This window comes from Verrucomicrobiales bacterium, assembly GCA_016793885.1.
Lineage (GTDB): Bacteria > Verrucomicrobiota > Verrucomicrobiia > Limisphaerales > UBA11320 > UBA11320.
Map to the genome: position 1 here is coordinate 1 of JAEUHE010000097.1, position 57,671 is coordinate 57,671.

At 59.2% G+C, this 57,671-nt stretch carries 51 protein-coding genes and 1 tRNA gene (1 of these 52 running past the window's edge); 19 read left to right on the plus strand and 33 right to left on the minus strand.

Annotated elements, in window-relative coordinates; genetic code table 11:
- Positions 1-284: 284 nt before the first annotated feature.
- The 5 genes from JNN07_11200 to JNN07_11220 all read right to left on the minus strand — a co-directional run bounded on the left by JNN07_11200 (position 285) and on the right by JNN07_11220 (position 5,947).
- Complete coding sequence (locus JNN07_11200) at positions 285-1,286, minus strand: c-type cytochrome (protein MBL9168298.1); 1,002 nt, start codon at positions 1,284-1,286, stop codon at positions 285-287.
- Positions 1,287-1,437: 151 nt separating this feature from the next.
- On the minus strand, positions 1,438-2,673 hold the full coding sequence (locus tag JNN07_11205; protein MBL9168299.1) for an outer membrane beta-barrel protein: 1,236 nt from the start codon (positions 2,671-2,673) through the stop codon (positions 1,438-1,440).
- Positions 2,674-2,936: 263 nt separating this feature from the next.
- Positions 2,937-4,031 carry a zinc ribbon domain-containing protein gene (locus JNN07_11210; protein MBL9168300.1) on the minus strand — a complete coding sequence of 365 codons (1,095 nt, stop codon included), beginning with the start codon at positions 4,029-4,031 and terminating at the stop codon, positions 2,937-2,939.
- Between the two features lie 6 nt (positions 4,032-4,037).
- On the minus strand, positions 4,038-5,105 hold the full coding sequence (locus JNN07_11215) for an SPFH domain-containing protein (protein ID MBL9168301.1): 1,068 nt from the start codon (positions 5,103-5,105) through the stop codon (positions 4,038-4,040).
- 89 nt (positions 5,106-5,194) lie between these two features.
- A complete protein-coding gene (locus JNN07_11220) occupies positions 5,195-5,947 on the minus strand; it encodes a hypothetical protein (GenBank protein MBL9168302.1) in 753 nt (250 codons plus the stop codon).
- Between the two features lie 104 nt (positions 5,948-6,051).
- On the opposite strand from JNN07_11220, the gene JNN07_11225 reads away from it, so the two are divergent.
- On the plus strand, positions 6,052-6,555 hold the full coding sequence (locus JNN07_11225) for a hypothetical protein (protein MBL9168303.1): 504 nt from the start codon (positions 6,052-6,054) through the stop codon (positions 6,553-6,555).
- Between the two features lie 50 nt (positions 6,556-6,605).
- Complete coding sequence (locus JNN07_11230) at positions 6,606-8,483, plus strand: ABC-F family ATP-binding cassette domain-containing protein (GenBank protein MBL9168304.1); 1,878 nt, start codon at positions 6,606-6,608, stop codon at positions 8,481-8,483.
- Here the strand turns inward: JNN07_11230 and JNN07_11235 are convergent.
- A complete protein-coding gene (locus tag JNN07_11235) occupies positions 8,462-9,403 on the minus strand; it encodes a flippase-like domain-containing protein (GenBank protein MBL9168305.1) in 942 nt (313 codons plus the stop codon). The two genes, JNN07_11230 and JNN07_11235, sit on opposite strands and share 22 nt — an antisense overlap.
- Positions 9,404-9,517: 114 nt before the next feature.
- Entirely contained in the window at positions 9,518-10,489 is a 972-nt protein-coding gene (locus tag JNN07_11240) for a sugar phosphate isomerase/epimerase (protein MBL9168306.1), read from the minus strand.
- A gap of 163 nt (positions 10,490-10,652) precedes the next feature.
- Here JNN07_11240 and JNN07_11245 point away from each other — a divergent pair, with 163 nt between their 5' ends.
- Positions 10,653-11,216 (plus strand): HAD-IA family hydrolase, encoded by a 564-nt coding sequence (locus JNN07_11245; GenBank protein MBL9168307.1) that lies wholly within the window; start codon positions 10,653-10,655, stop codon positions 11,214-11,216.
- A 100-nt stretch (positions 11,217-11,316) separates the two neighbouring features.
- Here JNN07_11245 and JNN07_11250 read toward each other — a convergent pair whose 3' ends face one another.
- Genes JNN07_11250 through JNN07_11265 form a run of 4 tightly spaced genes read right to left on the minus strand, consistent with a single transcriptional unit; the run spans position 11,317 to position 15,779 of the window.
- Entirely contained in the window at positions 11,317-13,476 is a 2,160-nt protein-coding gene (locus JNN07_11250; GenBank protein ID MBL9168308.1) for a CPBP family intramembrane metalloprotease, read from the minus strand.
- Positions 13,473-14,249: an ABC transporter ATP-binding protein gene (locus JNN07_11255; GenBank protein ID MBL9168309.1), complete on the minus strand. Its 777-nt coding sequence runs from the start codon at positions 14,247-14,249 to the stop codon at positions 13,473-13,475. Before JNN07_11255 ends, JNN07_11250 begins: the two co-directional genes overlap by 4 nt.
- A gap of 23 nt (positions 14,250-14,272) precedes the next feature.
- Positions 14,273-14,962 carry a GNAT family N-acetyltransferase gene (locus tag JNN07_11260; GenBank protein MBL9168310.1) on the minus strand — a complete coding sequence of 230 codons (690 nt, stop codon included), beginning with the start codon at positions 14,960-14,962 and terminating at the stop codon, positions 14,273-14,275.
- Positions 14,952-15,779 (minus strand): 1-acyl-sn-glycerol-3-phosphate acyltransferase, encoded by an 828-nt coding sequence (locus JNN07_11265; GenBank protein ID MBL9168311.1) that lies wholly within the window; start codon positions 15,777-15,779, stop codon positions 14,952-14,954. The genes JNN07_11260 and JNN07_11265 overlap by 11 nt, the downstream gene beginning before the upstream one ends.
- A gap of 224 nt (positions 15,780-16,003) precedes the next feature.
- Between JNN07_11265 and JNN07_11270 the strand changes: the two genes are divergently transcribed.
- Positions 16,004-16,735 (plus strand): type II secretion system protein, encoded by a 732-nt coding sequence (locus tag JNN07_11270; GenBank protein MBL9168312.1) that lies wholly within the window; start codon positions 16,004-16,006, stop codon positions 16,733-16,735.
- 1 nt (position 16,736) lies between these two features.
- Here JNN07_11270 and JNN07_11275 read toward each other — a convergent pair whose 3' ends face one another.
- The 4 genes from JNN07_11275 to JNN07_11290 all read right to left on the minus strand — a co-directional run bounded on the left by JNN07_11275 (position 16,737) and on the right by JNN07_11290 (position 24,709).
- Positions 16,737-19,631, minus strand: a complete 2,895-nt coding sequence (locus JNN07_11275) for a metallophosphoesterase (GenBank protein MBL9168313.1) — start codon at positions 19,629-19,631, stop codon at positions 16,737-16,739.
- Positions 19,632-19,774: 143 nt separating this feature from the next.
- Positions 19,775-21,685, minus strand: a complete 1,911-nt coding sequence (locus JNN07_11280; protein ID MBL9168314.1) for a hypothetical protein — start codon at positions 21,683-21,685, stop codon at positions 19,775-19,777.
- Positions 21,686-21,759: 74 nt separating this feature from the next.
- A complete protein-coding gene (locus tag JNN07_11285) occupies positions 21,760-24,117 on the minus strand; it encodes a HAMP domain-containing histidine kinase (GenBank protein MBL9168315.1) in 2,358 nt (785 codons plus the stop codon).
- On the minus strand, positions 24,062-24,709 hold the full coding sequence (locus JNN07_11290; GenBank protein ID MBL9168316.1) for a response regulator transcription factor: 648 nt from the start codon (positions 24,707-24,709) through the stop codon (positions 24,062-24,064). Before JNN07_11290 ends, JNN07_11285 begins: the two co-directional genes overlap by 56 nt.
- Before the next feature lie 138 nt (positions 24,710-24,847).
- Between JNN07_11290 and JNN07_11295 the strand changes: the two genes are divergently transcribed.
- The 8 genes from JNN07_11295 (at position 24,848) to JNN07_11330 (ending at position 33,945) form a co-directional block, all read left to right on the plus strand.
- Entirely contained in the window at positions 24,848-27,274 is a 2,427-nt protein-coding gene (locus tag JNN07_11295; protein ID MBL9168317.1) for a sodium-translocating pyrophosphatase, read from the plus strand.
- Between the two features lie 665 nt (positions 27,275-27,939).
- Entirely contained in the window at positions 27,940-28,743 is an 804-nt protein-coding gene (locus tag JNN07_11300; protein ID MBL9168318.1) for a flagellin, read from the plus strand.
- A 136-nt stretch (positions 28,744-28,879) separates the two neighbouring features.
- Positions 28,880-30,595 (plus strand): flagellar filament capping protein FliD, encoded by a 1,716-nt coding sequence (gene fliD, locus JNN07_11305; protein ID MBL9168319.1) that lies wholly within the window; start codon positions 28,880-28,882, stop codon positions 30,593-30,595.
- Between the two features lie 7 nt (positions 30,596-30,602).
- A complete protein-coding gene (locus tag JNN07_11310; GenBank protein ID MBL9168320.1) occupies positions 30,603-31,301 on the plus strand; it encodes a hypothetical protein in 699 nt (232 codons plus the stop codon).
- Positions 31,302-31,505: 204 nt separating this feature from the next.
- Positions 31,506-31,727 (plus strand): hypothetical protein, encoded by a 222-nt coding sequence (locus JNN07_11315; GenBank protein MBL9168321.1) that lies wholly within the window; start codon positions 31,506-31,508, stop codon positions 31,725-31,727.
- A gap of 30 nt (positions 31,728-31,757) precedes the next feature.
- The gene (gene fliS / locus JNN07_11320; GenBank protein ID MBL9168322.1) at positions 31,758-32,192 is read left to right on the plus strand and encodes a flagellar export chaperone FliS; all 435 of its coding nucleotides are present in this window, start codon (positions 31,758-31,760) and stop codon (positions 32,190-32,192) included.
- A gap of 5 nt (positions 32,193-32,197) precedes the next feature.
- The gene (locus tag JNN07_11325; protein ID MBL9168323.1) at positions 32,198-32,608 is read left to right on the plus strand and encodes a hypothetical protein; all 411 of its coding nucleotides are present in this window, start codon (positions 32,198-32,200) and stop codon (positions 32,606-32,608) included.
- A 20-nt stretch (positions 32,609-32,628) separates the two neighbouring features.
- Positions 32,629-33,945 (plus strand): response regulator, encoded by a 1,317-nt coding sequence (locus JNN07_11330; GenBank protein MBL9168324.1) that lies wholly within the window; start codon positions 32,629-32,631, stop codon positions 33,943-33,945.
- 5 nt (positions 33,946-33,950) lie between these two features.
- Here JNN07_11330 and JNN07_11335 read toward each other — a convergent pair whose 3' ends face one another.
- Positions 33,951-35,096, minus strand: coding sequence for a quinone-dependent dihydroorotate dehydrogenase (locus tag JNN07_11335; GenBank protein MBL9168325.1), 1,146 nt, complete (start codon positions 35,094-35,096; stop codon positions 33,951-33,953).
- Between the two features lie 95 nt (positions 35,097-35,191).
- On the opposite strand from JNN07_11335, the gene JNN07_11340 reads away from it, so the two are divergent.
- Positions 35,192-36,631, plus strand: coding sequence for a DUF2851 family protein (locus tag JNN07_11340; GenBank protein MBL9168326.1), 1,440 nt, complete (start codon positions 35,192-35,194; stop codon positions 36,629-36,631).
- Positions 36,632-36,641: 10 nt separating this feature from the next.
- On the opposite strand, the gene JNN07_11345 is transcribed toward JNN07_11340, so the two are convergent.
- The gene (locus JNN07_11345) at positions 36,642-37,892 is read right to left on the minus strand and encodes an exo-alpha-sialidase (GenBank protein ID MBL9168327.1); all 1,251 of its coding nucleotides are present in this window, start codon (positions 37,890-37,892) and stop codon (positions 36,642-36,644) included.
- A gap of 148 nt (positions 37,893-38,040) precedes the next feature.
- Between JNN07_11345 and JNN07_11350 the strand changes: the two genes are divergently transcribed.
- Positions 38,041-38,568 (plus strand): tetratricopeptide repeat protein, encoded by a 528-nt coding sequence (locus JNN07_11350; GenBank protein ID MBL9168328.1) that lies wholly within the window; start codon positions 38,041-38,043, stop codon positions 38,566-38,568.
- Between the two features lie 16 nt (positions 38,569-38,584).
- Positions 38,585-39,100 (plus strand): NUDIX domain-containing protein, encoded by a 516-nt coding sequence (locus JNN07_11355; GenBank protein ID MBL9168329.1) that lies wholly within the window; start codon positions 38,585-38,587, stop codon positions 39,098-39,100.
- Between the two features lie 252 nt (positions 39,101-39,352).
- Here JNN07_11355 and JNN07_11360 read toward each other — a convergent pair whose 3' ends face one another.
- From JNN07_11360 to JNN07_11370, 3 genes are all read right to left on the minus strand, one after another.
- Positions 39,353-40,507: an ATP-binding protein gene (locus JNN07_11360; GenBank protein ID MBL9168330.1), complete on the minus strand. Its 1,155-nt coding sequence runs from the start codon at positions 40,505-40,507 to the stop codon at positions 39,353-39,355.
- A gap of 644 nt (positions 40,508-41,151) precedes the next feature.
- Positions 41,152-41,955, minus strand: coding sequence for a tRNA threonylcarbamoyladenosine dehydratase (locus JNN07_11365; GenBank protein MBL9168331.1), 804 nt, complete (start codon positions 41,953-41,955; stop codon positions 41,152-41,154).
- A 44-nt stretch (positions 41,956-41,999) separates the two neighbouring features.
- Positions 42,000-42,076: transfer RNA gene (locus JNN07_11370), tRNA-Arg, on the minus strand.
- A 104-nt stretch (positions 42,077-42,180) separates the two neighbouring features.
- On the opposite strand from JNN07_11370, the gene JNN07_11375 reads away from it, so the two are divergent.
- Positions 42,181-43,254 carry a zinc-binding dehydrogenase gene (locus JNN07_11375; GenBank protein ID MBL9168332.1) on the plus strand — a complete coding sequence of 358 codons (1,074 nt, stop codon included), beginning with the start codon at positions 42,181-42,183 and terminating at the stop codon, positions 43,252-43,254.
- Positions 43,255-43,535: 281 nt separating this feature from the next.
- Here JNN07_11375 and JNN07_11380 read toward each other — a convergent pair whose 3' ends face one another.
- The 7 genes from JNN07_11380 to JNN07_11410 all read right to left on the minus strand — a co-directional run bounded on the left by JNN07_11380 (position 43,536) and on the right by JNN07_11410 (position 49,139).
- Positions 43,536-44,564 (minus strand): ketoacyl-ACP synthase III, encoded by a 1,029-nt coding sequence (locus JNN07_11380; protein ID MBL9168333.1) that lies wholly within the window; start codon positions 44,562-44,564, stop codon positions 43,536-43,538.
- 38 nt (positions 44,565-44,602) lie between these two features.
- The gene (plsX, locus tag JNN07_11385) at positions 44,603-45,625 is read right to left on the minus strand and encodes a phosphate acyltransferase PlsX (protein MBL9168334.1); all 1,023 of its coding nucleotides are present in this window, start codon (positions 45,623-45,625) and stop codon (positions 44,603-44,605) included.
- Positions 45,626-45,676: 51 nt separating this feature from the next.
- Complete coding sequence (gene rpmF, locus JNN07_11390) at positions 45,677-45,865, minus strand: 50S ribosomal protein L32 (GenBank protein ID MBL9168335.1); 189 nt, start codon at positions 45,863-45,865, stop codon at positions 45,677-45,679.
- A gap of 4 nt (positions 45,866-45,869) precedes the next feature.
- Positions 45,870-46,385, minus strand: a complete 516-nt coding sequence (locus JNN07_11395) for a DUF177 domain-containing protein (GenBank protein MBL9168336.1) — start codon at positions 46,383-46,385, stop codon at positions 45,870-45,872.
- Between the two features lie 18 nt (positions 46,386-46,403).
- Complete coding sequence (coaD, locus tag JNN07_11400; protein MBL9168337.1) at positions 46,404-46,895, minus strand: pantetheine-phosphate adenylyltransferase; 492 nt, start codon at positions 46,893-46,895, stop codon at positions 46,404-46,406.
- Positions 46,896-47,041: 146 nt separating this feature from the next.
- Positions 47,042-47,743, minus strand: coding sequence for a FecR domain-containing protein (locus JNN07_11405; GenBank protein MBL9168338.1), 702 nt, complete (start codon positions 47,741-47,743; stop codon positions 47,042-47,044).
- Positions 47,744-47,996: 253 nt separating this feature from the next.
- Entirely contained in the window at positions 47,997-49,139 is a 1,143-nt protein-coding gene (locus tag JNN07_11410; GenBank protein MBL9168339.1) for a Gfo/Idh/MocA family oxidoreductase, read from the minus strand.
- 103 nt (positions 49,140-49,242) lie between these two features.
- On the opposite strand from JNN07_11410, the gene JNN07_11415 reads away from it, so the two are divergent.
- Positions 49,243-50,136, plus strand: coding sequence for a phosphoribosylaminoimidazolesuccinocarboxamide synthase (locus JNN07_11415; GenBank protein MBL9168340.1), 894 nt, complete (start codon positions 49,243-49,245; stop codon positions 50,134-50,136).
- 88 nt (positions 50,137-50,224) lie between these two features.
- Entirely contained in the window at positions 50,225-50,656 is a 432-nt protein-coding gene (locus tag JNN07_11420; GenBank protein MBL9168341.1) for a hypothetical protein, read from the plus strand.
- Between the two features lie 147 nt (positions 50,657-50,803).
- Here the strand turns inward: JNN07_11420 and JNN07_11425 are convergent, their stop codons facing one another.
- The 5 genes from JNN07_11425 to gatC all read right to left on the minus strand — a co-directional run bounded on the left by JNN07_11425 (position 50,804) and on the right by gatC (position 54,560).
- Positions 50,804-51,466 (minus strand): class I SAM-dependent methyltransferase, encoded by a 663-nt coding sequence (locus JNN07_11425; GenBank protein ID MBL9168342.1) that lies wholly within the window; start codon positions 51,464-51,466, stop codon positions 50,804-50,806.
- A 66-nt stretch (positions 51,467-51,532) separates the two neighbouring features.
- Positions 51,533-52,108, minus strand: coding sequence for a peroxiredoxin (locus JNN07_11430; protein MBL9168343.1), 576 nt, complete (start codon positions 52,106-52,108; stop codon positions 51,533-51,535).
- Positions 52,109-52,468: 360 nt separating this feature from the next.
- Positions 52,469-52,753, minus strand: coding sequence for an antibiotic biosynthesis monooxygenase (locus tag JNN07_11435; protein ID MBL9168344.1), 285 nt, complete (start codon positions 52,751-52,753; stop codon positions 52,469-52,471).
- A gap of 15 nt (positions 52,754-52,768) precedes the next feature.
- On the minus strand, positions 52,769-54,232 hold the full coding sequence (gene gatA / locus JNN07_11440; GenBank protein ID MBL9168345.1) for an Asp-tRNA(Asn)/Glu-tRNA(Gln) amidotransferase subunit GatA: 1,464 nt from the start codon (positions 54,230-54,232) through the stop codon (positions 52,769-52,771).
- Between the two features lie 40 nt (positions 54,233-54,272).
- On the minus strand, positions 54,273-54,560 hold the full coding sequence (gatC, locus tag JNN07_11445; protein MBL9168346.1) for an Asp-tRNA(Asn)/Glu-tRNA(Gln) amidotransferase subunit GatC: 288 nt from the start codon (positions 54,558-54,560) through the stop codon (positions 54,273-54,275).
- 114 nt (positions 54,561-54,674) lie between these two features.
- Here gatC and JNN07_11450 point away from each other — a divergent pair, with 114 nt between their 5' ends.
- Entirely contained in the window at positions 54,675-56,162 is a 1,488-nt protein-coding gene (locus JNN07_11450; protein ID MBL9168347.1) for an aldehyde dehydrogenase, read from the plus strand.
- Positions 56,163-56,705: 543 nt separating this feature from the next.
- On the opposite strand, the gene JNN07_11455 is transcribed toward JNN07_11450, so the two are convergent.
- Positions 56,706-57,671, minus strand: partial view of an SAM-dependent methyltransferase gene (locus JNN07_11455; protein ID MBL9168348.1) — the 3' portion only. 258 nt of this gene lie beyond the right edge of the window; only the last 966 of its 1,224 coding nucleotides appear in the window; the start codon falls outside the window, past its right edge; its stop codon occupies positions 56,706-56,708.

Here is a 57,671-nt window from a genome sequence, read left to right on the forward strand (position 1 = left end):
GATGGGGTTGTGGATTCTATGGCGTTTTCCCCAGGGTAGCTCGTTCCTCCCAACCCTGGGCTTTGAGGCGCAATCCCGTTGGGATAGGGAGGAAGCCCTCCGAACTTGTGGGTAATGCTCAGAGAGGTCTACCGCACTCCATACCGTCAAGCGCCGCGCGAAGCGTGTTGGAGTCGATCGGGAACCGATCCGACAAGGTTTATAGTTCCATAGTCCTGTAGCCCCCTACAGCTTTTCGCCCCCCCCCGGAGGGACCCCCTCAGCTGTGCGTTCCAACTCGTCGCTTACCTGGAAGCGACCTTATTCTTAGCCCGAGCTTTGTCGCTGAGGCTGTGCAGGAAAGCTACGACAGCTTGAGTCTCCTCGGCGGTCAACTGTTTGCCTAATTGCAGCAATCCCATGTCTTCGACCGCCCGCCCCAGACTGGACGCCGCCCCATCATGGAAATACGGGGCAGTGAGCCCAATGTTTCGCAGGCTGGGAACCTTGAATTTAAAACGATCATTCTCATCCTTCGTAATCTCCTCGCGACCCTTGTCTTTGAGATTCGGATAGGGATTCACCAGGCCCAGCTTGTGATAGGCGTTGCCCCCCAGAAGAGGGCCGTTATGGCAGGTCGTGCAACCCGTCGCCATAAACAGCTCCAAGCCTTTCCGTTCCACTCCCGATAGTGCTTGGTCATCGCCCTTCAGAAAATCGTCGAAACGATCGCGAGTCACCAGGGTCCGCTCAAAGGCAGCAATAGCCTTGGCCATATTGTCGTAGGTGATCGGGGATTTCTCGCCCGGGAATGCGGCCGCAAAAAGCGCCGGGTATTGTTTATCCCTCGAGAGTCGCTGAACGACTTCCGTTTCGTTGGGCATCGCCATTTCGACCGGGTTAAGCACGGGGCCTTTGGCCTGATCCTCCAACGTTGCCGCGCGGCCATCCCAGAACTGGGCGACATGGAATCCGGCGTTAAGCACCGTCGGCGCGTTGCGTCCGCCCCGCTTCCCAAAAGCGCCCGGTGAAAAAGCCTCGTTGTCGACCCCTCCGAGCCCAGCATCCACGCGATGACAGGAGTTACACGACTGACTCTCATTCACCGACAACCGCTTCTCATGGAAGAGCGTTCGTCCAAGGGCGATCCGCTCCCGAGAGTCCTTCTCTGCCCCCGGAACTTTGGCGGGCAGCGGGGCGATCACCGCCAGGGCGGCTTTCCGAAGTTCTGCCGGAGCTTTTGGGGCTTCTGCATATCCGTTCACCACAAGAAGCATCAACGAGCAAGAAAGAGTCAATCGTTTCATAGGTGTCATGAGGTTTAGCTTTCAACCAGTCGACGACATAACCTCCAGCAAACTTCGAGAGAAACCTCAGCATATCTTGCCATACAAAAAGCAAAACCCTCCTCCGGTTTCCCGGAGGAGGGTTTGTTGATAACTCGATCTTAAATCGAGATTAGAACTTGTAGATCACGTTCGCAGCGACCATGAGGGCGTTGCGGCGATCAGCTGCACCAGAAGCGTCTTCGCCGAAAGCGAGCGCGCCACCGTCAGCATCGTGGTCCCAGCGGACTTCGAGGCGGCTGATGACATTGGCCCAGAGGTCATACTGGACCGTGCCGGTCAGAGCCAGAACGCGGGAGGAGTTGGCGGAGAACACGCCAGCGGATTGCTCGAAATGCTCACCACGGACCAAGAAGGTCAACTTCTCAGTGGCCTTGATGGAAGCATACAGGGAGACCGCATCAGCGTGAGCCGAGGTGGTCGCGGTGCCGCTGCCGTTTTCGGTCCCGACGTAGTCATACGCCACACCGAACTTCACGCCCGTCCAGGGAGTGTTGATGGTCGCGCCGACATAGTAGTTCTGGATCGCAGGCTGGCCAGCGGTGCTCGCAGAATTGTCAGCACCGTTGATCACGCCCGCATACAGCATGGAACCAGCGAGGAAGCCGAAGCTATCCGGAGCCTTGATGGACAGAGAGCCCATATAGGTCTTGTAGCTCTCAGCGCGGTTCGGGTTCGAACGGCTGTTGATGCCAGGGCTGCGGGTATTCGCAACACCAGCGCTCACGCCGATCAGTTCGCTGACCTGGTAAGAGGCGAGCAGACCGGTATGGCTGGTCGGTTCGACACCGTAGCCATAGCTGTGGGTGTAGTGGGGGTTGTTGACGCGCTCAAAGGTTTCATAACCGATGATGGTGTCAAAGGCACCCATCTTGAAGTCGATGCCATTGCCAACCGGGGCGCGCAGGCTGACGTACGCCTGCTTGATGCCGACCGTACCAGCGCTCTGCGAGGACACGTTGCCACCCGCACCGCCGTTGGCGGTAGGATCCCACGAGGTTCCGTTGCTGAACGCGCTGCCGAATCCGGCCAGATCGTCACCGAAACCAAGGTCGACCCGATAACCAGCCGCCCAGTTGTCCTGAGCGTCCAGCGGCTTCTGAATCGTCAACTGAACATAGTTCAGGTTGAAGCCATCAGCCTTGCCAGCTCCGTTGAACGGAATCGCGGGGTTGTTGGCATTGCCAGTCCCGAGGTTCCACTGAGCCGATGTGTCGACGAACCCACTGATCGTAGTGGAAGACAGGGAAGTCAGGATGTGCTGACTCGCCTCTTCCGCCTGCATAACTCCAGGGAGGCTGACCAAACCGACGGCCGCCAAACCCAAAGTCCATTGATTCACTTTCATTCTCTGTTCCTCCGCGAATGTTTGTTTGCTTATCTTATCGCTGCTTGATTTCGACGGACAAAAACAGTTTGTCCATCCCACCAAAACGGTGCATTTGCGCGGTTACATAGGGTAAAAGTTCGGCACAACGCAATAAGTTTTTTCATCGCACGTGGAATAGAGGGGAAAATTTTGCCGCATGATTTTATCTATTAGCAGGGTTAAAGGCCTGCGCTCGGCTCCCTTTTTGGTCGGCCTTCGTGGGTAGGGAAATGTTCAGCGACTCAACGCTGCGAGAAGAAAACAACCGCCAGGATGAGACCGAGGATTCCTAGAACGAGGAAGAAAACTTTCACCCAACTCTTCGGGTATTCACCCGCAGTTTCACCTGTATAACCGTTCACGATCACCTGGAAGGATCGACTGCCATAAGTGTACGTGAGGAGCCAGATCGGCAGGAGCACATGCTTGAATGTTTGCGCGCTATAGTTTGCCTGCACCTGCAAGTTGCGGTGCGTGTCTCCGGGCACTTGAGCCGAGCAAAGATTCCTGACCTCAGAGTCCATCTGCTCCCGGGACCGCTCGGCCGCCGCACGGAGATCCACTTGATATTGCTCGACCACCCAGCCAGCCAGAAACCCCGCTTCATAGGGTACTAGCTCTTGAGTTGGAAATTGATCCACTTCGTCCAGCAGCTTGGGATGAACACCCCGACTGCCGGGAACCAGGGAGTCATCGAAGAAATGTTCCAAATGCCCAGCGCTGGACTGCCATCGCACCCGCTGGACCCGCCGCGTCAAGGTCTTCCCGCTGGCATCCCGATACTGTTCGGTCTCGTAGTAGTAGTAACCTGATTCAGCGGTCCAGGCGGCAGAGACGCGGGCATCAAACGTCCAGTAGGGGATATACACGCCGTGAAGGGTGTCGGTGAGCGCCCGGGATTTAAGCTTGTTCGGAGCGAGCCATCGATGGCCATACCAAACGCGAATGTTCTCCCGCACAGCGGATTCGGCGATCTTGAATGGAAGCAGGCTCTCCGGGCTGATGGGCGCCCGGGTTTGCTCGTAGGCCAAGAGCTGAGCCGAACCACAGAAGTCACACCGCTGAGCGACTCGCTTCGGATCGAAGACCGAAATGGCCTGGCAACTCTGACACTTAACGGACGTGCGTTCCGCCTTCCAGCCCCGGGCATCATCCGGAACCTGTCGCAAGGCAGCAACCAAGTCGTGCTCGTGAATCTCACCAGTGGTGGGATCGGGCTGCCCCGGAACGACTGTCCCGCAATAGCCACATACCAAAGCCTGCTTGCCTGGATTCCAATGGGCATCCGCACCGCAGCTGGGGCAGTGGAATTTATTGCGGGCGACGGCTTCCTGCATGGCCGCTTATTTGAGGAACTCCTCGATCGCCGCCCGGGTGATGCGATAAGCGCTACCTATCTTCTTGGCCTTAAGGTCGCCGGCCGTGATGCTGGAAAGCACATCGGCCTCCGTCACGCCCAACAAACGCGCCGCGTCCGCCGGGCTGAGTAAATCCACTGACAGGCCAGTCGCGGGCGCCGAAGCCGCCGCTGCCGTCGGCAGAGGGGGCGGCTGAGGAGCGCTGCTGAGGGCTCCCTGCTGAACCAGCTGATTGGCCATGGCAAATCCCATCGCCATCTCCGCCGGGCCACTGGCAGCACCACCACCCTTGCCAAGGCTCTCTGCCATCTGAAACTTCACATAGTCGTTGAGATTGCCGATCGCGGACATGCTGGAACGCTTATCCATAGCCTGCTCCACCTCAGGCGGAACCGACACGTTCTCGATCACGAACGAGGTGATCTGGATCCCATACTTGGACTGGGTGATCGGGTTGATCGCCGGCAGCAAGGCATCACCCAACTCAGAGTAACGCGTCGCGACATCCAAAACCGGCACCCTGGCTTCGGCGAGTGCCTCGCTGAAAATGCTCACGATGCGAGACCGCATCACGTCGGCAAACTCGTCGAGCCGGAAATGATTGTCGGTCCCAGCCACCTCCTTCAAAAAGAGCTTCGGATCCACGATCTTGAAATCGTAAGTTCCGAAGGCGCGGGCCCGGACGATGCCCAGGTCATTGTCGCGCATCATCACCGGATTCGAAGTCCCCCACTTGTTGCCAGTGAAGGTGCGGGTGACGACATAATAGACGTCTGCCTTGAAGGGAGACTCAAACCCGTACTTCCATCCCTTGAGCTTGGTCAGAATCGGGATGTTGTCGGTATTGAGGGTGTGCTTGCCCGGGCCGAATGTATCGCCGAACTCACCTACGTAGACAAACTGCACCACCTGAGACTCCCGCACGATGAGCTGCGCGCCTCGCTTGATAGCTTTGTCATCGTCCGGAAAACGGTAGGAAAGCGTGTCCCGGGAATCGTCCGTCCACTCGATAATCTCGAGTAACTCCCCTTTGATAAAGTTAAGGATACCCATGGGCTGAACTATGCACCAACGTGCCGATTCGTCCATTCCAGAGTTGAGGGAAATGGGGGTCCTCGAGTTGCGGCCAATGTAAAGAGGCCCTACCGCTTTTTCGGACTGAAACCCGGCGGAAGCCCTCCGGTGGAGGGAGGCTCGGGAGGCGGCGACGGGGGAACATCTGCCTCAGGCGCCGATTGCCCCAAACGTTCCCGCGCCTTCTTGGCCGGGGCGCTTTCCGGATGTTGAGTGCTAATGCGTTTCAGCCACTCCACCGCCTTATCCGTCTGGTTCAGCTTTCCCGAGTAGAGATTGGCGAGGCGGATCGCGGTCCAGCCCCACCGGTCGGGGTTGAACTTGTGTTTGAGGACCTCCTCCAGCTCCAAGGCGGCGGCCAGGTGATTTTCGAGATCTTGCTCGTAAATCTCGGCAATACGGATCGCAGCATAGATCTCACCCGGATGCTTCTTGAGGAACTCGCGCATGAGACCGATCGCCTCCAGGTGCTTCCCATCCAGAGCCACCTGCTCGGCATGATCGTAGTCGGGATTGTGAACCCCCTCCAGGTTGTCATTGTAGAGAAAGTCGGTGGTGCGATTAGCGAACCACCGCGAAACCTCCATGGAGATCAGGAACGCCAAACCGATGGCGGCACCCATGAAGCCAAAGGCATAACCCATCATCCGCCCCTGCGCGCCACTGTTGAATCGCTGAGGCGAGGTGTCGCCGTCTCCCTCGACACGGGGAGTGGCAGCCGCCTCGTTGGATGCCTTATAGTTCTTATAAAACCCACCGGCCGTCCATAGCGTGCAGGCGGTGAGCACAAGATATAAGACTGCTTTCAACCATGGCTTCATAGCTTCGCGGGGAATAGTGCATTTGAAAGGGGTCCAGCGGGAAGCGATTTCTTCTATTTCCCTGCATTGCCTCCGCCTGAAGCACCCGCTAGAGTTGGCAGCTGATGCAACCAACCGGTTTTCATCGATGGCTATCCTCGGGCCGCCACTTGGCGTGTTGCCTGCTCCTGATCCTCGGGAGCGGGTGTTCCTCTTTCAATCGTCATTGGAAGGAGGCCGCCCAGAATCCCAGCTCCTCGCCTGGCTTGGTCGGAGCGTGGGACGGGACCTGGGTTAGCGAAGCCTCGGGGCATCAAGGGCGGCTACGCTGTCTGATTCAGCAGCAAAGCGCCACCCACTATCAGGCCTGGTTCCGGGCAAACTATGCACGGATCTTCAACGTCGGCTACAAGGTGTCGCTCCAGGTCCGCTCAACCGAGGATCGTCAGGTCTTTCAGGGCGAGGCCAACCTCGGGTCGTTAGTCGGGGGAGTCTACACTTATGAGGGTTACGCCACCGCAACAAACCTCTTCTCCACTTACCGCTGTCGCATCGATCATGGCCGGTTCGAGCTGAACCGCCCCCCTGCCGGCCCTGCAGCGGCGTCGGAGCCCAAAGGCCGCCCGTGAAACCTGCCCTCCTGATCTTGCTTTTCCCGTCCTAAACTTCGTTCCCCCGCATGCTCACCATCTCTGGACTCTGCAAACACTACGGTAGTCGCACCCTTTTTGAGGATGCCTCCCTCCAAATCACCCGCGGCGAGCGCATCGGACTGGTGGGACCCAACGGAGCGGGCAAGTCGACCCTGTTCCAGCTGGTGCTCGGCTTTGAAGGACCGGACGACGGCCAGATTGTCTTCGAACGCGGCACCCGGGTTGGCCACCTTCCCCAGGAGAGCCTGCCGGTCGAACATGAAACCGTGCTGGAATTGGCCACGACGCAGCGTCTCCATTTCCATTCGGACAGTGCCCAGACGCACGACGAATTCGAACATCCCGAGGATTATCAATCGGTCGTGAAGGCCAAGCGAATCCTCCGCGGACTCAGCTTTCGAGAAAAGGACTTCGACCGTCCGGCGCGCGAACTGAGCGGGGGCTGGATCATGCGAGCCCACCTGGCCCGCCTGCTCGTTCAAGAGCCCGACCTGCTCATGCTGGACGAGCCAACCAACCATCTCGATCTGGAGTCCCTCATCTGGCTTCAAGATTACCTGGTGAACTATCCCGGCGCGCTTCTGACCATCTCTCATGATAGGGAATTCCTGAATCGCTTGGTGGGAGGGATCGCCGAGATTCGCAACAGCCAACTGCTCCGCTATCGCGGCAACTACGACGAATACCTGGTTCAGCGTGAAGCCTTTGAGGAGCAGCAGCTGGCCGCGTATAAGAGCCAGCAGCGGGAGATCGAGAGGCTGATGCTGTTTGTCAACCGCTTCCGGGCCAAGAACACCAAGGCCGCCCAGGCGCAGAGCAAGCTGAAGCAGGTCGAGCGCATGGAGAAAATCGCCGCGCCGGAGGATGAATCCAAAGGGATTAAGTTCCGTTTTCCGCAGCCGGAGCGGAGCGGACAAAAGGTGATTACCCTGGCCAACATCCATCACTCCTACGGGCCCAACCCGGTTTACCAAGGGATGGAGTTCCAAGCGGAACGGGGGCAACGGATCGTGCTGGTAGGTCCCAACGGAGCCGGCAAATCGACGCTGCTTAAAATCCTCGCCGGCGTAGTCACGCCCCAGTCAGGCACGCGCGAGCTGGGCTACAAAGTTAAATTCGGCTATTTCGCCCAGCATCGGGTGGAGATGCTCCAGGCGGACCGCTCCGTGATGGAGGAGGCGCTCGACACCCCTCAGCGCGTGACCGAGGAGTTTATCCGCACTGTGCTCGGTTGTTTTCTGTTCCGCGGCGACGACGTTTTCAAGCCGGTGAAGGTCCTCAGCGGCGGAGAGAAGAGTCGCCTGGCGCTGGTCAAGTTGCTATTGGATCCGCCCAACCTGCTCCTGATGGACGAGCCGACCACGCACTTGGACATGGCGAGCATCGAGGCGTTGATCTACGCGCTTGATCAATTCGAAGGCACGCTGATCTTCATCAGCCATGATGTGTTCTTCATTCGGGCTCTGGCCAACCACGTCATCCATGTTCAAGACGGGGTGCTGACCCCATACTCTGGGGACTACGATTACTACCTCGAGAAGAAGGCCGAGAAGCAGGCTCGGGAGCAGACTCGCCAAGCGGCGGTGAATCCGACCGGGGCAGGCGGAGGCACGAAGTCCGCCCCGAAATCGAAGGAGGACCGACGCCGTCAAGCGGAGGAACGGCAAGCGCGCTCCCAGGAACGGCGTGAACTCCAGGCCCAGGTGAAGAACCTGGAAACGATGATTCACGAACTGGAAAGCAAGCAGGCTTTGTTGACGCAGGAGCTGGAGCAGCCGGAGACTCACCAAAAGAGCGGGCGCGGATTCGAGATCAGCCAGGAGTTGAGCACGATCAGCGACCGCCTCGGGGCGCTTAACGTTCAATGGGAGAGGGCCGCGACTCAGCTTTCCGGACTGGATTGATCCGCGCCACCGCGCCAGAGCAAGACCGCCCCTGCCGCCGCCCAGAGCAGGTTGACCGACAGGGTCAGCAGGCTGGCGCTGAAGGCCGTTGCACTGGTGATGCCAAAAGTGGTCCAGAGCAAGATGGCGGCACCCTCGCGGGCGCCGGCCCCTGAAATGGTGATCGGAACCGACGCCATCAGCCCAATCACCGGGAACGTCCACAGCAGTTCCACCCAAGGAATAGGAGCGATCGCAACCGCTCGAAGGCAGCAACCGAGGATCACCGAGACCATAACTTGGATGAGAAATCCAACCAGCACCGCCGCGAGAGCCACACCGGAGCGGGAGCGCAAGGCGCGAGCCGCCTTCGACATCTCCAACCAGAACCGCCGCAACGCAGGCAGCCAGTGGGCGCGAAACACCACTGCCAGGACAGCCATAATCACCAGTACGATCCCCAGTCCCAAGGCGATTTTCCCAACCGGAACCCATTCCACTCCCTGCCAGTGAATCCGGGGAGCCGCCCACAGACCATAGCCCAAGGTGGCCAATGCGTAGAGGATGGTGCTGAGCGCTCCGGTGGAGCGATCCAGCACCGAAGCGGCCAGCAGCCGTGGCACCGGAAAGCCGAACCATCGAGAATAAAGGGTTGCCTTGGCGAGGTCACTGACAGCAGCACCAAAGAATAAAGCGGAGAAGCAATGCCCGATCAGAGTCAGCCGCCAAGAAGTCCGAAAATTAATCGCAGTGCCGGTGACCTTCAGCATCTGATGCCAGCGCCAGCTGCTGAGGCTTACGGAGATGAGAAAGGCACCCAGCGCCCCTAAAAACCACAGCGGCCGCATCTGCTTGAGCTGCTGAAGCAAGTCGATCCGATCGAGGCGGCGGGCGATCAAAACCAGGGCGACCCCGGAAACGACCAGGGCAAGAGCGCGCATCGGAGAAAGAAATCTCCGGAGAACGCTGGGTTCCGAAACAGCTTCACTCATGCGGGCGCACCGTAGGCGAGCCCACTTCTGGGTTCAACCGCCGTTTGCTCAGAGCCCCAAGGCTCACAGTCCAAAAGCCTTCTGCATCTGCTCGCGAACTTCTTTCAGTCGCTTGACCCCGCCCCCGCCCACTTCCGCCGTGGCCCAGCCCGCAAAGCCGATGTCTGTGAGCGCCTTTCGGACCTGATCCCAGGGAAGGTCATCCTCAGGACTGGTGATATCCACGAACTTGTTTTTCGCCCGGCTGAAACCCTTGACGTCCAGTTTGACACAACGCGTCCCGAACGCCCGGATCCAGTCGCCCGGCTGACCATACTTCCAATGATTTCCGATATCGTAATACATGCCCACCCAAGGGCTTTGGAAACTGTCAACGAACCGGATAAAACGGTCGGGGGACTGTTCCGGACCCTTATCATGGTCATACATCATCCCGTTCCAAACGTTTTCAAAAAGAATGCGCTGCCCCAACGAGGCGGCCAAAGGAATCAAGGAGCGAATTTCTTGACGGCAGCGCTCCTCGATCTCGGCCGCCGGACCGTCCTCGGCCTTGCCGATGACAATAAGAATGCCGCTGCCTCCCGCCGCTTGAGAGACTCGGAGGCAATGCTCGACATTCTTGCGGCTCTCGGCGCGCTCCTCATCTTTGGGGCTGGTGAGCCGCTTGCTCCAATGCGTGTGGTTGATCGCGTTGTGCACGAACACACCTGACTTCTCCACCGCCTCGCGGGCCTGCTCACGCGTGTAGGCACCGGCCTCGTCAAAGTCCACGCCGTCGAATCCAGCTTCACCCGCGAGAGAGAGCCGCTCCGGAAGCGACAACTTCTTGCCACCCACCTCTCGAGCGATCATTCCCAGTTTACACGAGAGCAGCAGCCGCTTGCCCTCGGGAGGAAGGACGCTGCGAGTCAAGGCAGCATCCGCGGCCAAGACCGGAGCAGCAGAGGAGATAGCGGCCACGGCTCCCACTCCGCCGGTGAGGCCGGCACGCCCAAGAAAGGAGCGGCGGTCGATGCGATTGATGTGATGACTCATAGGTTTTAAGCGTTCAAGAACACGTCCAATAAAGCGGGCCAGTGGCCCATTATCAAGCACTCCCGCTTCGAACGCCGCTCGATTTCCTTCTATCCCCCAAGAACTCCAACGGCTAGGCTTTTCCCAATCGAAGGGCGGACGCTCCGCCAAACCATTGTTATCCATGATTCAAGGCATTGTTTTTGATTGTGACGGCACGCTGGCGGACACCATGCCCCTGCACTGGGAGGCCTGGCAAACCGTCACGCGGCGCCACGGCATTCTGTTCACGGAGGAGCGCTTCTACGCACTGGGAGGAGTTCCATCCCACCATATCCTGCAAACACTCGCTCAGGAGCAGAAACTGGCCATCAATCCCCAGGCGGTAGCCAAGGAAAAGGAAGACACTTACCTTCAGACGCTCGGGCATGTCCGCCCCATCGAGGCGGTCGTCGAGGTGGCCCGAACCCATCACGGCAAGCTGCCGATGGCCGTGGCTTCTGGCGGGACCCGGGAGATCATCAATTTGGTGCTACGCCATCTCAAGATCCATCACCTCTTCCAAGCGGTGGTCACCAGCGAAGACGTCCTACGTCAGAAGCCCGCGCCTGACATTTTTCTGGAGGCGGCCCGACGCATCGGCATCGCGCCCGACCGCTGCCGGGGCTATGAAGACACCGACTTGGGGATGAGCGCCATTCGCGCCGCCGGCATGGAAGCAATCGATGTTCGTGATCTGATCCGCTAGCAGTAAACACCAACATTAACCACGGATCGCCCAGATGGCGCGGATGGGAAGAGAAGTTTGAGAGTTCTGATCCGATCCGTGGAATCAGCGAAATCCGTGGTTAGTCCATCCCCGGTTTTCGATGAGCTGCAAGAGATCCGGGGTTCGTCGGCTCCGGATTCCCCCGTCGGATGAGGAACAAACCCAGGGCCGTGACCGCAGCCGCGCCCAAGCAAAGACTCCAGGGCATGTAAGTCATCTCGTGGAAACCCCAACGTCGCGCCAGCTCCGGCTGATGAAGCAAGGTCACCAAGAGACTGTTATTGATGGCGTGGATGAGAATTCCGGTCCACATCGACCGGGATCGGCAGGTCGAGTAACCGATGATGAGCCCCAGAACAAACGTGGGCAGCAATCGATAGATGGAGGAGTGAGCAACGGCGAACAGGAGCGATGAGATCACCAAGGCAGGCCACAGCCCGGCACGACGGAAACCCGCGAGAATCAGTCCGCGAAAAAACAGCTCCTCGCAGACGGCGGGAGTGACGCCAAGCAATAGCCACACGGTCCACAGCGGCAGGTTCTGTCCCTCAAAGAGAAGAACATTCTCGAGCGCCTTGGTGAAGCTCTCCGGCGGCGGGAAGACCCGAGTCACAATCCCAGCGGTGACACCCCAGGCAGAGAATCCGATCAACACCGCACCCACCCAAGATAAAGCGGAAGGCGCACGGAGCTGGTAGGTCTCGCGCAGGGAAAAACCCCAGCGCCAGCCAATGAGGACGTTCGGCAGGAGAAAGAATCCCAGCTGCGTTACCAAAATCATGGTCACGGTCCCAGCCCCCTGCAGCAGCTGACTGGCATAGAACACCACCACAAAGACAACCGCAAAGCTGGTCACGGCGAACGTGGGAGTGGGCACCAGCCGACGCACAGGATCCCATTTCAACAAACTCCGCCAGGAATCCCGCCCCCCTAGCAGGATTTGCTCCTGTTGAAAAACCCTGGCCGCGAAGGAGAGCGCCAGCCAGGCGTAGAGAATCGATGAGAGGAGCGTGAAGAACACCAACTGAGGTTTCGCCTCCGACAGGAACACACTCTTGATCAGGAGGGCAATGTTGACCAGTGGCACAAAGGAGGTCCAGGCGTCCAACTCCACACTGGGTAAGGTCGTGGCCCCCACCGGCAAGGTGAGCAGGAGCATCATTGGTGTCAGCAAATTCTGGCCATCCTTGAAATCACGAGCAAACACCGCGATCGCAAGAAACACGGCGGTAAGCATGAAAGTCGCCGGGAGCAACACAAGAAACGCCAGCAGGTAGCTGTTGAGCGGAGTGGGCAGACTGCCCAAGGAATTCAGGAGCCGTGCGAAGGTCGCAGCCATGCTCGTCAGGTTCGCCAATGTCGTCAGCAGGACGATCACCCAGGCGGCCAGGAACTTTCCGGCGATGATCTCGATGCTGGAGAGTGGAGCGCACAGGAGGGTTTGCAGCGTGTTTCGTTCCTTCTCCCCCGCGGTCAGGTCAATGGCGGCGTACAAGCCCCCCGACGCCGAGAGCAGAATCAGGAGAAAGGGCAGCATGGACCCGAGAAATTGGCCGACCTGCCTTTCCTTCGAAGCCACATTCACCGCCCTCACCGACAAGGCGTGCGAAAACCCGTCTGGCAACTGTCGGCTCCGTTCCCGCTGATAGACCTGGTTGGTTCGAAAGGTTTCCAAGGTCTCGATCAAGCGGTCGTGCGCCTTGAGCGACCCGTCCCGTGCCGAATCAAACATCACGAAGGAACGTGCCAAGCCCGCCCCGCCCAAGCTGGCTTCGAAGCCGGGCCACAGCACCAACACCGCATCCACCTTCCGCGCCAGGAGCAAAGCCCTCGCCTCCGCGACCAGCGGGTGCGCTGGAACAGCGGCACTAGCCCCGTTGGTCGATGGACCGGCACCCTTGGCGGCCTCGGGGGCTAGAGGAGTCGGCAGGGACAGCTGGCCAGATTCCAACGCCTGCTTAACGGTGTCCGACAGTCCGAACCCGGCCAGAAGTTCGAACCGATTCGTCTGCTGCAAGTTCGGCTCAAGGGATGCTGGAATCGTGCCCCAAACGGCTGTCCTGGAACGGGCTGCCTCCTGCGCCTCATTCTGCGTCTCCTTCAGCTTGGTCAGCGCAATCGCAATCAATGGATACAATAGCACTGGCAGCCCAACCGCCATCAGCAGGGTGCGACGATCCCGGAGCGTCTCGGTCAACTCTTTCGCAAACAGCGTATAGATCAGGTGCCAGCGCATCATGCGGGGTCATTGCGACCTTTAGACTCACTTCGTTTGGCCAACTGCAGGAAGGCGTCGGTGAGGTTCGAACAACCGGACCGTTCGAGAATTCCCGCCAAGGTGCCATGCTCGACGATTTCGCCCCCGTGGACCAAGTAAATGCGGTCACAGAGATACTCCACCTCACTCATAATATGGGTCGAAAAGAGGATCGCCTTTTGGGCGGCGCGTTCGCGCCGGATGGCTTCCACGATAAACTGGCCGCTCCAAACATCTAGCGTCGCCGTCGGCTCGTCCAAGATGAGCAGTTCAGGCCGGTGTAGAAACGCTCGAGCGATGTTCGCCCGCTGCTTCTGTCCGGAACTCAGAGCGCCACAAGGCCGATTCGCAAAGGATCCCATGTCCAACTCCTGGATGAGACGATCCACCGTCTCCGACAGAACCGCCGTGGGGACCTCATACAGGCGTCCGAAAAACAGCAGCATCTCGCGCGGCGACAACCGACGATAGAGCTGTGTATCTCCTGACAAAAACCCAATGCGCTTTTTGGCAAGCAAAGGCTGGGCATGAAGATCTGTCCCGAGCACGGTCACAGTTCCGGAGGTAGGGCTTAAGATCCCGGCGAGCATCCGCAGGGTGGTGGTCTTGCCCGCTCCGTTGGGTCCCAACAGCCCAACCACCTCCCCAGGATGGACCTGAAGGCTCACCTGGTTTACCGCTGTGAAATCCCCGAACTGTTTAACCAGGCCGTTCGCGACGAGCGTGGCCGGAGACGCTGCTGAAGAGGATGCCACGTCCTGTGAGCTCCCCATGGCGCTCAACCCCGCGCCTGCGAGAAGTGGGTTTCAGGATCCAAAAGAACGGCGCGATGATGCGCCTCAGTCCAATCCTCAGTCAGAAAGCGGTAGATCCAGCCGCCCTCTTTCCGAAGTCGGTTATACGCTTCCTTCAAGTCCAGCAGCATGGTGATACGTCGGCACGGGCAGTTCAGCTCGCCCGTATCGTGGGTCGCCACGGTCTGAAAACCCATCACCCGCCGATGAAAGTCATAGGGGCTGTTGGCCTCGCCTTCAAACACATCGGTGATGTAGTGGGTATAGTCGCGCTCGATTGTCTCCCTGACGGCAGCCCGCATCAGCGCACCCACAATCACGATGAACTTGCGATAATCGGGCAGCACGGCGAATCGGCCGATCTCGGCGATTCGGTTTTCCTTAAGGAAGGTCTCCAGATCCAGGTTCGCCTGGGTCATCTTAAAGCCATAGTTCCGATAGAGCTCGATCGGAAGGTTGTAGAGCACGCGCAGCACCGCGACCGGAGTCTGATCGACCCGCACGACAAACCAAGACATCCCATCGTTGCCCAGGTCGGCCTGCGAAACGAGCTTCTCGTCCGCCTGCACCCAGTTCTTCTCGTCTCGATAGATAGCCCGCATGACCGTCAGCGCCTGCTGGCGCCCGGCTTCATCTTCCACGCGGATCACACTCACTCGATCTTTAAGCGACATATCTGGTCCTCTGGTTGTCCGGGGTCCACTGCTTGCCGGAAAGGCTAGAGATTGCCTGCATGATTTGCCCATGCCAATCACGAATCTCATGAACTTCAGGTTCGCCTCCCCCTCGCACCTCGGGCGGGAAAAGGGGCTGCCCGAACTCAATCACCATGGGTTCCAAGTCCCCCACGCGGCTGCCCGGACGACCTTGGGGAAACCGAATGCCCACCGGCACCACCGGCACCCGGCAAGCGAGCGACAGCTGAGCGACGCCGCTTTGTCCGCGAAGCAAACGGCTTCGATCCCGGTTCATCGTGCCTTCAGGATAGAGCCCGATCGGCCGTTTCTGCGCCAGAAACCGACGCGCTTGATCGAAAGCGGACAGCGGATTCTCATAGCGTTTCCTCACGAGGTTCATCCACTTAAACTTCGCGTTCTTGCGGGTCACAATGATGGGTTCGTTGAGCAGGACGATGCGGCCAATCAGGGGGTAGAGCAGGACCAGCCAGTCAGTCAGAAAATGAACCATCTTCCCACGCCGATTCAATGCCAGCAGCGAAGGCAGCAACAGGGCCTCCAGCCGCTGGGAGTGATTGGGAGCCAAGATGAACGGATCGCAAGCCTCCTGAATGTGCTGCAAACCCTTAACCTCCAGGACTCGGGATCGAAACACACCCAACAAAAGCCGAATCCAGAAGCGCGTGAAAAATTTATTCGCTAAGTGATCCAACGGAGCCCGCCAGATCAGCCCCCACGTCAGTGCTGCCGGAATTTCGTCAGCCGCCTTAGGCTGAGACAACCCTACCGGAGACTGTGACTCGACTTTCTGCATGAGCTACTTTTACCTACCGTCATTGACGACACCAAGTCTGGCCAGGTCCAAGCCCAGAGGACCCTGATCCAGATGCTTGAGCGCTGGCCGGATCGGTAGATTAGCATTACACCCGGCCCAGGACTGCTTTCACAAGGGGAAAATCTCGTGACATCTCGCCACCACGCCGGTCTATAGTCTTAACCATGCGGTTTGGGGCTCAGCACAACTCCCCGGAACGACCCATGACAGACCACGGCCGGGAGTGCCCTGGTACTGCCGAAGGCTCCCTCGTCCTGTCCACCCGCAAAGCTCCTGCTGGATTTACAATTCCTGAACTGTGCATCACTTTGCTAGCGATAGGGTTACTCGCGCTGGTCGCCGTGGCTCGACTGCGCGACATGCGGCAAACGAACCGCCGAAACCCGCTGCAATGTCAGGAAAACCTTCGGTTCATCGCGATCGCCTTGCAGGACTTTGCCACCGACCACGAGGATCGTTTCCCCTGGGAAGTTCCACACGCTCAAGGGGGCAGTGAAGAGGCGATTCCGAGCGGACAGGCTTCCCCCCACTTCCGAAGCCTGACCAACACCATCCGAAACACCCGCACCTTGCTCTGCCCTATGGACCCCATGCGGTACCGAGGAGCGACGCTTACCTCGCTGGATGACTCAGCCATCAGCTACTTCTTGAATATCAGCGCTCGCCGCGGGAGCAAGAATGCGATCCTGGCCGGAGACCGAACCATCTCCACCACTCCAGACAACACCACCGGAGGTATCGACATCACGAGCAAGTCCGTCCTCCAGTGGACTCTGCCAGCTCCCGATGAGCCAGGACACCAGGAGATCAGAACCCATGAAACCACCGGCAATCTAGTGCTCAACAATGGGAGCCTCATGGAAACGACTTCCTTTCAGCTTCAGCGGGTCATCCGAGCTCTCGGAACAAACACCCACCGTTTCATCCTGCCTTAATTCAGGGCTTGAGCTGCAAACGGTAGGTTCGCTGGTAGGTGCCAGCCGAAGCCGGAGCCGTATCCAGCCGGGCGGCCTGAGTCAGATGCGTGCGACTCGCGCTTGTCGCCGAATACAGCTCTCGAAATTCCCCGAGCTGGTTGTCCGCATACTGAATCACGTAGCTTCGCCCTGGCAGCATGGGCCATTCGAGCTTCACCCGCCGCTCACCCACGAGGCTAAGGTTTAAGCGCAAAACGGAGTGAGGGTCGTTCGGATCGGTCCCCGCCAGAAACTCTTCCATATTGGTGGACCGATCCCCGTCAAGATCTCCCAGCGGGCCATTGGCCCCGGCCGAGTCGGTGGGCCGAAGCCCGTGAGCGTGCTCCCAGCTATCGGGCAGACCGTCGCCATCCGAATCCAGGTCGCTAGGGAAAGCCAACCGCACCCTAACACAGCCTAACGCCACCCGCAGCTCATCCCCCATGCGCAATTGATCACCCAGCACCGCAGTATCCAAGGAGCGGGTCATCGACTCAGGATCAAAACTCCCCTTGCCGACCAGGGCAGCCACTCGGATCGTGTCCCCGGGCAACAGATCCCCCAGGGCGACGAGCGGAATGGCGAGCTCGACATAATCTGCGTTGCTCTCGAGGGAGGCCCCATTAAAAAAGATGCTCACGGCATTCGTCTGAGGCGAACGGTTATATTGCTGCAACCGGATGCCGGGCACTTCCGGCAAACCGGGGCGAAGATAGAAAGCTCCTTGCCCAGCGGCAAAGGCCATCTTGGAGCGCTTGAAACCTGGCAGATTGGCGTCGGCAAACTCCTCGCCCAGCACGCAGCCGATCGCTGGCTCAAATCCGATGAAGTCCAAGTTCTCAAGGCAGTCCAGTCCATCGGCACCCTCAACCAGCGGATCCAGGAGCCCATCGCCCACGCCCGCCATGCGCGGGACCCCTTGCAACCGGGGGGAATCGATGAAGAGAAACAGGTTGGCGTTGTCGGGAATCATCAGGCCAGCAAAACCCAAGTACAGATGAGTCGAATCATTGTTCACATAAGTCCACCCAAGGTTCGAGACTTCACCATGCCGGCCCAGAATCGGCTCACCAGTGAAATCGAACTGTTGCCCGTTGATGTTGCCATCCTGATCGTTCGACGCCGTCGCCTCCACCGCAGGGCTATTCCAGGCGGAGTGATAAATCGGCTCCAGGGGCAGGGAACGCTGGATCACCCAATTGTCAAAGACGAAGCCATTGGTGGTGACCGCCTGAATGACGGCCGTGTCCCCCGATATCTCCACGTTCAGACAATGGTTGATGCTATGGAACTGGGCACTCTGCGGATGGCGGCTCAGAAAGGAGTAAAGCCCCGCCCCGCCACCACCAGAGACAGCGGTGTGAACCCCGTTAGTAGGAGCGAACCTTTCGTAGTTGTGCTCATGGCCGCTGAGCACCAGCTGAACCCCATACAAACGGGCGGCTGCCAGAATCGTCCCCATCATCTCGGCCTGATCAAGCACCCCGTTCACATTCCGATCCGCCAGGGCGTGCAAACCCGAGTGGGCCATTGGCGAGTGGAAAAACAAGATCTTCCAGGGCTTCCGGCTCCCCGCAAGATCATTGGTCAACCAGCGGTACTGATCGGTGCCGGTGTTGAAGTCATACACCTGGAACCACGGGTTGTACAGGGCGACAAAATGGGCGTCGCCGTGGTCAAATGAGTAGAAGTGCTCGGTCTCGGTCACGGAATTGGTCGGCAGGAAGAAGGTGCGTTGAAAACTCAGCGCGTTCGACGAGAAGTTCAACGGATCATGCTCAGGCACCCCCCCGCAGCAGTTCAGGTCATGGTTCCCGAGCGCGAAAAAGAAGGGGGTGTTCCGCATCTGACCGGTCAACGTGAGATACTGGGCGAAAATTCGACTGTCCGGAGTACGATCGTCGAATCCGCCATAGATAATGTCGCCCGCGTGCAAAACCAGGTCCGGGTTCAAATCCGCCATGATGCGCGCGTTCAAGAACTGGGCGGCGGTGTTCTGACCGGTGTCGCCCACCAGCACGAAGCGCACCGGCCCACGCTCCTTGAAGGTCCGAAAGTAATCCATCTCCGATCGGACGACCCCCGAGGAGTCAGAGCTCTGAACACGATAAAAATAGACCGTGTCTGGCTCCAGCCCGGTGAGGGCGACCACATGTTCGTTCGTGAGCGTTGACTGCCTGGCCATGCGGCCCAGCATGGGCGAAGGCCCAAACTCGAGGGTCGTGTCCATGGCAACATCGGTCCGCCAAACGACCGTCACACTGTTGGGAGTTGTGTTCTGGATAAAGGGCCCCCGAGAAATGTTGGCGGTGAGCAGACCGCTCAGGGTCACCGGCGAAGTGCTCGGCCAACTCTGGTCGCCCTCCAAAGCGAGCACGTTTTCCCCCTGACGCAGCAGCGTACGATGCGCCGTGAGATCGATCTCGGCAGTCGTGAGAATCACCTGTTCCTCGTTGGGGAGGAACGGGTCGGGCTTGAGAACGGTCATCCCCGGCTCTTTCACCGTGGCCACGGGAAGCCCGTTGATATAGGCCTTGAAGCCCTGCTCGTGCTCCACCAGCAACCGCAACGACCGCACACCGGCCACATCTGTTACGACAAACCGCCGACGCAAAAACACGCGCGCGGGCGCCGGACGAGCCCGCACCTCCTGCAGCCCCACATGCCGATGCTCCAGATCGAAGCCGCTGCTCGCCACGGGCCAGGATGAGTCGTCGAACTCCGGCTGGGTCCAGGCCTTGGCGGGTTCGACCACCTGGAAAGGGATCTTCAGATAACTCCAGGTGTCCCCCATGTTCACCAGGGTGGAACTCGACGCCTCAGCGCAGGCCAGGACGAGGAGCAGAAGCGCGATGATGCGACAAACGGCATTCATGATGAGATGGTGACGAACTTAGAACGCTGCGTTCGGGTTTACAAGCGCCGCATCCCTAGATCGTCCACGAAAGAGAGTATCGGCACAATCCAAGAGTCGTGGAAGCCTCTAACCCATCTAGAACAGGCGGCCCAAACCGTCGGCTAGGGCACTTTCACGACTCGCAGAAGCCGGTAGGGCCTACCCTCCAGCCGATAGCGCGCGAACACAGCCTCCGGCGCCAACGCCACCACGGGCGCATACTCGCGTTGGAAGACGATCCCGTCGACGGATCCATGAACTTCATAAACCTCGTAGGGCTTCGCCTGAAAGCGCATTTCCTGCGAATCCAGGGAGACGATTCGAAAGTTGGAAGCGGCTTGAGCCGGGTTCGAGCCCAACTGGTACTCCCTCAGGTTGGTGAACCCATCGCGGTCTGGATCGGCCGATGCGGCTGCGGTTGCGCCTCCGTTAGGAAAGTAAGACCGAATCCATTCGTCAGGCACCCCATCACGGTTTTGATCACGCTGAAAGGAAACCACCCGGATCGTCGCGTAGGCCGATGCGTTAGTGCCGTCGAAGTGCCTCACATAGATCCGATCATAGGCTTCACCACTCTCCAGATTCTCGATCCGCGGGGCTGCGAAAAAGCCTGCCGGGGTGAACCGAACCCGCGTGCCAGTCACCGAAAAGGATCCATTGTCCGAAGTGGCCAGAGCCGATTGGAACACCACCTGAGCTGACTGAAGATCATACCCGACAGCTTCCACCTCATTCATTCCAGCGATGTTGAGGGCGGCGCCAGGCTGCGTGACCGCATCGATGATTCGATCGTAGGAGAAGGGCGGTGTATTCCCCCGGGGCGCAACCTGAAGTATAGTCGACCGATCATACTCGGTCAGCCGGGCGCCCCGGCCGTCGCCGTGAGCGGAGTAATACATCATCGCCTCCTTCAGCCGAGCATCGGCCTCGAAGGGATTCTCGCTGGAGTGGGCCATGCTCAGAACGTGGCCAATCTCGTGGCACAAGGTTTCGGTGAATGTGGAGAGGTTGCGCGCGGAGGGATTGACGTGCGACATCACTACAAACCCGCTTACACTCTGATGAAATTCAACCCCGGCCACGGCTCCTCCTTTTCCCCAGGTGTTCGCGGGGTTTCCCGACGAGTGATAGGCACGGCCACCGATCCCGAGAACCGAGGCCGTCGGAATGGCGCCGTGGCGATCATGGAGCTGGATGCGGATCCGGCCGTCAGAGGCTTCGATGTTCGAAGCGGCCGCTCCAAAATCCTCGAACCCTTCGAACTCAAAGGTGAAAGGGGTCACGGCCGACCAGGCCGCGAAGGCCGCGCGAACCGCCCCTAAACCCTGTTCGACGCTCATGCCCGCCGGCAGGGTGGAGACATCGACAAGGTAGGGGATGGCCTGCCCTCGGTCGGAAGCGATGAAGCGCGACGACCGCCCGCTGGCATCCGTCATCAATCCACTCAACGGAGGAGGCGGAAGAAAATCGGCCTCGCCGGCCAGGTAAGGAGCCAACACCCCCTGGTCCGTCACATCGGATTCCGGGGACTCCGGGGCTCCTGCGGCGCAAGCTCGCATAACTAACAGCACCGGATGAATCACCTGGGTGTTAGCCAAAGCTGGCCCGGCCTGGCGCAAGCGGATCGCGCTACCCGCGCCGGTGGTGCAGCGGAGAGTTCCATCCGGACGGCGGCTCAGGAATAGCAATCGTTCCTCGCCCGGTCTGAAGAGCGGATCGTGCCCCCATTGGACCCCCCGCTGCCCGTCAAAGCCCCCGGGATGAACCAAGGTGAGCAGGGTGGGAAATCGGCCTTTGAACCGCTCTTCCACCCGGACGAAGGTCCGGGTTTGAAGCAGGCCCGCGGAGTCGCGAAAAGACTCGCAGCCGAGAATCGTGGCCCGGCAGACCGCCATCGACTCGCGAAACAGTTCCTGCGGGACCTCCACTCCTGCCCTCAAACAAGGCACGCACAGAGCAAAAGCCAGCGTCGCGGCACACTGAACCATCCAGACCGAGCGGGACCGTAATGTGAAAGCGGTATACCACGCCATAGTGCCTTTATTAGAGCAGAGAACCCCTCTTTTGCCCAACCCAAAATCCAGGAGTTAGCGAGGGCGACCTCCACCTAAGCCCCGCGGAGCAAGGGAAGACGCACGGTAAAGACGGTCCCCTTTCCCTCCTCGCTACGCACCGTCACCGACCCATCGCACAAATCGCAGCACCGCTTTACCACCACGAGCCCCAAACCCGTCCCGCTCACCTGGCCAACGTTGTTTCCTCGATAGAAAGCGTTGAACAGCCGATTCAGATCAGCCGCCGGAATCCCAATCCCTTCATCGGAGACCTCGAACACGAGCTGACCGCCTTCGGTGATCACCCGCAAGTCAACGGGTTTGGCGACGGGCGAATACTTCACCGCGTTGCTCAGCAGGTTCGTGAGAATGTGCCGCAGCAGGCTCTCGTCGGCTCGGATCTCGCTCGGCAAATCCGGGGAGATCGCCAGCCGAATCGGAGAGGTTCGATGGGTCGCTGAGGAAACCTCATCCACCAGGCGACGACAGAAACCTCCCAATTCTAAGGCGACGGGCTTAAACTGTACCGAACCGGCGTCAACCCGGCTGAGGAGCAGCACGTCCTCCATCATGCTCGCCATTCGCCGCACGGATTTAATGATCGCCTCCAAGTGCTCCGCTCGCTGCTGTTCTGTCAGACGTCCAAAATAGCGCACCAGGATCTCCGCTGAGGAGCCGATGATTCCCAGCGGTGTTCGAAACTCGTGGGAAACCATCGAGACGAAGTTGCTCTTCAGCTCGTTCAATTGCTTCTCCATCGCGAGCGCCCGCTTCAATTCTTGTTCCGCTTGGCGAAGCTGCCGATTCGCGCGCTCCAACTCCATGGTCCGATCACCGACCTTCTTTTCGAGAGCGGTGTTGATCTGATCTTTCTCCACAACGCTTCGATAATGCCGGGCCACCTGCCGTCGAAGAATCCAGTTGGATCCAGCCAAAATCAAGCCGATGGCCCCCGCCAGCGCCAGGGCATGCTGAAGCCCGAAGCGCGACGGTGCATGCAGGACCCGAATCCAGTGGGGACCGGGCAGTTGAAGGCGGAAGGCACGAGGCTGTTGCCACTCGTCCATCTCCACAACACAAATGCCAGTCATCTCCAAACGGCTCGCCAGACGCAGGGGCGGGGAAGGGCCAACCACCTCCGCTTCGAATATGACATCGTTGTCGCTCAAGGTGAGGATGCTGTTGGTCGAAGCCGGCAGGGACCGAGACTCGGCGGCCAGAAGATTGCCCTCAATCTTGATGACACGGGCATGATTGGTGCCGGTCAGTGCGCTCGCAGCACTGATCCGAACGGGCGTAGGAAGAACGGATTTCCCGAGCTTGCGCATCCAGGCCTCCGTCAGCATGGGCGCGAAGTCCCGGCCCAAGGCCGGATACGCGAGGACCTCCACCCGGTCGCCGGGCTCCAGGTGCCCAGGATGAGGGATGTTCAAATACAGGCCGTTCGGGTCCCTGCGAAGTGGAGATCTCGAGAGCAGAACCCCCATGCCCCCGGTCTCATCCTGAACGAAGACCCGTCCCAGACCGGAGGCCATGGTCACCACTCCTTCAATCTTAATGCGCTGGCCCACACCGGCGGCTGAGTTGAAGAACAGCACGGTGTCGATGCTTTGCGACGGACGGTCGAACCCGTTGGTGACCGCTGGTTCGATGACGCGGATCGAATTCAGATCGACTGGATAAAGGCGAACGCCCATCGCCCGGCTCTGGCTGGTCAGGTTGGCCCCCACCACCCCGGTGATCTCGACACGGGCGTCCAGCAGATGCGTGGGTAGAAAGCGGTTGGTGTAATTGGCGAGATGAGCCTCGTAACGCCCTCCGGCCTCGCCGAATTCCAACGTCAGACGATCAAACTCGGCATACATGGAACGAATGACCGACCTCACTTTGACCCGCTGACAATCCATTCGCCCGGAAATCAGCTCCTCCAAAGTGGCCTCTAGAATCGGAAGCGGGCCGGACTGGCCGGTCGGGCGCAGCTCGAAGGCCTCGATGGAAGGCGTGAATCCGACTCGGCTCCGCCCAACGATCTCGATGACTTCACCCACACGGAAGGCCTGGGATCGATTGGTCCGAAAAACGAAGGTGGGGGCCGAGCCATCATGGACAAACAGCGCGTCCCACTGCGAGTCGTAGAGCGTCACTGTCGCGGCGACCCGCACCGGATGCCCCCGATCCGCCTCCACTCGCGATAACTCACGCAGCTGACCTAGGTTGGTAATCAGCGAAAGCGGCCGAAGCGGGGCCGCCACGGCCGCCGACCGCGGACGCTGGACTTGCCCCCAGGAGGCAGATGCGCCCAACAGACACAGGAGAATCCACGCCCAGAGCCAGAACCCGGCACGCCGGGCGGCTTCAGGAAATCCGTGAGCGTGTGCTGAGCACTTCGATGGCGCGCAAGGTGGCGGCATTTCGACTCTCGATTCCCAGTTTCTCAAAAATATGCTCCAGGTGCTTCTTCACAGTGCTCTCCACCATCCCCAAAATGATGGCCACTTCGGCATTGGTCTTGCCTTGCGCCACCCATAGCAGCACCTCCGATTCACGAGGAGTCAAGCCCAGCGCCTCCAAGGGCTTGGCGCTCGAGAAATCAGGCTGGAACTCCACCGCGGCTTGGGCCGCCTCCGCTTGCTGCCGGGCCCGATCCAGACGCGATTGAATGGCCGACAACAAATCATCGATGGCCACCGGCTTCGTCAGGTAGTCATCGGCACCCAGGTTCATCCCCAGCCGGATGTCCGGTTTTTCGCCCTTGGCCGTCAGAAAGATGAACGGAGTCGCCTTGGTCGATTCCTGCTTCCTCAGGGTCTCCAGCACCCCATAGCCATCCAACTCCGGCATCATGACGTCGCATAAGACCAAATCCGGGTTCTCCGCTCGCGCCTTGTCGACGCCAACCCGCCCGTTTTCGGCGGAAATGACCCGAAAGCCTTCCATGGACAGAACGGTTTCCATGTTCCGTCGCATCTGTGGCTCATCTTCGATCAATAATATGCTGATCATAACCTATTTCGCCCAAGTAATTTAGACACTCGGCAGCCTAACTCAAAACGACCCCTATGAGGAATACGTCTTTCGACGTATCTTCGCAAATAGTTTGGCAAACCAGGCCGAAGTCTGTCAAAAAAGGACCGTAAGCCTATGAACCGAACCTCCTCTTGGTTTCATGCGTTGTACGTTCTCCTCCTCAGCCCTCTCGCGCTACCGGCCAGCGAAGCCGACCTCGTGCTCCCCCAACTGGATCGGATTCAGTTCTCCTTACTGGGAGGCACCGTGCCAGGGACGGCCATCCTCTACTTCGGTTTGGTGGTCTGCGTGCTGGCCAGCGTCTACGGCTGGCGACAGTATGTCCACACCGCGGCATTGCCAGTCCACGACCGCATGCGGGCGGTATCCCAGATCATCTGGGAAACCTGCAAGACCTACCTTCTCCAGCAAGGACGCTTCCTGCTGATCTTGTGGCTGCTCATTGCCGCCTGCATGGGATACTACTTCGCAGGACTCCAGCAGCAATCCGCCGGCCACGTGATCGTGATTCTGCTCAGTTCCATCTTGGGAATCCTGGGATCCTACGGAGTGGCGTGGTTCGGCATCCGGATCAACACGGTAGCGAACTCAAGAACGGCCTTCTCCGCACTGCAAGGACCACCCCTCGCGACCCTCCTCATCCCGCTGCGCTCCGGCATGAGCGTCGGCCTCCTCCTGGTGAGCGTGGAGTTGTTCTTCATGATTGCGATCCTCCTGTTTCTTCCGGCCACCTTGGTCGGCCCCTGCTTTATCGGCTTCGCCATCGGGGAGTCTTTGGGGGCTAGCGCGCTTCGGATCTGCGGCGGAATTTTCACTAAGATCGCCGACATCGGGGCCGATCTCATGAAAATCGTCTTCCACCTTCCGGAGGACGATCCCAAAAACCCGGGGGTGATCGCCGACTGCACGGGGGACAATGCGGGGGACAGCGTGGGTCCGACCGCCGATGGATTCGAGACCTACGGGGTTACCGGCGTGGCGTTGATCACCTTCCTCGCTCTGGCACTGGCCAAAAGCCCGACTCTCTGCGGCATTTTGATCCTGTGGCTCTTCGCCATGCGCATACTCATGGTCATCACGTCGCTGGGAGCCTACTGGTTCAACGAGCGATTAAGCCGGGCCTGGTATGGCCATCGAAAAGAATTCAACCTGGAGGACCCGCTGACCCACCTCGTCTGGATCACCTCGATTCTCTCCATAGCCGTCACCTTTGGTGCCAGCTACTTGCTGCTCGCCCCCTTGGAAGGGGCGACGCGACAAGGTCTGTGGTGGGTGCTGTCGGTCATTATCAGCTGCGGCACTCTGGCGGGTGCGGTCATCCCAGAGTTTACCAAGGTGTTCACCAGCACCACTTCCCGGCATGTGAAGGAGATCACCACTTCCTCGGACCATGGTGGCGCGTCCCTCAACATTCTGTCTGGCTTTGTGGCGGGCAACTTTTCGGCGTTCTGGAAAGGACTGACCATCATGGGGCTCATGTGGGTGAGTTACGCGGTGTCTCAGCACCCCTCCCTGATCCATTCGATGCCCGATTACCCATTTGCGCCCCCGATCTTCGCCTTCGGATTGGTCGCCTTCGGGTTCCTGGGCATGGGTCCCGTCACCATCGCCGTGGATAGCTTCGGGCCCGTCACCGACAATGCGCAATCGGTCTACGAACTCAGCCAGATCGAGGCCCAGCCCGGCATTGCGAACGAGATCCGACAACAGTTTGGTTTCCAGCCCGATTTCGAAAACGCCAAGCTGCTCCTTGAAAAAGGCGATGGCGCCGGCAACACCTTTAAAGCCACCGCCAAGCCAGTGCTCATCGGAACCGCGGTGGTAGGAGCCACCACGATGGTGTTCGGAATCATCCTCTTGTTGGAAAAAACCTACGGAAATGCGGTGGCTCAGCTCAGTCTCGTCCAACCGGAAGTGCTCCTGGGATTGCTCATGGGGGGATCGGTGATTTATTGGTTCACCGGGGCTTCTACCCAGGCCGTCGTGACCGGGGCCTATCGCGCGGTGGTGTTTATCAAGGACAACATCAAACTCGACGAAGGACCGGCATCCACCGAGGCGAGCAAGGAGGTGGTGAAGATCTGCACGCAATATGCGCAGAAGGGCATGATCAACATCTTCATCGTGATCTTTTCCTTCGCACTCGCGCTCCCGTTCTTCAACCCGTACTTCTTCATCGGCTACCTGATTGCCATGGCTTTCTTCGGACTGTTCCAAGCGCTTTTCATGGCCAATGCCGGGGGAGCCTGGGACAACGCGAAAAAGATTGTCGAGGTCGACATGCGGGCAAAAGGCACCCCGATCCATGCGGCCACCGTTGTGGGCGACACTGTGGGAGACCCCTTCAAGGACACTTCCTCGGTCTCGCTCAACCCAGTGATCAAGTTCACCACCTTGTTTGGCCTGCTGGCGGTGGAGATTGCGGTGGCCATGACCAACGCAGCGATGCGAAAAGGGATCGGCATCGCCTTCTTCCTGATCGCGCTCGTCTTCGTCTACCGCTCATTCTACGGGATGCGCATCCCCGAGCGCAGGGCGTGACGTGATCGTAGCCCCGGGCTACCGAGCGGCCGAGGCCTGCACGCACTCCAAGACGCTGCGCGAGGCACATGACGACTATGGACCGCGGTGGCACGACACCGCTGTTCCTTCACGTCGCCTTATCCCCTTCCACGAACCCATTCACCTATGGCACCCCCCCGCCACTCCGCCGCGCGCAGGAAAAGCGGAGACATGTCTCCGCGCTCCAAAGTGCCACCCCGCTACCCACGTCATTGGAGAGTCCGAGCGCCCTGTGGACCGCAGTGCCTCTACCGTTCAAAAGGCCTTATCAGGGTAGCCCTTTTGTTAAAGGAAAGCCCGGGGCCGTTGCGGGCTCGACGGAGTCTCGCCCTACCGTAAATCGAGGCATGCCAAATTCTGCCCTAGGGCAGGACATTGTGGGCTGCCATAGCCCCATCCCAGGACACCTATCCTCACGCCCTATCCCATTCTCTGACATAGATTAACAAAAACCAACCCCCGACGCCGACGCCTGAATTTTCCTCCCCAGCTTGCCGATGGAAAAGGGTCGCGAGAGCGACGCGGTGGCCAGCCACCTAGAACCGCTGGCAGGGAAAGTGGGTGGGCGCCCTCCTGACAAAAGTTCACCCGACGGCAGGGATGCCGTTTCACCGCCCCTAACCGGGCATTCATGGAAGAAGTTTATGGTTATTAATACTAATGTTTCGGCGCAGAGCAGCGCTCGGCAGCTCTCGGAATCGTCCTCGTTGTTGGCCAAATCACTGGCTCGTTTGTCCTCGGGTTCCAAGATCGTTTCCCCCGAAGACGACGCCGCCGGTTTGGCCGTGTCCATGAGGTTCGATGCCCAGATCAGCCGGACGGCTGCGGCGAAGAGTAACGTCAGCAACGCCATCTCGTTCAGCCAAACCCAGGACGGGTTCATGGGCAAGGTGGCTAAGGCCTTGGACCGTATGAGTGAATTGGCGGTTCTGGCCCAGGACGTGACGAAGAGTGACAGTGATCGGACGTTGTACAACAACGAATTCAGTACTCTTTCCTCCTACATCACCAATGTAGCGTCGAAAGACTTCAACGGAGTGAGCTTGTTCAGCTCGAGCGCCCTGTCCGTCACCATCGACAGCGAAGGCACCACCTTCTCGATGAGTGCGGTCAACCTGGGTTCTGCCACCTACACTGGGCTCAGCTCAGCGTCCGTGACCAGCACAGGTAACGCCTCGAGCGCGCTCACGAGTGTGAAGAACGCCATCACTCAGTTGGCGAGTGATCGTGCCACCGCCGGCGCCAGCCTCTCACGGCTGCAATACACCAACGAACAGCTGGGTGTGCTGAAGGATAACCTCTCCGCCGCAAACAGCCGCATCAAGGATGTGGACGTTGCCGAAGAAAGCACCAAATACGCCCGTTACAACATCCTGGTCCAATCAGGCACAGCGATGTTGGCTCAGGCCAACGCGGTTCCGCAGTCGGCCCTCAGGCTCCTGTCCTAAGGGTTCACGCTGAAACGAAAAGTTAAGCAATCGGGAACCCGGACGGCGTCATCCGCCGTCCGGGTTATCCCCTTCCCGGTCGGAAAAGATCAAGGGGGGTAGATTATTGCCGATAACTGTACTGATTGGTGCGCGTATGGCAGGAATTGAACTAGGACTTTCTGGGCTGGCTTCCGGTTTCGACTGGAGGAGCATGGTAGATCAACTGACGGAGGTCGATCGCGCGCCGCAACGTCTCCTGCAGACGGAACAGGCGCTCATCGCACGTCGAAATTCGGCATATAGCGTCATCCAATCGCAATTGACGACGCTCCAATCCAAGGTCAGCGCGCTCAAGGATGGCAGCTTGTTCGATACCCGGGCGGCTAACTCCACCGATACCGACATCGCGTCGGCAACCGCTTCATCGGCCTCGGCGGTAGGAAGCTACAAGTTCAAGATCAATTCCCTCGCCACCAGCTCGGTGGTGGCCGGATCCGAGAATTCAGGCGGCTCGCTGAGTGCGACGGATGACGTCTCGAGCCTCGTCCTAAGCTCGACCCCTTTCACCACTCCGGTCACTGCCGGCACATTCACGGTGAACGGAAAGAAGGTTGAGGTCGCCACCACCGATACTCTGCAACAGGTGTTCGACAAGATCAGCGCGGCCACCGGGGGCACGGTGACGGGGAGCTACAATTCGACCGATGACAAGATCTCGCTCGAGATGGCATCCGGTCAGAAGATCATTCTCGGCAGCGCCAATGACACAAGCAATTTTCTCACCATTGCCCGGCTGAACAACAACGACACCAACGAGATCACCAGCTCGTCCAAGCTGGGAGCGTTGCAAACCTCGAGTGCGCTTTCCAACTCCAACTTCAGCACCGCCATCACCGGGGGAAGTGCCGGCGCCTTCAAGATCAACGGAGTCTCGATCAGCTACAGCACCACTGACGACACCTTGAACGACGTCCTGGATCGCATCAGCTCCTCGGAGGCCGGCGTGATTGCCACCTACGATCCTACCAAAGACAGGGTCGTCCTGAGCAACAAGACGACCGGCAGCCTGGGGATGGCGCTGGAGGACGTGACAGGCAACTTCCTGGCGGCCGCAGGGCTATCCACCTCCACCGGATTAACTCTAGGGAGCGACCTGCTCTATCAATTGAACGACAGCACCGAGGTGCTCAGCAGTAAGTCCAATGTGATCGATGAGAACAGCTCGGGTATCGCCGGCCTGAATGTGTCGGTTCTGACCACGGGCACGACCACCATCGATATCACCACCGACACCAAGAAGATCAAACAGGCGATCAAGGACTTCATCACCGAATACAACAAAAGCAACTCGGCCATCGACAGCTACACATCCAGCACGACGGACGACAAGGGAAAGGTGACCGCTGGAATTCTGGCCGCCGAGCAGGACGCGTTCACCATCACAAGCAATCTGCGCAGCCTGTCCAACTCCCAGATCACCGGCCTAACCGGGACTATCGACCTGCTTTCGGATCTCGGCATCTCTTCCAACGGCACCGACAACCTGATCAGCCTCTCCGATGAGGCTTTGCTCGATCAGGCGTTGGCCAGCAACCTCAGTGGGGTGAAGGACTATTTCACCAACAGCACCAGTGGCATGGCCACGAAAATGCATGCGTATCTGGAGAGGATTGCCGGGGAGGACGGAGATCTCGCCGACAAGCAGGCAACGTTTGACGATCAGGTCTCTGATATCGACACCCAGATCGCCGAGCAGGAGCGTCAGGTGCTGGCGGTCCGAGCGGCGATGATCGAGCGGTTTGTAGCCATGGAAACGGCTCAGTCGAAGATCAACCAACAGCTTCAATACATCACCAAGAGCTTCGGATGATTCCCTCATGAAGTGCCTAGGCTGGATGCTCCTCGCTGTGATTCTGCTCGGATGGGAACCGCCCCGAGCGAATGCGGGCAGCTTCTTTCTGACCCGGTGGTTCAAAAGCAAGCTGGAGAAACCCGTGGCCCGGAGCTTCAGCCCCGCGAACGTGTATCGATCCAAGGAGAGCCTGCCCGCCGACATGCGACGGGTGGCGATCCTGCCCCTCACGCCCGGAACGCCCAACGCCGACTCCGATTCCGTGCTGGAATCAAACGGAGAGATTCTTGCCCGCGAACTCGGAAGAGCCTACGCCTTCGAGGTGGTTCGTATTTCCCCCGAGAAACTTCGACGGTGGAGCGGTCGCTCCCAGTGGAAGGCCGACGAACCGTTCCCCCTGGAACTGCTTGGCAAGTTACGGGAACATTATTCCTGTCAGGCGGTGCTTTTCGCCGAGATGACGCACTTTCAGCCCTACGGCCCAGTGTCCGTCGGGTGGCGGTTGAAACTGATCGAGGCCCGACGAGGGGAGATCGTTTGGGCCACAGATGAGGTCTTCGATTCCGGAGTACCCGAAGTGGCCACCGCCGCGAAACGCTTTGCTCAAAACTCTCAGAATGAGGCATATCCAACGGACTCCGGAGACACACTGATCCTCAATTCTCCGCGAAGATTCGCCCAATACAGCCTTCACTCCCTCTTCGCAACGCTACCGCGACGGTAAGGTATTTCGGCATCCAACACCAGCGGCGACGGAAACGCCCCCTCCGGAAGTAAGAAAAATTCGCGCCAACAGGCTACAGTTTTTCCAATAAGTTACGATGGAATGAATGTGGAACATGACCGAACCAAAGTCATGTCCTGGAAGAGAGGCTGAGCGGATATGCAAGTCAACACGAACTCAATCAGGCTGCCAGTGACCCCAGGGGTGTCACCAGAGCCTACGAAGACCACCAAGGCTCCGCAGTCCGAGCCGCACTTCGAATCGGCAGCAGCGCTGGATCAGGCGCTGAAGGCCGAACCTGACGTGCGCCAGGAGGAAGTGGAGCGCGCCACTCGATTGGTCGAAACCAAGAACTATCCGCCGCCCGAGCTGATCAACCGGCTCTCGCGGCTGCTCGCTGAAGTGATCACAGAACCGCAATCCTGAACTTAACCCCTAACCGACACTCTTTCCCGCATGACGTATGGGAACCCGTGGCAGTCGTATCGCAACGTAGCCACCAACACGGCCCCCCCAGGACAGCTGGTACTAATGCTGTACGATGGGGCGATTCGCTTTCTCAACCAAGCCCTGGCCGCATTTGAAAACGAGGATCCGCTGGAATTTAACCAGACGGTTAGCAACAACATCATTCGCGCTCAGGACATCATCAACGAGCTGAACCTCAGCCTCAACATGACCGCTGGAGGCGAGTTCTCCGCCACCATGCGAGGGCTCTACAGCTACTTCGATCGACGGCTTCAAGAAAGCAACATCCAGAAAGAGGAAACCGGATTGCGCGAGGTCATCCAGCGTCTGACCGTCGTCCGGGACGCCTGGGCGGAGATGCTGTCCAAGGAGGTCGGAGCCACCCACGCGGAAGGTCGCCCCTCTCTGGAAGCTCACGGATGATCAGGATGAGAAATCTAAGCCTTCAATCACTTCTGCCCGCTCTGCTTCCCTTACTCCGAGCCTGGCAATCGCTAAGCGAGTCTGAACGGACGGCGATAACCTCCTCCGAATGGAAAGCTCTCAAGGAGCTCCAGTCGGAAAAGACCAGGCTTCAAGTCCAGATCGATGGAGTCCTCGAACAGGCAGGCGGGCACCAGGGATGGACCGCCCCCGGCCTCAGCCTACTTCCGCCCGAGCTTAGGGAACAGGTCACGTTGCTTAAGCGGCTCGAGCAGGAGAACCAGGCCCTCCTGGAGCAGAAGCTCAGTGTAGTCCGTTCCGGAATGGTCCAGGTGAATGCCTCCGTCCGCCATCTGCGGCTGGTCCATCAGGCCTACACCCAGCCCTCCGCTGGGAGATGGCAATCCTACTCCTAATGCTTCCAGACTAGGCTCGCATGGCTCCACTACCCGTCACGCTAGGATTCGCTCCCGCCCTTGACGCACGGCCGCAGCTGGAAGGATCTCCGCCACGCCTTCTCATTGTCGATGACGAGGAAGTTTTGCGGGAACTCCTTCAGGAGCTGTTCCGATCGAGCGGCTACGAGGTGATGACGTCGCGCGATGGGCAGGAGGCCCTCGAGCTGGTCCGTCAACACTCCTTTTCGGTGATCCTCAGCGACAACCACATGCCGCGGATGAACGGGTTAGACTTCTTCGCCAAAGCCCAGCTGATCCAACCTCACGCGACCCGCATTCTCATCACCGGCATCGTCAACCTCGAAACCGTCCTCGAGTGCATCAACCGCGGGGAGATCTATCGCTTTGTCATCAAGCCCTGGGTGCGCGAGGAATTGTTGGCCACCGTCAAGAACGGGCTCCACCGCTATCAGCTGCTCGTGCAGAACGAGCGGCTCACCACGCAGACCCAACAGCTGAACCAGCAGCTGAGCGCCGCGAATTTAAGTCTGGAAAAGCAGCTCCAACGAGAGCTGGAGCAGAACCGGCAGCTGGAGACGCTGAACCGCACTCTCAATCAAAATCTCCACCGCTCCGTGGAGCTGTGTGTCAAAGTTCTGCAGACGTTCTACCCCAGCCTCGGCAGCCACGGACGACGGGTCCGACTCATGTGCGAGAAGATAGCGGCAACACTGCAGCTGGGCGCGGAGGAACGCCTCACGCTCGACATCGCCGCGCAGCTACACGACATCGGACTGTTGGGAATACCTCGCGACCTCATCAAAAAATTTCACCGTTTCCCCAGCTCACTCAGTGAGGCCGAAAGAACATTGCTGCATCAACATCCTGTCTGGGGACAAGAGCTGGTGGGCTTCATCGACAAGCTGTCCGATGTTGGCAAACTGATCCGCAGCCACCACGAACGGTTTGATGGTCAAGGTTACCCAGACCAGATCGCCGGCAGCGAGATCCCCTGGCTGGCCCGGCTGCTCACCGCCGCCATCACTTATGTCGACATTGGCAAGAACGAGGCGGAGACGCTAACGGAGCTCAAACGGCTGGCGGGCAATGCCCTGGATCCGGAGGCCGTGCGGGCGCTCTTGCGGGCGGGGCCCGGCGACTTTGTGAGCCGAGGACAACGCGAGGTGCTCCTCAACGAGCTGACCCCAGGCATGGTGCTGGCTCGGGGAATCTACACCGCGAACGGGATGCTGCTGATCCCCGAGGGACAGAAGTTGAGCGACATCTTCATCTCCAAACTCCTCAGCCACCATCAGGTCAACCCGATCAAGAACACGCTGCTGGTGTATTGTTAGGATCCCTACCGCACAGAACTTCCAACCGCTTCGGAGATCGAGCGGAGGCCAGCCGCCGCGACTTTCTCCTTCAGCCCGCTGACGATGTCGCGACACAAGGTTGGGCCTTCATAAACCAATCCGCTGTAGACTTGAACCAAGCTGGCTCCTGCCTGGATCTTCTCCCACGCATCCTCCGCTGTGAAAATCCCGCCGACGCCGATAATGGGAACGCGGCCCTGGAGTTGACGATACAGATGTCGAACGACCTCGGTGCTCCGCTGTTTCAATGGCCGCCCGCTCAGCCCTCCGGTCTCGGCCAGCAATCCCTGGAGCGCTGGATCCGACGACTCCGGTCGAGCCAGAGTGGTGTTGGTGGCCACGATGCCGGACAGCTGACAAGGCTCAACCAAACCCACAATATCATCCAACGCCTCCCAGGAGAGATCCGGGGCAACTTTGACCAGGATAGGCTTGCGGCCTGCGGAAGCGGACGAGGCCCCGGCCATGGGGGACTTCGTTGCCAAAAGCTCATTTTGAACCGAATGCAGTTGGAGCAGGATATCCCGTAGCGCCTCGCGGTCCTGCAGCTGGCGCAAGTTGGGCGTGTTGGGGGAACTCACATTCACCACAAAAAAATCAGCCAGCCCCCAAAGAGCTCGGAAGGAATAGGCATAGTCTTCTGCCGCATGCTCCAAGGCGGTCAGCTTCGATTTGCCCAAGTTGATGCCCACCGGATGGACAGGCCATCGGCCCGAAGCCTTCCACTGACCCAGGGTCCGGGCGACCGCATCGGCCCCCGGATTGTTGAAACCCATCCGATTAATCAAAGCCTCCTCGGAGACGAGCCGAAACATGCGCGGGGCAGGATTGCCCGGCTGCGCCAGCTGAGTCACTCCACCCAGCTCGCTAAAGCCAAAACCGAGCGCGGGCCAGATGGGCGCCGCCACGGCCTGCTTGTCCATGCCGGCTGCCAGGCCCACCGGATTCGGGAACCTAAGCCCCCACAGATGCACCGGGAGCTCCGGAGCCTCACAAAAACTGGCGGCCAAATCGCAGAAGGCCGGGTGCCGACTCATCCAGGCCAGTGCCTCGATGGTTTCGTTATGAACGGTTTCTGACTCCCGTGAAAACAGCACGGGACGAATGACATGTCGATAGATCCAGCCCACCACCTCAGCAAACCGGGAAAGGCGGGAACTTTCAACCTGGATTCCGGGCCAAAGACTTGACGGAGCGAAAACTCCCTCGTATACCTGCCTCCATCGTGGCCTTGGAGATCCACCCAGTTGGTTTGTATCGGCGCAGTCATTGTCATTATGCCCTGCCCTGGCTGTGCCATGACCACCCACCGGCAGGAGCTCCGCCGGAGAGGCTGCTGCAGCGCCTGTGGCTGCATCAACGGATCCGACGCGAAGGCTTGCGAACAGTGGATGGACGACTGCTGCGGGTGCTGCATCCTGGCTTTTGGAATCGCGAGGCCGGACCCGACTTCCGGCGGGCGATTGTCCAGTGGGAGGCAGAGGTCGCCCAACAGGGCGATATCGAGATCGATCTGCACTCGAGCGGGTGGCGATCGCATGGACACCATCGTCGCTCGGATTATTCGGCCGTCATCCTGCACGTCGTTTGGAAAGCGGAAAGTCCGTGCCTGGCACCCACCTTGGAGCTGCAAAGCCAGTTGGATGCCCCCTGGGAGGAACTCGCCCAATGGGAGGCTGCCGCCAGCACCCCCCGCTGGCCAGCGACGATGTCAGGCCAGTGTCGCGTCCCGCTGCGAACCCTCTCCGAAGCGGAGCAACACAGGCTGCTGCAGGCGGCGGCGGAGACACGATTCGAAGCCAAGGCGGAACGAATCCGCCTTCGCGCGGCGACGGTGGGGGCAGAGCAAGCCTTTTGGGAATTCGTTCTCCGAACGCTGGGATACAAGCAGAATCCCTGGCCGATGCAGCATCTGGGAGAATTGCTGCCTCGGGTCAGGCAGGTCGGCGACACCACCCAGACCCTGCAGGCCAAACTCTTGGGAGTGTCCGGGCTGCTACCCGCGGAGGTCAGGCAGGTGCCCACCGCTGCCCGCCCCTACCTGCGCAGCCTATGGGATGTTTGGTGGCGCGCTCAGCACGAACTGGGAGACTTGATACTCCCCCGCTCGGTCTGGCATCTGCATCACCTAAGGCCGGCAAACCACCCTCAGAGGCGCCTTGCCCTTGCAGCCCACTGGCTCAGTGATGCAGACCTGTTGCCGCGCCTTCGAGCCTGGGGTCACCAAGACCATCCGACACCCAAACGCCAGGTGGAGGAATTTCGGCAAGCCCTGCGAATTCCAGAGGACGCCTTCTGGTCGCATCACTGGACGTTTCGCTGCGCGGCGAGCGATTCCAAACAACCCCTGCTCGGCACCGCCAGGTTAACCGACCTGGCGATCAATGCCGCCCTGCCCTGGCTGTGGATGGACGCCTGTCGGCAGGAGGACCGGGAGCAAGCCCGGCGGCTCAAGGCACGCTACCTCGCCTGGCCCTCCGCTCAAGACAACACGGTGCTGAAGCTCGCTCGACTACGACTGCTCAGCGGTGATTCCACACGCAACGCACCCAAAACGGCCGCACTGCAACAAGGATTGATGCAAATCGTGAGCGACTTCTGCGAGCACTCGGATGCCCTCTGCCAAGGCTGCCCGTTTCCGGAACTGCTCGAGGGGTGGCGGTGAGCCGGCACCCTCAATCACCAGCCTGCACCCAAGCCAGGTTGAAATGCGCATGCTTGATGCTCTTATGAGCCGTCCGGCCTTGAGCATCCTTGGGCAGACCCTCGGTGGAAATGTGATAGCTGTAGGAGGCATGCAGCGTGCCGTCGCGGGATTGGATGAGGCTGGGGTAGTGATACGACCCCTGTTTTTTACCGGGCTCATCCCGCTCCAAATGACGCTGCCACTTCCAGGTGCGCCCTTCGTCATCAGAGATCTGAACCACCAGGGACCCCCGATGGTTTTCGGCATTGTTGTTGATCAGGGCCCAATGACCATTGCTTAAGTTGATGATCTCGGCACCAGCACCCGGATTGGGAAGATCGCTGTCGGTCACCGGACTCCACGTCTCGCCCCGATCTCGTGATTCACTCTGCATGAGCCGTTTGGGAGGCGGACCGTTGTCGCGCATGAGGGTGTAGAGCGATCCGTCCTGGCGTCTAACGATGCTCGGTTGGATATTGCCCGGCCCGCACAAGGGCGCGCTGGCGTGCCAGGTGGCACCCCAATCATCGCTGATCGCCATGAGGGAGAAGGAAAAACCATCGGAATAAAGCGGGACAATCAGCCGTTTCCCCTCCAGCACGAACGGGTGAGCGCGGGTCATCCATCCCAAGCGCCGCTGCAGTTTATCATCGGACTGCGCTTTCACGTACTCCAAGAAACGCAAACCTTCTGCCCGGTCGGTCTCCGGCCAGTTCTCCGCCTTCAGGCGGGCGGAGAATTCCTCGGCGTAGCGGTGCGTGGCGGTGATGAAGTTGGTCCCCGGGGTGACGTGGAGAATTTCACTCTGTTGCCAGCGGGGTGAGCCCTCCCGACGATAGTCCGAGGAGATTTTGTACTTCATTAAGGCGGTATGCCATTCGTTGGCCAGGATGGTTGGCCACATCAGCCAGAGACGACCCATGGGATCGATGAACATGGCGCAGTTGGTGTCGGGATACTCCGGCGTGTCGGCCATCGTGAAGCGCTCGCTCCAGCGCTTCGCCCCTTTGCGCAGGCGCGCCCCCTCGATTTTGACATCATCGGCCTTCCGCTCTCCCGACCCATTGAACCAACAGACCAGCAAATCCCCATTGGGAGCTTCCACGATGCACGAGCCGTGATTGTGCCAATGCTCCAGGGGGAAAATCAGTTCCGACTTCAGGAAGGGCTTTTCCGCGCCCAGCGCCACCCAAGGAAGCGCCGCGATCCACAGAGGAAACAGAAAGGATAGCCATTTCATGCTTTGCCAGCCACTTAGCCAGAGGACAGCCCGGCTTCCAAGCGGATTTGTCCATCGAGTTCTCCCTTGATTAAAATTTAAAACTTGAGGGAATGGGGAGGTGCCGGCTGTAGCAACAGACAGCCTGACAATTCTAAAATGCGTTTCTATGGCTCAAGCAGTAAAGGACCAGCCTTTGATTACCGGTTCTGATTTTCATGCACTCCAGGCAGTCGAAGGCTGGCTGGCATTAGGCAATCCCCATGAGGCGCTGGCCGAATGGGAGAAGATCTCCCCTAAACTGCAACAGCATCCGGATGTGTTGAACGCCCGTTGGCAAATCGCCGCCTCCCTGAAAAACTGGGACGATGCATTCGCTGCTGCCAGTCAGCTCATGGAGGTGAGTCCGAATGATCCCACCAGTTGGATCCACCGTTCCTACGCCCTGCGGCGGTGCCGATCCGGGGGACTGCAGCAAGCCTGGGATGCATTGCTCCCCGCCGTTCAAAAATTTCCCGCCGTAAGCACCATCCCCTACAACCTCGCCTGCTATGCAGCACAATTGGGAAGGCCGTCCGAAGCGTGGGACTGGCTTCATCGAGCCATCGAAGCGGCCGAGGATGTGACTGTCATCAAGGAGATGGCGCTCCAGGACGAGGATCTGCGAAGCATTTGGGACCGGATTAAGACCATCTAGACCAGACCAACGAACGATGAAGGAAGAAATTTTCGATGTTGTGAACGAGCGCGACGAAGTGATCGATCACCGCCCTCGCCATGAGGTTCACCGGCTAAAGCTACTGCATCGCGCGGTCCATGTGCTGGTCTACAATCAGCGAGGAGATCTCTTTCTACAGAAGCGGTCCATGCTTAAGGACTGCTTCCCTGGCACCTGGGATTCCTCAGCTTCCGGCCATCTTGATCAGGGCGAGGATTATGACGCATGCGCCGTGCGCGAGCTGAGGGAAGAAATTGGGCTCACCGTCATCCACCCCCCACGCCGTCTGTTCAAGATCGATGCCTGCTCGGAGACAGGTCAGGAATTTGTGTGGGTCTACCGCTGCGAATCAGAGGGGCCGTTCGTGCTGCAACCCGAGGAAGTTGACCAAGGAGAGTGGTTCAGCCCCGCGGAAATCACCGCGTGGATCGCCGATCGCCCGCACGAATTCGCCAGCGCCTTCCCCCTCATCTGGAGCAAACTCCCCCACAGTGCCGACCGTTCCCTCTAGGGGACGCCCGTCTCGCCATAGCCTCGGCGAAGGCGGAAACGTCAGGAGTCCAACGGAAGCCATCGCCCCCCCCTAACGCCCCCCACCCCTGTAGGAAACGACGTCAGGAGTCCAGGAGCGCCCATCCGAGCCAGACTACCAACTCGATGAACGTACGTTCATCGAGTTGGTAATAGCCAGGTCTTGAGGGGCAATTTTTTCCTGCATAGGCCAGCGGTCACATCGACACACCCGCGCCCCACCCGAGTTGCTTCACGCAGAGATTCCGGGCGTCGCGACGCGCATGGCCAGTCTCTCCAAGGTGAGAAACTCTACCGAAAGTGTGCCGAAGTTACGGCGGAAGGATGGCTCGGCGTCAGTGGCCACGACCACATATTCGGCCTTGGGATACATGCGTGCGAAAACGAGGAGGTTGGTCGCGTCGAAGTCCTTCGCTGACCATTTACACTCGATGGCCAATAGTCCACGACCACGGCGCTGCCAGATGAAGTCGATTTCGTGCCCGGCCTTGTCGCGCCAGTATCGCCACTCCGCCGACTGCGTACGCGCGATGAGTTCGTTGAGAACGAAATGTTCCCACAGCGCACCCAAGTCTTCCCGTCGCAATTCCGACCAACCGCGATGAGCGCAGACAAAACCCGTGTCGAAACCGTACACTTTCGGCGCGGCGACAATCTCCGTCGCGCGCCGCGTGCTGAACGGACGCACCACCAACGCGACCATCGTTTCCTCCAACACGGCGAGATAGTTTGTGATAGTGGAGCGACTCACTTCGCACGGCGCAGCGAATCGGGTTGCTTCAAAGATACCCCCACTCTGAGCAAACAGCAGCTCTAGAAACCGCTGGAAGGAAGTGCGGCGTTCCAGCCGGAACAGTTCCTGGATGTCCTTCGCCCAATACGCGTCCATCCATTCTTGAAAATCCCGCTCCGGCGGTTCCGGCGAAAGGAAGAACGGAGGCAAACCTCCGTGCAAAAGCCGGCGCTTCAGGTCCCGCTGTCCAAAGTCCTCCAAGTCGGCCAGAATCATCGGAGTGAGCCACAGCTCGGTCTTCCGGCCCGCCAGCGTGTCGCGGAATCTCGAGCTCGCACCCAGTGTGGATGAGCCGGTCGCCAGCAGCCGTGTGGCGGGGAAATGGTCGGCCGCGATTTTCAGCAATTCCGACGGGTTGTCCAGACGGTGAACTTCGTCGAGCACGATGCGCTTCCCCTGCAGGCCGCCCAGGAATTCTTCCGGATCCTCCATCGCGCGTCGGACGCGGGGCAGCTCGCAGTCGAAGTATTCGATGTGGCCAAGCGTTTTCGCGAGAGACGTTTTTCCTGCGCGTCGGACGCCTTTGAGCCAGACAATAGAACGCCGCTCCCACAACAGCTCGATCTGTTTACACCAAAACTCGCGCTTTACCATATGCGTTTAGATTCGCGTTTAGTCAAACCAAACGCAAGTCTGTTCGCGTTTGGTATTTCACCTAGACACGCATGGGGTTCTGGCGCACAGCGAACAGTTACAACGGAGACGTCAAGTCCCGGAGGCAGCTGCTGATCGAGAACCTTGGCGGCTTCTCTTCAAAGGCCCTCGGAGTCGTTTCCGAAATCGGTCTTACAGCCCCGACATTTCACGTCTCGCATTCAGGGTTTCACCAGCCGTCGCGCCGTGACATAATTCGTGCTCTTACCCATCTCATCCTTAATTCTGGGTTGCGAACCCTACGGGGCTTCGGGTGAACCCAAGCGCAACCCGCGATGGGGTTGTGAGAACACAACGACTAACCCAGGGTAGGCGCTCCTGCGTCGCGCCAACCCTGGGCTTTGAGGCGGAATCCCGTTGGGATTCTAACATTTGGTCGAGGGACTTGTGGGGAATGCTTAGAGAGAGCTACCGGAGAACGGAACTGTAAGCTTGATCGGATCGTTCCTCGATCAACTCCAAAACGCATCTGCGATGCAGGTCACGAATGCAGTGTTGTAGCCCTCTACAGCTTTCCAGGACCGGACGGAGTCGGGAATCTCTCTTGCTGTGGATCGGCCCTCACCCATAAGAAATCGGACCCGTCAGACCAGCCCGGGGCTTAGTTGCGCCAACCGCCCAATCATCACGCTCGCAGCCGTGAATCCCACCGCGCCCGTGACGAACGTCGCCGCGCCGACCCCGGCATCGCAGTTCAGTCGCAACCCGACCCCATGAGATCCCTTCGGGCGCACCCCGCACACGGAACCGTCGGGCTGCGGGAACACTGGCAGCTCCGTGGTGAAGACCGCCTCCACTCCCCAGGCCGTCGACTCCGCCGAAAACTGGTGCTCATGACGCAGCTGATATCGAACCTGGGCCAGCAACGGGTCATGGCTAGTGAGGGCAAGATCCTTCACGCGAATCGCCGTGGGATCGCGTCGTCCTCCTGCACCACCGCAGACCACCAGCGGGATGTTCCGACGCAAACATTCCGCGATCAAAAGACATTTGTTCGGCACCTGATCAATGGCATCGACCACGCCGTCGCAAGGAATCGAGAGCAACTCGTTCGCCGTGGCGGCGGTGAAGAACTCCAGCCGCTGTTCAACGTGGCACTCCGGATTGATCGACTGAATGCGCTCCGCAAGAACGTCGATCTTGCTCCGACCCACCGTACCATCCATCGCTGGAAGCTGGCGATTGATGTTGGTGACACAGACATCGTCCAGATCGACCAAGGTAAGATGACCGACGCCAGAACGGGCAAGCGCCTCCACGGTCCAAGATCCAACCCCTCCCACGCCGACGACGGTAACACGGGCCTTGCGTAGCCGTGCCAGACCATCCACCCCATACAAGCGGGCGATCCCGCCAAAGCGGGTCAGGTAGTCGGAATCATTTGTCATGAGTTAGGGTTAGGGCCGGAAGCTCTCGTGAACCGGGCTGAAAGTGGTGCGCTCGGCGCGGATCGAACGCGCGACCGTCCGCTTAGAAGGCGGATGCTCTATCCAACTGAGCTACGAGCGCAACCTGCTGCTGGGCTGTACTATGCCCGACCCCGAGCCTAGGGCAAGCTCATCCGATGCACGGAGTGCTCGACAACCATCGGCCGTGGGATTTCCAATCGGCACATGAAAGCACTGCGCCTCACCGCCCACGGAACCCCCGGGCAATTCGAAGTGGCTGAACTCGCCGTGCCTACGCCCGGGCCCACCGAGGTGCTCGTGAAGGTCGAAGCCTGCGGCCTCAACCACTTAGATCTTTGGGTGGAGGAAAAGGGCCTCCCTATCCCCATCACTCTTCCCCTGATCCAAGGCTCAGAAGCTGCTGGAACCGTCGCTGCCATCGGTGACAGGGTTCACGATCGTAAAGTGGGAGATCGGGTGTGCATCTCGTCAGGGCTGTCCTGCGGCGAATGCGAGTTCTGTCTTCGCGAGCAGGACTCCATGTGCACCGATAGCCTACTTTTCGGGGTACAGTGCAATGGTGGGTTCAGCGAGTTCGCATTGGCTCCCTCGCGGCACGCAGTTCCCCTTCCCGACGGATTGTCTTTCGATACCGCCGCCGCTGTGACTCTGGCGGCGAGCACCGCCATGCACATGCTCACGAGCCGCACCTCCACCCGGGCAGGCGATTGGGTACTGGTGATCGGAGCAGGCAGCGGAGTGGGCTCCGCAGCAATTCAGATCGCGAAACAACTCGGGGCAAGGGTGATCGCCACAGGTTCCTCCGAACCCAAACGTCAGCTTGCCACTCAGTTAGGGGCCGACTTTGTCGTCGATAGCACGAGCGAGAACTGGTCGCGGGAAGTCCGCCGGATCACCGCCAAACGTGGAGTGGATACTGTCATCGAGCATGTCGGCGGAGAGACCCTGCAGAAAGCGTTCGATTGCCTGGCTCGGGGTGGAACTATCGTCACCTGTGGCGCAACCGCCGGACGAGAAATTGCCCTCAATCTCTGGCCGCTCTTCGTCAAACAACAGCGTCTAATCGGCAGTTACAGTCGAGATCGAATCGATCTAGTACGAACCTTGGAATGGGCGGCGGAAGGCCGGATCAAACCGGTCATCGATCGAATCGTGCCACTCGCCCAGGGCGCAGCAGCATTCGGTGCCCTGCGCCGCCGAGAAGTTCTAGGCAAGGTGCTGATCCACCCAGCCTGTCGGACTTATCCGGACCGCGACTCCGAGTCGGGGTCCGGATAAGTCCGACAGGCTGAAAGCCCTGCGTGCGGGACACCTCTATGGACCGCGGTGGCACGGCCTCATCTTAACTCCAAAAATGGGGACTAGACAAGCTGGGCAACGCCGGCTTTTCTCACTTTGTCGGCAAGGCCCGAACCCGCAGGGTTCTCGGCTTCGGCATCAGGACCTCCCGCGAACACGTGAGGATCCCCTACAAGTTGTCTAGTGCCCATTTTTGGAGGTAAAGATGAGGGCACGGCACCGCTTTTCCACTGCGTCTCTGAGCTCTTTCAAGAATCCCACTACCACTCAATCACGGCAGCCGCCCAGGTCAAGCCAGCGCCGAACACTACCAACAGGACGAGGTCACCCCGTTGAACCACACCCGTGCGCACCGCCTCATCCAAAGCGATGGCGACCGAGGCGGCGGAGGTATTGCCATATTTGTCCAGATTGACGAAGACCTGATCCTCCCGCGCTCCCAATCGTTCACCCACCGCCTCAATGATCCGGCGGTTCGCCTGATGCGGAATCACGCACTTGATCTGGGTGATATCCAGTTCGCAACGCTTGAGTGCCTCTTTCGCGGCGGTCAGCATGGCGTTCACCGCATTCTTGAAGGTCTCCTTGCCATCCATGCGGAGGTAATGCAGGCCCGCGGCGATGGAGTTCTTGGTGGCGGGGCACATACTGCCGCCACCGGGCATGTAAAGGAGATCCGATTTGTCGCCATCCGCGCCCATGCACGCCGTCAGCAGCCCATGGGACTTCGGACGGCTTTGGAGAATAGCGGCGCCGGCACCGTCTCCGAAAAGCACACAGGTGTTGCGATCCGTCCAATCCACGATGGTGGAAAGCTTCTCCGCGCCGATCACCAGGACGGTATCATAGGTCCGGGAGGTGATGAACTGCTGTCCGATCTCAAGGGCATAGATGAATCCGGAGCAGGCGGCTTCTACGTCAAATGCCGCCGCGCGTCGCGCTCCCAACTTCTGTTGAACCAGGCAGGCGGTGGACGGGAACATCATGTCGGGAGTGATCGTCGCGACAATGATCAGGTCGATCTGTTCGGCTTTGATCCCAGCCGACTGCATGGCGCGCTGAGCTGCCGCTGCGGCCATATCGGACGTAAACTCGTTCTCGGCCGCAATTCTGCGCTCCTTGATCCCGGTTCGGCTGGTGATCCAGTCATCCGAGGTATCGACCATCTTCTCGAGTTCGGCATTGGTGAGAATTCGTTCAGGGACGTAGGATCCCACACTGAGGATCGAGCACGAACGCCCTTGAAAGCCATGTTGAGCCCGGGGATTTTTGAATGGTTTGGTCGTCATGACCCTTTAATCGCGCGTTTCTGAAATTCCGATCACCCTCATGCCGCAGCCACCGTCTCGTTGGCCTTGGCCACCGCCAAGCGAATATGCTCGTTGAGGTGGGTGTTGACCGCGGCAGCGGTCTGATGAACTGCATTGGTCACCATGGTTGCTTTGGCCGATCCATGCACTTTGATGACCGTCCCATTCAAACCCAGCAGCGGTGCCCCGCCATAACTATCCGGGTTCATGCGTTTCTTAATATCCCGAAAGCCACCATAGGCGATCAGGGCGCCCAGCTTGCGGACTGGGTTCTTTTGGAACTCGCGACGCAAGATTGTCTGAATGCACTTCCCCATGCTCTCGATGGTCTTCAGCACAATGTTGCCGACGAACCCGTCGGCCACCACCACATCCACCCGGTCAGCAAAGAGATCGTGTCCCTCGACGTAGCCCAGGAAATTCAGGTCGGTCATCCGGCAAAGCTTCAAAGCTTCGCGGGTGATGTCGTTGCCCTTCATCTCCTCGGTCCCGTTGCTCAAAATGCCAACGCGAGGCCGCTCACGCCCCAGGATATCCCGAGCATAAGCAGCCCCCATCATGGCGAACTGAAGCAGATGGAGCGGTTTAACCTCCGGATTCGCTCCCGCGTCGAGCAGAACGAATTCGGCATCGGTAGTCGGTATGACGGTCGCGATGGCAGCGCGCTCGACTCCTTCGAGCAGGCGGAGGCGAATGGTCGAGGTAGCCACCAACCCGCCGGTGTTCCCCGGCGAAATCATGGCTTCCGCTGCACCTTCGCGGACCAACTCGATGGCCCGCGCCATAGAGCAGTCCTTTTTTTTGCGCAGCGCGTCGGTAGGCTTGTCGTCCATGGTCAGCACTTCCGTCGCATGGATGATCTCCACACGACGGTCTGTGCAGCCCAAGCGGCTTAGCACCGGCTCAATGGCCTCTTTCTGGCCTGCTAAGAACAGCTTTTGGATCCGCTCGTTGCCTGCTGAGGATAAGGCTTGGACGGAGCCCTCAATGACCGCCGACGGCCCTTGGTCTCCACCCATCACATCCACCACGATGCGCATAAATGGAACGAGCGCAGGGATGTAAGACACCACTGCGCTCGTCTCAAAGAATCAAGCTCCAGCGCTCACCGTCAGGATCTGTCGTTCCTTATAGAAGCCGCAGGAAGGACATACCCGGTGCGGGCGATAAGACGCTCCACATTGAGGGCATTCGCTGACCTGGGGCAGTTTCATCACACTGTTGTAGGCTCGCCGCATACGCTGGCGACTTTTTGACGGTTTTCGCTTAGGAACACCCATAATTCTACCTTAGTTTCAGTTTATCCAATTGGTCCCAAATCGAAGCCGGTTTCTTACCTGACGACTGGGCGACAGACCGCTCGTCCTCACCACTCTTCACCAAACCGGGGAGACCGTTGCACTCGTTTTCGCACAACGGATGTTGAGGAAGCGCGAGGACGATCTCTTCCCGAAGATAGGGCGTCAAGTCCACGGCATCACCATTGAGAACGACCTTTTCCCCTTCTGCCTCGAGCGGAATATGGCATACCCACGGATCCAACTCCAACTCATAAACATAAGGTTTTAAACAGCGAGAGCATTCGCAATCTATTGGTAAGTAAATACTTCCACGAACCAGAAGATCCGCTCCCACCATCTCAGCCTCCACATCAAACTCCAAAGGCCGGTTCAGATGAACCAGTTCGTCATCGAATCCAAGGTCCAATAACTTAGGATCCGCCTTCCCTTTTAAACGGAGAGGCTTCTTCTCCAGCAGGCGAAGGTGAACATCCAAAGGGTTGGCAGCGGGGGAGGACATAACGATCCTTTCGGTTGACTAGGCGTTCTCGATGGCACGGAACCTCGCGGTCAGCGCAGCCACCACTTGACTCGGGACAAAATTGCTCACATCGCCACCCAGACGAGCGATCTCTTTCACAATCCGCGAGCTGAGGAAGGTGAAGGTTTCCTTGGGCATCATGAAGATCGTCTCGACTCGCTCGTTTAGTTTGCGGTTCATCAGAGCCAACTGGAACTCAAACTCGAAGTCGGACACGGCCCGCAACCCCCGCACAATCGCCTGTCCGCCACGGGCCTCGACGTAGTCGACGAGTAAACCCGAAAAGGTTTCTACCTCCACATTGGCGTAGGATTGCACACTCGTCCGTACCAAGGCGAGTCGCTCCTCCGGGCTAAACAATGGCTTCTTCCCTTCGTTAACCGCCACGGCCACCACCACCCGATCAAAAAGCTTCGCTGCCCTTTGGATCAAGTCCAGATGGCCGTTGGTCAACGGATCGAAAGTGCCCGGATATATCACGGTCCGCATGGGGATCAAGATAGCAGCTAGGAATTCTATGACCATGTAAAAACAAACGCGCGAGCTCTGAAAAAGCAGAAGCGACGGGCCGGAATCCCAAGGACTCCAACCCGTCGCCGTGAATCAATCAGCACGCTCCTCTGTCCCGATCCGTGCTAGCGTCCCACGGGGGACAGGAACTGTTCCTGCGGCGCCGGAGTGGGAATCTGGGCAACCTCGCGCGGTCCACCACCCAGGCCGTCAAACTCACGTTGGAGCAAAGGCAGCTCAATCGGAGTCAGCTCGCGAACCGGGCTGCCGCTAGCGGGGTCGAAAAAACCAGGACCCTTCACCACATTGGCCTTGCCGTCCTTCACGAACACCAAGGTGCCGTCCAAGACCGAGATGCCACCCGGCACGGAGATGCGGTAGCGGGTTCCACGCACGCCCGCCAAACCATCCGGGGTCTTGATCTCATAGTGCGAACCCGAAGGAAGCTTGTTGACGCTACCGAGGATTTCACCCCGCGGCACGGTCAGTTCCGTCTCGGTCAACTGCTCGTCGCCCGAGTCGGTGGCGGTGAGCTTGCTCAAGCCAAGAGTGGTGTTCTCCTTGACCCGGACCACGCCGGTACCGCGGCCCAGGAACAAGTCCACGGTCGTTCCGGATCCGGTTTGGATGATGCTTCCAGCGGGAAGCCGGCTTCCGGCCCGGACGGGTAATCCAGATTTGCCACCGAGCGAGTAGGTCGCGCTGCCGGTAACGGTGCGGACTACAGCCTGGAGTTCGCGAGTTTGCGCCTGGATGCTGGTCGTTAGGGCGACTGCAGCCACCCAAAGCGCGCTGCCTTTTAAGAGTCGTGCGGTCAATTTCATCATGAGCAACTCTCGCACGGCTCCGCCAAACCCCCTATGCGTACGGGCTCCCAGAGAGAAGATTGGAACTCCCCCGACCCCCGGCCCTGGTAATTCTACGGACCCACCCAATCAACCAGCCCTAAACCACTCAAAATCAAGATACTACAACACCCGTACAGCAACGACGGCCGCCAGTCCCCCCGGGGGGCCCGACAGCCGTCGTGGTTTCAAAACGAGTAGCGAGCACCACCGAAAACGGCAGCGCCCACGTCCACTATTTGACGTGCTTGACCTTCTCCCACTTGTTGGTGCGGGCCGACTTGAGCACCGCATCGGTAACGTATTCCGTCGCCAGCGCATCCTTGAAGGTCGGGCCAGCCGGCTTGCCCGTTTCGATGCCCTGGATGAAGTCCGCGACTTGGTGGACGAAGCTGTGTTCGTAACCAATTGCCAAACCGGGCACCCACCAGTTCTTCATGTAAGGATGATCGCTATCGGTGATATGCAAATTCCGCCAGCCGCGAACGCGCCCTTCGTCCTTGTATTCGAAGTACTGGAGACGGTGCAGATCGTGCAAATCCCACGCGATAGAACCGTGCTCGCCGTTGATCTCGAAGGTATAGAGCGCTTTGTGGCCACGGGCATAGCGCGTGGATTCGAACGTCGCGAGGGAGCCATTGCTGAACCGGGCCAGGAAAGCGCTGGCATCATCAATGCCCACCTTTTCGACCTTGCCCGTCAGGCTGTGCTTGCGTTGTTTCACGAAGGTCTCGGTCATCGCCGTCACCGTGTCGATGTCTCCGTTCAGCCAAAGAGCGGTGTCGATACAATGGGCCAGCAGATCGCCCGTGACGCCACTCCCGGCCACTTTCACATCCAAGCGCCAGAGGCCCGCCCCGCCCTGCGGGAGTTCGGGGCTGATGGTCCAGTCTTGGAGAAACTTGGCGCGGTAATGGAAAATGCGACCCAGCCGACCTTCATCAATGAGCTGCTTCGCTAGGGTAACGGCGGGAATGCGACGATAGTTGTACCAGACCATGTTAGGCACCTTGGCCTTCTGAATGGCGGCAACCATCTTCTCGCCCTGAGGCCCGTTCATCGCCAAGGGCTTCTCGCACAGGATCATTTTGCCTGCCTTGGCCGCTGCCATGGCGATTTCCGCATGAGTGTTGTTGGGGCTGGCGATGTCGATCAGGTCGATATCCTCGCGCTCAACCAGCTTCCGCCAGTCGGTCTCGATGCTGGCATAGCCCCATTTGGAGGCAAACGCCTTCGCCTTCTCAGCATCGCGGGCGCAGACCGCCTGCAGCACCGGCTGGTGTTTGAGGTCAAAAAAATTGCCGACCTTGCGGAAAGCATTGGAGTGAGCCCGGCCCATGAAGCCGTAACCGATTAGTCCGATACGCAATGGTTTCATATGTTCTTGTTGCTTGGTCGATAGAAAACCGGGTTCAGGTCGCGGGTGCAAGCGGGAAGAAAGATTCTCGATTTCATTCCGCAGTCATCCCATGCTGGCTCGCATGACCAGTGAGCCACTGCTCCAACTCGATCTGCCCGGCATCCGCAAACTCAAAAGCGGCAAAGTTCGCGAAATCTTTGACCTAGGCGACCGCCTCCTTTTGGTGGCGACTGACCGAATCTCGGCCTTCGACTGCATCATGCCGAACGGCATTCCTCGCAAAGGCGAGGTTCTCACCCAAATCTCCCATTTCTGGTTTGATCGCTTCGAGCACCAGGTCCCCAACCATCGCTATCTGAAGGCCCAGGACTCGCTCCCCGCTGAACTGAAGCCGTGGGCCCCGCAACTGGCCGGCCGCAGCATGATCGTAAAGAAGGCTCAGCCGCTGGCCATCGAGTGCGTCGTGCGTGGCTATTTGGCAGGATCCGGTTGGAAGGAATACCGCCAGAGTCAGACGGTGTGTGGGATCCCATTGCCGGGCGGTCTCAAGGAATCCAGCGAACTCCCTCAACCGATCTTTACGCCGGCAACGAAAGCAGAATCGGGCCACGACGAGAATATCCCCTTTGAAACCGCCGCTCAGATCGTAGGCGCAGACCTGGCTGAGCAGGCCAAGCAGACCAGCCTGCACATCTACGAATCGGCGCGCAGCTACGCACGAGAACGAGGGATCATCATCGCCGACACCAAATTCGAGTTCGGGCTCTTTGAAGGGCAGCTTCTGTTGATCGACGAGGTACTGACGCCCGACTCCTCGCGCTTTTGGCCAGCCAGCGAATATCAACCCGGTCGCGGACAGCCCAGCTTCGATAAGCAATTTGTGCGCGACTATCTGGAAACCCTGGACTGGAATAAAACCCCGCCTGCCCCGGCGCTGCCGCCCGAAGTGGTGACCCGCACTCAGGCTAAATACTTGGACGCTTACCATCGGCTGACCGGCACCGAGCTGCCGTAAGAACGTCACCATCCAGCCGACGACGAAGCATCCGCTGGAATTCGGGTCGCAGGTCAGGATGAGCCAGCCAAAGGCGGGTAGGACCACTATGAAGCCAGTCACGATCCTGATCCTGGAAGATAGTGACGAACGTATCGAGGCGTTCGAGCGGAGCGTGAAGCAACTCCAAGCCCCGTGGACGGTCAAGATCTGGCACGAGGCTCCAACCATGATCGCGGAGTACGAACCCTATCTTCCATCCACCGCCTTGATCTCACTGGATCACGATCTCATCCCGCGAGGCAACGTGGAGATCGACCCGGGAAATGGTTTCCAAGTCGCGTGCCATCTCGCCCAGCGCCCACCGCACTGCCCGGTGATCATTCACACCAGCAACCAGGGTCGACGCCTGATGATGCACAAGGAATTCGTGCATGCCGGGTGGAGAACCGAACTCATCGTACCCGGAGCCACCGGCTGGATCGAGACCGACTGGATCCGGCGGGTGCGAAGCCTGCTGAATCACCCCCGTCGGCCCTGACCGACGGAGCCTCGGGTGTATGACAAATTTCAGGCATCACATGCCCTTTCACCGGTGGTCGATCTTCAGCCATAGCGTCCTTCGCCTTCGCGGTTCAAGAGTCTTGGGATTACTCCCCGGAATCCGTCCGATACCCGGAGCCGCCCGTCACTCCGGCTTGAGCTTGTCTTTGTCTTGCCGAAGCGTGTAGCTGAGAATCCAGTAGTACCGCAGGAACCGCACTTCGATATCCACACCCGAGCCAGCCACGGCGGATCGCAGCTCGGACTTCGTCGGGAAGTTCTTCAGCACCTCGTGCTGGCTGCCATCCTCAAGACGACGGTTTTGATAGGTGTCCCCGCTGGCATCAGTCCGCGAGATGGGGGTGCTGCTCCCTTCCACAAACAGGTTGTCGATAAATACAACCTGAGCCCCATCGTTCAACGCCGCGTGAAATCCATCCAAAAAGCGATTGAGGCGGATCCTCGGAACATGCGACCACCAGAAGACCCCTAACCCGGCGCTGCAATTCTCTGCCCGGGGAGGAAGGGCATAGGCATCCTGCCGCGCAAACTGCACCTTGGAAGCCGGCAACGATTTGGTTCGGGCAATTTCCAGAACCTCCTCATTGATGTCCGTCGCCACCACCGAGTCCGCGACCCCCGCCAGCAACTCGGTCCAGTAGCCCGTGCCACAGGCAATCTCCAGGACGCGATGTCCGGTCAATGTTTGATCCACAAACTGACGCAAGAACTGGAGGTCATCTTGACGCTCCGGCTTATGGTAGATCTGCTCGTATTCCTGCGCCCGCTTGGCGTAATAGTCGATCATGTCCCCTATTCTCTCCCCAAACGGCCTCCGTTGTCAGTAGGTGTTCTTGAATTTCGGCGCGGGCCATCATCCACGCCTTTGGTCCTCAAGATACTGAAGAACCTGGTGGATGTGCCGATCGGGAGGGAAAATTGGATAGAAAACGTGTTCGATTCGTCCACGCACAACGATCAGCGTCAGGCGCTTGAGCAGACGAACGCCGTGCGAGACAAAGGTAGGCAACTGCAGTGCGTCAGCGAAGGCGAACGTCTCATCGCTGAGCAGGGGAAAGGGAAGATGAAGCCGGCTGTGGACCTCGCGCTGGTATTCCGTGGATTGAGAACTCAGCCCAAAAACCTCGGCGCCCAGTCGACGCATCTCGGCATGATGATCTCGGAAGGAGCAGGCCTGAGGCGTACATCCTCGCGCTCCTGGAATCTGGTCCCATCCCTCCGGCAGCGCCACCCCGGGTCGGCCGGTCATAGGATAGGTATAAAGGACAACCAACCCTGGGCGTTGACGAGGCTGCACCCACTCGCCGGATGTTGCGAGCAACGACACGTCAGGAAGGTCCGTTCCCGGCAGATGACGGCAAGACCCATCATCCCGAGGAACGGGAAGATTAGCCGGCAACGAAGTGTAGGGGCCCTGATTCGAGTTCATGACGGCAGGAGGTTTCGCCTCGCAGGGGGAAACCTCAAGCTTATCTTAACGTCGCGACCAGCGGTTTGGAGTGCTGTAGCCCTCTACAGCTTTTCACCCCCCTGGAAGGGGATCCCGGCTCCACACCCAATCCCTTCGTCAGTCCGTTCGCCGACGGGTGGAACGCCTTTCCGGGTGCTGTTAATAGGGGGCCGACAGACCGGGGGTGTCGCTGCGTTCCACGCCCCGTAGAGCCTAATCTCTTTGAACCCCGCGGGTTCTCTGCTTCGGCCTTAGGAACGCGTGCCAAGAAGTGAGGGCACCCTACCACTTGTCTAGTCCACATACGTGGAGGTAAAGACAGCGAGACTCCTTTACCCCTCAGCGCAAAACCCCCGCCTCAATCTGCTCGAGATAGATAAACTCCGGGGCCTTGACGCCGGCCTCCGCCCGAATCTTGACCAAGCGCGGAGATTCAAAAAAACGTCGAGCGTCCTCAATGGAAGTCCAGACCGAGAAGTGAACGATACGGTTCGGATCATTCTGATACTTCAACACTTGATACGACCGCTCACCCGCTTCCCGTCGGATCGTGGCGGCGCTATCAAACACCTTCTTCCAGGCGGGATAGTCAGCCACCTCATGAATGATCAGCACGCACTGCATAACGCAGCCCTCAACTCACAGTGTCGGACGCTCCCGATGCCACGGGGTGCTCTGCTCATACGCATGCGCGATCTGGAGCAGAGTCTCCTCACCAAAGGGCTTGCCTAGGAGCTGCAGGCCAATGGGAAGCTTCGGCGACTGGGTGAAGCCGCACGGCAGGCTAATGCCCGGGATGCCCGCCAGATTGCACGAGATGGTGTAGATGTCGCTCAGATACATCTGGAGCGGATCGCTGGTTTTCTCGCCAGCGCGAAACGCGGCCGTCGGTGTCGTGGGCGTCACGATGGCATCCACCTTCTCGAAGGCGTTCAAGAAGTCTTGCCGAATCAAGGTCCGAACTTTTTGCGCCCGGAGGTAGTAAGCATCGTAGTAGCCGCTGCTCAGAACATAGGTCCCCAGAATGATGCGTCGCTTGACCTCGGGACCGAACCCGCGACCGCGCGTGCGCTCATACATCGAGATAGGGTCTGGACCATCCACTCGGGCGCAATAGCGAACGCCGTCGAATCGAGCCAAATTGGCCGAAGCCTCGGCGGTCGCGATGATATAATACACCGCCACAGCGTACTCCGTATGCGGCAGGGAAACCTCCACCACTTCGGCCCCCAAGGAGGTCAACTGCTTCACCGCAGCATCCACGGCCGCCTTCACCTCAGGATCCAATCCACCGACCAGAAACTCTTTCGCGATGCCCAGCTTGAGCCCCTTGAGATCCCGTCCCAGAGCCGCTTCGTAATTGGGCACCGCACGCGGAATGCTCGTGGAGTCCCGACGATCATGGCCGGAAATCACACCCAGCAGCCTGGCCGCATCGCGCACGTCCTTGGTGAACGGACCGATCTGGTCGAGCGATGACGCAAAGGCCACCAGCCCGAAACGGGAGACCGATCCGTAGGTCGGCTTGAACCCGACACAACCGCAGAGCGCGGCCGGTTGACGAATGCTCCCTCCCGTGTCCGATCCAAGTGTCGCGATGACCTCATCGGCTGCAACCGCCGCCGCACTTCCGCCGGACGACCCACCCGGGATGCGGGACGTATCCCAGGGGTTGCGAGTGGTGAAGAATGCGGAGTTCTCCGTCGAGCTGCCCATGGCGAACTCGTCCATGTTGAGCCGGCCCAGGATGACCGCTCCCGCCGAGCGAAGCTTTTCGATGACCGTCGCGTCGTAAGGGGATATATAGTTGCCGAGAATCTTGGAAGCGCACGTCAGGGAATGACCTTTGACGGCAATGACGTCCTTGATCGCAATGGGAACTCCCAACAACGGGTGAGCGGCCCGACTGGCGCCCGACTGGATCAGACGGTCAGCCTCATCAGCCTGCGCTAAAGCATCGCTCGCCTCGGTTTTGAGAAAGGCTTTGACCTGAGGGTCTACCTTTGCGATCCGATCCAAGCATGCCTGGGTGGCCTGGCGGGCGGAGACCTGTCGGGAATCCAACTGCTGGCCCAACTCGGAAATCGTCAATTGATTCAACATAGCAGGAACGGGAGAAAAGAGATGACGGGATGAGCGGCGGTCACTCCACGATTTTGGGAACGACAAACAATCCAGCGCCACTCGCGGGCGCATTCTGCAGCGCCTCAGCGTTCGACAAGGATCCAGTCACCACATCCGGGCGGGTAACATTCACGAGAGGAACGGCATGCGACGTTGCTTCCACGCCCTCGACATTCACCTCTTTGAGCTTCTCGATGTAGCCCAGGATATTCCCGAGTTGAGCTCCGAGAGTAGCCTCTTCTTCAGGACTGAGCTCCAGTCGCGCCAACCGCGCCACGTATTTGATATCAAAATCTCCGCCAGACATGGGGGTGAGCTTAGGTGAGCCCAGAAAGAGATCAAAGCGGAAACTGGCCTGACTTTCTCGGTGACAGCGGCCACGGAAGCACTACCTTCGAAGTAACAAATCACCATCTCGTCTATGACCACGATCCATCCTACCCTCACCTCGTTCCTCGCTGAAAAACCACTGAAAATGTTTATCGGTGGACGCTGGGTCGCCGCCCTTGGCGGAGGCACCTTCGAAACTCGTGACCCGGGTGACAACCGAGTTCTGGCGACGGTTGCAGCCGGACAGGCAGCCGATGTTGATCAAGCGGTCCAAGCCGCCCAACAGGCGTTTCGTAAGAGCGGTTGGGCCACCATGCCAGCCAACGAACGCGCCGTGCTCCTTCACCGTCTAGCGGATCTGGTGGATAAGAATCGGGAGATTCTGGCTCAGCTGGAGTCACTGGATGTGGGCAAGCCACTCACTGCGGCCATGGCGGGAGATGTTCCGAATGTCTCCGCCACCCTCCGATACTTCGCCGATCTCTCCGTGCACGCCCGACGCCGAGAGCCCATCGCTGTCTCCGGATTCGAAGCGCGTTCCGTCCGCGTTCCCTACGGCGTGTGCGGGTTCATCTTCCCCTGGAACTTTCCGCTCTTGCTGGTGGGATGGGGAATCTCTCCCGCCCTGGCGGCTGGCAATACGGTGGTGATCAAGCCCGCCGAAGATACGCCTCTGTCCACCCTCTACTTTGGGAGATTGGTAGAGGAGGCCGGCATTCCAGCCGGGGTGGTCAACATCATCACTGGACTGGGTGAAACGGCGGGCGCAGCGCTCTCGCGTCACCCCAGCATCAAACGCATGTCGTTCACCGGGTCACCGGAAGTAGGACGCCTGATCGGAGAAGCCTGCGGACGCAATCTGACCCCGGTGAAGTTGGAACTCGGCGGCAAAGGTGCCGCAGTGGTGTTTGATGATGTCGATATCGACGCCACGGCCAAATCGCTCGCCGGCGCCATTACCGCCAACACCGGCCAAGTCTGCTGCACCGCCACCCGCTGGATTGTTCAGGAGAAGATTTTGGATCGATTGGTAGCACGAGCCGCCGAGGCGCTCAGCGCCGTGCGCATCGGCCATGAATTCGACGCAACCACCCAAATGGGTCCGGTGGTCAGCGAGAAACAGCGACAACGCGTACTCGGCTACCTGGATCGCGGCCAGAAGGAAGGGGCGAAGCTGCTCCTAGCCGGCGGAATCGCCACGGTTCCCGGCCATGAAGGCGGGTTCTATGTCAAACCCGCCTTGCTCACAGGGTCACCTGACAACATCGCCTGCCGTGAAGAAATCTTCGGCCCAGTGGCATACGTGATGCCGTTTCGGGATGAGGACCAGGCGGTGGAACTCGTCAACCGTTCCACGTACGGGTTAGCCAACAGCGTGTGGACCGCGAACTTGGATCGGGCGAACCGAGTGGCCGAGGCGATGGTGGCCGGCAACAGTTGGATCAATGCGCACAATCTGTTTCCTCACGGCGTGCCCTACGGCGGATGCAATCTCAGCGGCATGGGCGGAGGCGTGAACAGCCCGGAGACTTTCTATGACTATCTCCGCCCCCAGTCCGTCCTCCGGCCTTTAGGTTAAATCTGTAGGCGACGGTCGTCCCGCGCTAGCCTCGGCGACGGCGGAACGTCACGAATCCTGGAGGCCAACAGGGAAGCGACCGACAGCCGGATGGCACCGGCTATCGGTGACTCGCCAACGCGGCGGCCTGAAGTTCGCCGCTAGCAGCCTGTCAGACTTGTCCCCACCGGACGCAAGTCCGGCTGTGGAGTCCTTTTGTGCTGAGCTATCCCTTGGGAATCGTCGAGCCAGGCTACTAGATATTTTTCCTGCGGAAAAGAGCCTAACAGCTGATGGTTTCCTTGAAGCTAGAGCGGGGAAAGTGGAGCCGGTGTTTGGCATCATCAAGATTGTGTTGGGGTTTCGGAGGTTCATGCTGCGTGAGTTAGGGAAAGTGGAGCTGGAGTGGACCCTTGGTAAGCCCGGCCTACAACCTCAAGAGACTGGACCGGATGGTGGGGGCGGTCTGAGAAGCAAGCGGAGCGGGATGAATTGAGGCAACACAAACCGATTCTGAGCAGTCAAACTGAATTTCCAAAAAATCCGGCAGCCGGATTTTGAATTCTAGCAGCGAACACCCCGACTCGGAGTCGGGGTGTTCGCTGCTAGGAGGGAATCGAGCGGATGATGCACGAGCCCGAAGAAACGCTTGAGCTCTTGAATTTGATTCCTGGCCACTGCCGAGCCAGATCGTTCTTCGAGAGCGGATCGCGTCGCGCTGATCATCAAGTTCTTTGGCGTATGACCCGCTTCTACAAACTCGAACACCTGAGTGCGATACCCCGCCGCCTCGAGATAGAGCGCGCGCAATCCATCGGTTAGCCACTCCGCCATCCGCTCTTTGAGAATCCCATGGGACATGAGAGGGGCAAGCACGGCTGGATCCTGGAGCTGCGGACGCAATTCCTGATGGCAACACGGAGAGAGTAGGATGAGCTGAGCTCGGGCCGCGACTCCTTTGAGAATAGCCTCATCCGTCGCACGATTGCAGGCATGCAAAGCGATCAGGATGTCCCAGGTCTCAACTGCGCAATCCTGAATCGTTCCACAACGAAACTCCAGTCCCGAAGCCCCGATCTGCGTGGCAACCTCATTCCCCGATTTCACCAACTCCTCGCGGGCCTCGATCCCAACGACCGTGGCGGGACGTTCGGCGATGCGATGAAACCAATGCCACACCGCAAAAGTGAGATATCCTTTGCCAGACCCCATATCAACGATGCGGAGCGGAGTCTCTGGCTTCCCCACGATCCCCGAGATCAGCGGATTCAACACTTCCAGATACCGGTGAATTTGGCGATGTTTGTCGGCACGCGAGGCCTTGATACGCCCCTCGCGATCCACCACATCCAACGCTTGTAGCCAGTCCTTGGCTCGCGCGTCCAAAAGGGATCGCTTTGCGTGGTCATGGCTCCGAGAAGGAGCGGCGGATTGAGACGGCTTGTGACGAATGAGTTGACCCGAACCCTCAGCGGTGGCCGTTCCCGTCCACTGCCAATCTGCTTCGGTGGTGCAAACCAATGCGTTCCG

Coding starts and splice junctions, on each gene's coding strand:
- coaD (MBL9168337.1), bottom strand. CDS start 46,895: ATGCGGACCGTGATATATCCGGGCACTTTCGATCCGTTGACCAACGGC.
- JNN07_11265 (MBL9168311.1), bottom strand. CDS start 15,779: ATGCAGAAAGTCGAGTCACAGTCTCCGGTAGGGTTGTCTCAGCCTAAG.
- JNN07_11275 (MBL9168313.1), bottom strand. CDS start 19,631: ATGAATGCCGTTTGTCGCATCATCGCGCTTCTGCTCCTCGTCCTGGCC.
- JNN07_11375 (MBL9168332.1), top strand. CDS start 42,181: ATGAAAGCACTGCGCCTCACCGCCCACGGAACCCCCGGGCAATTCGAA.
- JNN07_11415 (MBL9168340.1), top strand. CDS start 49,243: ATGACCAGTGAGCCACTGCTCCAACTCGATCTGCCCGGCATCCGCAAA.
- JNN07_11450 (MBL9168347.1), top strand. CDS start 54,675: ATGACCACGATCCATCCTACCCTCACCTCGTTCCTCGCTGAAAAACCA.
- JNN07_11235 (MBL9168305.1), bottom strand. CDS start 9,403: ATGCGCGCTCTTGCCCTGGTCGTTTCCGGGGTCGCCCTGGTTTTGATC.
- JNN07_11285 (MBL9168315.1), bottom strand. CDS start 24,117: ATGCCGCCACCTTGCGCGCCATCGAAGTGCTCAGCACACGCTCACGGA.
- JNN07_11350 (MBL9168328.1), top strand. CDS start 38,041: ATGGCTCAAGCAGTAAAGGACCAGCCTTTGATTACCGGTTCTGATTTT.
- JNN07_11205 (MBL9168299.1), bottom strand. CDS start 2,673: ATGAAAGTGAATCAATGGACTTTGGGTTTGGCGGCCGTCGGTTTGGTC.
- JNN07_11435 (MBL9168344.1), bottom strand. CDS start 52,753: ATGCAGTGCGTGCTGATCATTCATGAGGTGGCTGACTATCCCGCCTGG.
- JNN07_11240 (MBL9168306.1), bottom strand. CDS start 10,489: ATGAGTCATCACATCAATCGCATCGACCGCCGCTCCTTTCTTGGGCGT.
- JNN07_11420 (MBL9168341.1), top strand. CDS start 50,225: ATGAAGCCAGTCACGATCCTGATCCTGGAAGATAGTGACGAACGTATC.
- rpmF (MBL9168335.1), bottom strand. CDS start 45,865: ATGGGTGTTCCTAAGCGAAAACCGTCAAAAAGTCGCCAGCGTATGCGG.
- JNN07_11310 (MBL9168320.1), top strand. CDS start 30,603: ATGAAGTGCCTAGGCTGGATGCTCCTCGCTGTGATTCTGCTCGGATGG.
- JNN07_11215 (MBL9168301.1), bottom strand. CDS start 5,105: ATGGGTATCCTTAACTTTATCAAAGGGGAGTTACTCGAGATTATCGAG.
- JNN07_11360 (MBL9168330.1), bottom strand. CDS start 40,507: ATGGTAAAGCGCGAGTTTTGGTGTAAACAGATCGAGCTGTTGTGGGAG.
- JNN07_11405 (MBL9168338.1), bottom strand. CDS start 47,743: ATGATGAAATTGACCGCACGACTCTTAAAAGGCAGCGCGCTTTGGGTG.
- JNN07_11200 (MBL9168298.1), bottom strand. CDS start 1,286: ATGAAACGATTGACTCTTTCTTGCTCGTTGATGCTTCTTGTGGTGAAC.
- JNN07_11210 (MBL9168300.1), bottom strand. CDS start 4,031: ATGCAGGAAGCCGTCGCCCGCAATAAATTCCACTGCCCCAGCTGCGGT.
- JNN07_11290 (MBL9168316.1), bottom strand. CDS start 24,709: ATGATCAGCATATTATTGATCGAAGATGAGCCACAGATGCGACGGAAC.
- JNN07_11410 (MBL9168339.1), bottom strand. CDS start 49,139: ATGAAACCATTGCGTATCGGACTAATCGGTTACGGCTTCATGGGCCGG.
- JNN07_11425 (MBL9168342.1), bottom strand. CDS start 51,466: ATGATCGACTATTACGCCAAGCGGGCGCAGGAATACGAGCAGATCTAC.
- gatA (MBL9168345.1), bottom strand. CDS start 54,232: ATGTTGAATCAATTGACGATTTCCGAGTTGGGCCAGCAGTTGGATTCC.
- JNN07_11355 (MBL9168329.1), top strand. CDS start 38,585: ATGAAGGAAGAAATTTTCGATGTTGTGAACGAGCGCGACGAAGTGATC.
- JNN07_11380 (MBL9168333.1), bottom strand. CDS start 44,564: ATGACGACCAAACCATTCAAAAATCCCCGGGCTCAACATGGCTTTCAA.
- JNN07_11260 (MBL9168310.1), bottom strand. CDS start 14,962: ATGTCGCTTAAAGATCGAGTGAGTGTGATCCGCGTGGAAGATGAAGCC.
- JNN07_11430 (MBL9168343.1), bottom strand. CDS start 52,108: ATGAACTCGAATCAGGGCCCCTACACTTCGTTGCCGGCTAATCTTCCC.
- JNN07_11345 (MBL9168327.1), bottom strand. CDS start 37,892: ATGAAATGGCTATCCTTTCTGTTTCCTCTGTGGATCGCGGCGCTTCCT.
- JNN07_11295 (MBL9168317.1), top strand. CDS start 24,848: ATGAACCGAACCTCCTCTTGGTTTCATGCGTTGTACGTTCTCCTCCTC.
- JNN07_11300 (MBL9168318.1), top strand. CDS start 27,940: ATGGTTATTAATACTAATGTTTCGGCGCAGAGCAGCGCTCGGCAGCTC.
- fliS (MBL9168322.1), top strand. CDS start 31,758: ATGACGTATGGGAACCCGTGGCAGTCGTATCGCAACGTAGCCACCAAC.
- JNN07_11230 (MBL9168304.1), top strand. CDS start 6,606: ATGCTCACCATCTCTGGACTCTGCAAACACTACGGTAGTCGCACCCTT.
- fliD (MBL9168319.1), top strand. CDS start 28,880: ATGGCAGGAATTGAACTAGGACTTTCTGGGCTGGCTTCCGGTTTCGAC.
- JNN07_11225 (MBL9168303.1), top strand. CDS start 6,052: ATGCAACCAACCGGTTTTCATCGATGGCTATCCTCGGGCCGCCACTTG.
- JNN07_11365 (MBL9168331.1), bottom strand. CDS start 41,955: ATGACAAATGATTCCGACTACCTGACCCGCTTTGGCGGGATCGCCCGC.
- JNN07_11280 (MBL9168314.1), bottom strand. CDS start 21,685: ATGGCGTGGTATACCGCTTTCACATTACGGTCCCGCTCGGTCTGGATG.
- JNN07_11330 (MBL9168324.1), top strand. CDS start 32,629: ATGGCTCCACTACCCGTCACGCTAGGATTCGCTCCCGCCCTTGACGCA.
- JNN07_11220 (MBL9168302.1), bottom strand. CDS start 5,947: ATGAAGCCATGGTTGAAAGCAGTCTTATATCTTGTGCTCACCGCCTGC.
- JNN07_11245 (MBL9168307.1), top strand. CDS start 10,653: ATGATTCAAGGCATTGTTTTTGATTGTGACGGCACGCTGGCGGACACC.
- plsX (MBL9168334.1), bottom strand. CDS start 45,625: ATGCGCATCGTGGTGGATGTGATGGGTGGAGACCAAGGGCCGTCGGCG.
- JNN07_11325 (MBL9168323.1), top strand. CDS start 32,198: ATGAGAAATCTAAGCCTTCAATCACTTCTGCCCGCTCTGCTTCCCTTA.
- JNN07_11270 (MBL9168312.1), top strand. CDS start 16,004: ATGACAGACCACGGCCGGGAGTGCCCTGGTACTGCCGAAGGCTCCCTC.
- gatC (MBL9168346.1), bottom strand. CDS start 54,560: ATGTCTGGCGGAGATTTTGATATCAAATACGTGGCGCGGTTGGCGCGA.
- JNN07_11250 (MBL9168308.1), bottom strand. CDS start 13,476: ATGATGCGCTGGCACCTGATCTATACGCTGTTTGCGAAAGAGTTGACC.
- JNN07_11395 (MBL9168336.1), bottom strand. CDS start 46,385: ATGTCCTCCCCCGCTGCCAACCCTTTGGATGTTCACCTTCGCCTGCTG.